This window comes from Indolivaga capnocytophagoides DSM 22835, from assembly GCF_000426485.1.
Classification (GTDB): domain Bacteria; phylum Bacteroidota; class Bacteroidia; order Bacteroidales; family Dysgonomonadaceae; genus Dysgonomonas_A; species Dysgonomonas_A capnocytophagoides.
Genome location: NZ_AUFL01000009.1, coordinates 1 through 57,671, shown reverse-complemented (window position 1 = coordinate 57,671; position 57,671 = coordinate 1). Strand labels below are relative to the sequence as shown.

General features: G+C 37.9%; 53 protein-coding genes and 2 pseudogenes. 38 read left to right on the top strand and 17 right to left on the bottom strand.

The window, feature by feature from the left end:
- Window positions 1–391 precede the first annotated feature (391 nt).
- From K322_RS0104485 to K322_RS18545, 3 genes are read left to right on the top strand one after another with little or no spacing between them, the layout of a single operon-like run.
- Window positions 392–700 carry a helix-turn-helix domain-containing protein gene (locus K322_RS0104485; RefSeq protein ID WP_026625807.1) on the top strand — a complete coding sequence of 103 codons (309 nt, stop codon included), beginning with the start codon at window positions 392–394 and terminating at the stop codon, window positions 698–700.
- Between the two features lie 2 nt (window positions 701–702).
- Window positions 703–987, top strand: coding sequence for a DUF3876 domain-containing protein (locus tag K322_RS0104480; protein ID WP_026625806.1), 285 nt, complete (start codon window positions 703–705; stop codon window positions 985–987).
- Window positions 988–1,026: 39 nt separating this feature from the next.
- Window positions 1,027–1,329, top strand: coding sequence for a helix-turn-helix domain-containing protein (locus K322_RS18545; RefSeq protein ID WP_051290632.1), 303 nt, complete (start codon window positions 1,027–1,029; stop codon window positions 1,327–1,329).
- Window positions 1,330–1,552: 223 nt separating this feature from the next.
- On the opposite strand, the gene K322_RS0104470 is transcribed toward K322_RS18545, so the two are convergent.
- The 4 genes from K322_RS0104470 to K322_RS18535 all read right to left on the bottom strand — a co-directional run bounded on the left by K322_RS0104470 (window position 1,553) and on the right by K322_RS18535 (window position 5,669).
- Entirely contained in the window at window positions 1,553–2,497 is a 945-nt protein-coding gene (locus K322_RS0104470) for a restriction endonuclease (protein WP_026625805.1), read from the bottom strand.
- A 309-nt stretch (window positions 2,498–2,806) separates the two neighbouring features.
- Window positions 2,807–3,079 carry a hypothetical protein gene (locus K322_RS18540; protein WP_260202494.1) on the bottom strand — a complete coding sequence of 91 codons (273 nt, stop codon included), beginning with the start codon at window positions 3,077–3,079 and terminating at the stop codon, window positions 2,807–2,809.
- Window positions 3,069–4,421: a site-specific integrase gene (locus K322_RS0104460; RefSeq protein ID WP_260202493.1), complete on the bottom strand. Its 1,353-nt coding sequence runs from the start codon at window positions 4,419–4,421 to the stop codon at window positions 3,069–3,071. Before K322_RS0104460 ends, K322_RS18540 begins: the two co-directional genes overlap by 11 nt.
- A 3-nt stretch (window positions 4,422–4,424) precedes the next feature.
- Window positions 4,425–5,669, bottom strand: a complete 1,245-nt coding sequence (locus tag K322_RS18535) for a site-specific integrase (RefSeq protein ID WP_035331332.1) — start codon at window positions 5,667–5,669, stop codon at window positions 4,425–4,427.
- A 669-nt stretch (window positions 5,670–6,338) separates the two neighbouring features.
- Here K322_RS18535 and K322_RS0104450 point away from each other — a divergent pair.
- The 5 genes from K322_RS0104450 to arsM all read left to right on the top strand — a co-directional run bounded on the left by K322_RS0104450 (window position 6,339) and on the right by arsM (window position 9,476).
- The gene (locus tag K322_RS0104450; protein WP_026625803.1) at window positions 6,339–6,659 is read left to right on the top strand and encodes an ArsR/SmtB family transcription factor; all 321 of its coding nucleotides are present in this window, start codon (window positions 6,339–6,341) and stop codon (window positions 6,657–6,659) included.
- A 1-nt stretch (window position 6,660) separates the two neighbouring features.
- Window positions 6,661–7,125, top strand: coding sequence for a GNAT family N-acetyltransferase (locus tag K322_RS0104445; RefSeq protein ID WP_026625802.1), 465 nt, complete (start codon window positions 6,661–6,663; stop codon window positions 7,123–7,125).
- A 73-nt stretch (window positions 7,126–7,198) separates the two neighbouring features.
- A complete protein-coding gene (locus K322_RS0104440) occupies window positions 7,199–7,624 on the top strand; it encodes an arsenate reductase ArsC (protein ID WP_026625801.1) in 426 nt (141 codons plus the stop codon).
- Window positions 7,617–8,651: an ACR3 family arsenite efflux transporter gene (arsB, locus tag K322_RS0104435; RefSeq protein ID WP_026625800.1), complete on the top strand. Its 1,035-nt coding sequence runs from the start codon at window positions 7,617–7,619 to the stop codon at window positions 8,649–8,651. The genes K322_RS0104440 and arsB overlap by 8 nt, the downstream gene beginning before the upstream one ends.
- Before the next feature lie 15 nt (window positions 8,652–8,666).
- A complete protein-coding gene (gene arsM / locus K322_RS0104430; RefSeq protein WP_026625799.1) occupies window positions 8,667–9,476 on the top strand; it encodes an arsenite methyltransferase in 810 nt (269 codons plus the stop codon).
- 97 nt (window positions 9,477–9,573) lie between these two features.
- Here arsM and K322_RS0104425 read toward each other — a convergent pair whose 3' ends face one another.
- Window positions 9,574–11,571 carry a BCCT family transporter gene (locus K322_RS0104425; RefSeq protein ID WP_026625798.1) on the bottom strand — a complete coding sequence of 666 codons (1,998 nt, stop codon included), beginning with the start codon at window positions 11,569–11,571 and terminating at the stop codon, window positions 9,574–9,576.
- A 42-nt stretch (window positions 11,572–11,613) separates the two neighbouring features.
- Window positions 11,614–12,792, bottom strand: a complete 1,179-nt coding sequence (locus K322_RS0104420) for a hypothetical protein (protein WP_051290631.1) — start codon at window positions 12,790–12,792, stop codon at window positions 11,614–11,616.
- 397 nt (window positions 12,793–13,189) lie between these two features.
- Here K322_RS0104420 and nhaA point away from each other — a divergent pair, with 397 nt between their 5' ends.
- The 11 genes and pseudogenes from nhaA to K322_RS0104365 all read left to right on the top strand — a co-directional run bounded on the left by nhaA (window position 13,190) and on the right by K322_RS0104365 (window position 22,345).
- Window positions 13,190–14,518 carry a Na+/H+ antiporter NhaA gene (gene nhaA, locus K322_RS0104415; RefSeq protein ID WP_026625796.1) on the top strand — a complete coding sequence of 443 codons (1,329 nt, stop codon included), beginning with the start codon at window positions 13,190–13,192 and terminating at the stop codon, window positions 14,516–14,518.
- On the top strand, window positions 14,518–15,912 hold the full coding sequence (locus tag K322_RS0104410) for a TrkH family potassium uptake protein (protein ID WP_026625795.1): 1,395 nt from the start codon (window positions 14,518–14,520) through the stop codon (window positions 15,910–15,912). Before nhaA ends, K322_RS0104410 begins: the two co-directional genes overlap by 1 nt.
- 12 nt (window positions 15,913–15,924) lie before the next feature.
- Window positions 15,925–16,623, top strand: a complete 699-nt coding sequence (locus tag K322_RS0104405) for a potassium channel family protein (protein WP_026625794.1) — start codon at window positions 15,925–15,927, stop codon at window positions 16,621–16,623.
- 99 nt (window positions 16,624–16,722) lie between these two features.
- Complete coding sequence (locus tag K322_RS0104400) at window positions 16,723–18,066, top strand: TIGR00341 family protein (protein ID WP_026625793.1); 1,344 nt, start codon at window positions 16,723–16,725, stop codon at window positions 18,064–18,066.
- Between the two features lie 446 nt (window positions 18,067–18,512).
- A complete protein-coding gene (locus K322_RS0104395; RefSeq protein ID WP_026625792.1) occupies window positions 18,513–18,872 on the top strand; it encodes a MarR family winged helix-turn-helix transcriptional regulator in 360 nt (119 codons plus the stop codon).
- Window positions 18,873–18,922: 50 nt separating this feature from the next.
- A pseudogene (locus K322_RS18530) lies at window positions 18,923–20,572 on the top strand (CoA-disulfide reductase); the annotation flags it as partial.
- A 138-nt stretch (window positions 20,573–20,710) separates the two neighbouring features.
- Window positions 20,711–20,908, top strand: a pseudogene (locus K322_RS20135) (DUF6132 family protein); the annotation flags it as partial.
- A gap of 15 nt (window positions 20,909–20,923) precedes the next feature.
- Window positions 20,924–21,229 (top strand): rhodanese-like domain-containing protein, encoded by a 306-nt coding sequence (locus tag K322_RS20130; protein WP_026625895.1) that lies wholly within the window; start codon window positions 20,924–20,926, stop codon window positions 21,227–21,229.
- 4 nt (window positions 21,230–21,233) lie between these two features.
- Window positions 21,234–21,470, top strand: a complete 237-nt coding sequence (locus K322_RS0104375; protein WP_026625791.1) for a hypothetical protein — start codon at window positions 21,234–21,236, stop codon at window positions 21,468–21,470.
- A gap of 2 nt (window positions 21,471–21,472) precedes the next feature.
- Entirely contained in the window at window positions 21,473–21,943 is a 471-nt protein-coding gene (trxA, locus tag K322_RS0104370) for a thioredoxin (RefSeq protein ID WP_026625790.1), read from the top strand.
- Window positions 21,944–21,967: 24 nt separating this feature from the next.
- Window positions 21,968–22,345 (top strand): winged helix DNA-binding protein, encoded by a 378-nt coding sequence (locus tag K322_RS0104365; RefSeq protein WP_026625789.1) that lies wholly within the window; start codon window positions 21,968–21,970, stop codon window positions 22,343–22,345.
- Between the two features lie 385 nt (window positions 22,346–22,730).
- On the opposite strand, the gene K322_RS21130 is transcribed toward K322_RS0104365, so the two are convergent.
- The 8 genes from K322_RS21130 to K322_RS0104330 form a co-directional block, all read right to left on the bottom strand.
- Complete coding sequence (locus K322_RS21130; RefSeq protein ID WP_260202437.1) at window positions 22,731–22,979, bottom strand: class I SAM-dependent methyltransferase; 249 nt, start codon at window positions 22,977–22,979, stop codon at window positions 22,731–22,733.
- On the bottom strand, window positions 22,976–23,212 hold the full coding sequence (locus K322_RS21125) for a methyltransferase domain-containing protein (RefSeq protein WP_260202431.1): 237 nt from the start codon (window positions 23,210–23,212) through the stop codon (window positions 22,976–22,978). The genes K322_RS21130 and K322_RS21125 overlap by 4 nt, the downstream gene beginning before the upstream one ends.
- A 16-nt stretch (window positions 23,213–23,228) precedes the next feature.
- Window positions 23,229–24,143 carry a phospholipase A gene (locus K322_RS0104355; RefSeq protein ID WP_260202429.1) on the bottom strand — a complete coding sequence of 305 codons (915 nt, stop codon included), beginning with the start codon at window positions 24,141–24,143 and terminating at the stop codon, window positions 23,229–23,231.
- 68 nt (window positions 24,144–24,211) lie between these two features.
- Window positions 24,212–24,400 carry a YgaP family membrane protein gene (locus K322_RS0104350; RefSeq protein WP_006798296.1) on the bottom strand — a complete coding sequence of 63 codons (189 nt, stop codon included), beginning with the start codon at window positions 24,398–24,400 and terminating at the stop codon, window positions 24,212–24,214.
- Between the two features lie 2 nt (window positions 24,401–24,402).
- Complete coding sequence (locus K322_RS0104345) at window positions 24,403–24,714, bottom strand: hypothetical protein (protein WP_026625787.1); 312 nt, start codon at window positions 24,712–24,714, stop codon at window positions 24,403–24,405.
- A 7-nt stretch (window positions 24,715–24,721) separates the two neighbouring features.
- Window positions 24,722–27,922, bottom strand: coding sequence for an efflux RND transporter permease subunit (locus K322_RS0104340; RefSeq protein ID WP_026625786.1), 3,201 nt, complete (start codon window positions 27,920–27,922; stop codon window positions 24,722–24,724).
- A 4-nt stretch (window positions 27,923–27,926) separates the two neighbouring features.
- A complete protein-coding gene (locus tag K322_RS0104335) occupies window positions 27,927–29,009 on the bottom strand; it encodes an efflux RND transporter periplasmic adaptor subunit (protein ID WP_006798299.1) in 1,083 nt (360 codons plus the stop codon).
- 22 nt (window positions 29,010–29,031) lie between these two features.
- A complete protein-coding gene (locus tag K322_RS0104330; protein WP_026625785.1) occupies window positions 29,032–30,342 on the bottom strand; it encodes a TolC family protein in 1,311 nt (436 codons plus the stop codon).
- Window positions 30,343–30,533: 191 nt separating this feature from the next.
- On the opposite strand from K322_RS0104330, the gene K322_RS0104325 reads away from it, so the two are divergent.
- From K322_RS0104325 to K322_RS0104315, 3 genes are read left to right on the top strand one after another with little or no spacing between them, the layout of a single operon-like run.
- Window positions 30,534–30,935 carry a DUF134 domain-containing protein gene (locus K322_RS0104325; protein ID WP_026625784.1) on the top strand — a complete coding sequence of 134 codons (402 nt, stop codon included), beginning with the start codon at window positions 30,534–30,536 and terminating at the stop codon, window positions 30,933–30,935.
- Entirely contained in the window at window positions 30,936–31,262 is a 327-nt protein-coding gene (locus tag K322_RS0104320) for a NifB/NifX family molybdenum-iron cluster-binding protein (RefSeq protein WP_026625783.1), read from the top strand.
- The gene (locus K322_RS0104315) at window positions 31,259–31,627 is read left to right on the top strand and encodes a NifB/NifX family molybdenum-iron cluster-binding protein (protein WP_026625782.1); all 369 of its coding nucleotides are present in this window, start codon (window positions 31,259–31,261) and stop codon (window positions 31,625–31,627) included. Before K322_RS0104320 ends, K322_RS0104315 begins: the two co-directional genes overlap by 4 nt.
- Before the next feature lie 54 nt (window positions 31,628–31,681).
- Here the strand turns inward: K322_RS0104315 and K322_RS0104310 are convergent, their stop codons facing one another.
- Window positions 31,682–32,710, bottom strand: a complete 1,029-nt coding sequence (locus K322_RS0104310; protein ID WP_026625781.1) for a TQO small subunit DoxD — start codon at window positions 32,708–32,710, stop codon at window positions 31,682–31,684.
- Between the two features lie 922 nt (window positions 32,711–33,632).
- On the opposite strand from K322_RS0104310, the gene K322_RS0104300 reads away from it, so the two are divergent.
- The 15 genes from K322_RS0104300 to K322_RS0104230 all read left to right on the top strand — a co-directional run bounded on the left by K322_RS0104300 (window position 33,633) and on the right by K322_RS0104230 (window position 50,362).
- On the top strand, window positions 33,633–34,637 hold the full coding sequence (locus K322_RS0104300) for a tyrosine-type recombinase/integrase (RefSeq protein WP_026625779.1): 1,005 nt from the start codon (window positions 33,633–33,635) through the stop codon (window positions 34,635–34,637).
- Between the two features lie 361 nt (window positions 34,638–34,998).
- Entirely contained in the window at window positions 34,999–35,586 is a 588-nt protein-coding gene (locus K322_RS0104295) for a DUF3575 domain-containing protein (RefSeq protein ID WP_026625778.1), read from the top strand.
- Between the two features lie 6 nt (window positions 35,587–35,592).
- Window positions 35,593–37,059: an OmpA family protein gene (locus tag K322_RS0104290; RefSeq protein ID WP_035331325.1), complete on the top strand. Its 1,467-nt coding sequence runs from the start codon at window positions 35,593–35,595 to the stop codon at window positions 37,057–37,059.
- A 79-nt stretch (window positions 37,060–37,138) separates the two neighbouring features.
- Entirely contained in the window at window positions 37,139–38,794 is a 1,656-nt protein-coding gene (locus K322_RS0104285) for an Mfa1 family fimbria major subunit (RefSeq protein WP_026625776.1), read from the top strand.
- Window positions 38,795–38,887: 93 nt separating this feature from the next.
- Complete coding sequence (locus tag K322_RS0104280; RefSeq protein WP_026625775.1) at window positions 38,888–39,868, top strand: FimB/Mfa2 family fimbrial subunit; 981 nt, start codon at window positions 38,888–38,890, stop codon at window positions 39,866–39,868.
- 36 nt (window positions 39,869–39,904) lie between these two features.
- Entirely contained in the window at window positions 39,905–41,215 is a 1,311-nt protein-coding gene (locus K322_RS0104275) for a fimbrial protein (RefSeq protein ID WP_026625774.1), read from the top strand.
- Window positions 41,216–41,221: 6 nt separating this feature from the next.
- On the top strand, window positions 41,222–42,166 hold the full coding sequence (locus tag K322_RS0104270; protein ID WP_026625773.1) for a fimbrial protein: 945 nt from the start codon (window positions 41,222–41,224) through the stop codon (window positions 42,164–42,166).
- 52 nt (window positions 42,167–42,218) lie between these two features.
- Window positions 42,219–42,764 (top strand): hypothetical protein, encoded by a 546-nt coding sequence (locus K322_RS0104265; RefSeq protein ID WP_035331322.1) that lies wholly within the window; start codon window positions 42,219–42,221, stop codon window positions 42,762–42,764.
- Between the two features lie 17 nt (window positions 42,765–42,781).
- The gene (locus K322_RS20560; RefSeq protein WP_260202348.1) at window positions 42,782–46,897 is read left to right on the top strand and encodes a T9SS type A sorting domain-containing protein; all 4,116 of its coding nucleotides are present in this window, start codon (window positions 42,782–42,784) and stop codon (window positions 46,895–46,897) included.
- Between the two features lie 520 nt (window positions 46,898–47,417).
- Window positions 47,418–47,861, top strand: a complete 444-nt coding sequence (locus K322_RS0104255; protein ID WP_026625771.1) for a hypothetical protein — start codon at window positions 47,418–47,420, stop codon at window positions 47,859–47,861.
- A gap of 147 nt (window positions 47,862–48,008) precedes the next feature.
- Window positions 48,009–48,197 (top strand): hypothetical protein, encoded by a 189-nt coding sequence (locus tag K322_RS0104250; protein WP_006844215.1) that lies wholly within the window; start codon window positions 48,009–48,011, stop codon window positions 48,195–48,197.
- A 220-nt stretch (window positions 48,198–48,417) separates the two neighbouring features.
- The gene (locus K322_RS0104245) at window positions 48,418–48,969 is read left to right on the top strand and encodes a dihydrofolate reductase family protein (RefSeq protein WP_006844214.1); all 552 of its coding nucleotides are present in this window, start codon (window positions 48,418–48,420) and stop codon (window positions 48,967–48,969) included.
- A 329-nt stretch (window positions 48,970–49,298) separates the two neighbouring features.
- Complete coding sequence (locus K322_RS0104240; RefSeq protein WP_006798315.1) at window positions 49,299–49,544, top strand: hypothetical protein; 246 nt, start codon at window positions 49,299–49,301, stop codon at window positions 49,542–49,544.
- Window positions 49,545–49,582: 38 nt separating this feature from the next.
- Entirely contained in the window at window positions 49,583–49,921 is a 339-nt protein-coding gene (locus tag K322_RS0104235; protein WP_026625770.1) for an RteC domain-containing protein, read from the top strand.
- Window positions 49,922–50,041: 120 nt separating this feature from the next.
- A complete protein-coding gene (locus K322_RS0104230) occupies window positions 50,042–50,362 on the top strand; it encodes a helix-turn-helix domain-containing protein (RefSeq protein ID WP_006844212.1) in 321 nt (106 codons plus the stop codon).
- 43 nt (window positions 50,363–50,405) lie between these two features.
- Here the strand turns inward: K322_RS0104230 and K322_RS0104225 are convergent, their stop codons facing one another.
- Together K322_RS0104225 and K322_RS0104220 are read right to left on the bottom strand one after the other, a co-directional pair.
- Entirely contained in the window at window positions 50,406–56,213 is a 5,808-nt protein-coding gene (locus K322_RS0104225; RefSeq protein ID WP_026625769.1) for an N-6 DNA methylase, read from the bottom strand.
- The gene (locus K322_RS0104220) at window positions 56,203–56,646 is read right to left on the bottom strand and encodes a DUF1896 family protein (RefSeq protein WP_026625768.1); all 444 of its coding nucleotides are present in this window, start codon (window positions 56,644–56,646) and stop codon (window positions 56,203–56,205) included. The genes K322_RS0104225 and K322_RS0104220 overlap by 11 nt, the downstream gene beginning before the upstream one ends.
- Before the next feature lie 335 nt (window positions 56,647–56,981).
- On the opposite strand from K322_RS0104220, the gene K322_RS18505 reads away from it, so the two are divergent.
- Window positions 56,982–57,431, top strand: a complete 450-nt coding sequence (locus K322_RS18505; protein ID WP_260202304.1) for a hypothetical protein — start codon at window positions 56,982–56,984, stop codon at window positions 57,429–57,431.
- The last annotated feature ends 240 nt before the right edge of the window (window positions 57,432–57,671 follow it).

Genomic DNA, 57,671 nt, shown 5'->3' with positions numbered 1-57,671 from the left:
GATGAATATACGAAGGGTGTAAACGTCATCGTTTCGCTCTTCTGATTGAACTATACAAGCAAAATACAATACACTAAGACGATGTATTCTTTTTCAAAATTTGAATACATATTTTGAGGTAATAGAAATCATTTTTATCCTTAAAAATGAGAAAAATGGAGTTACACTATAGACAACCCCTGCCACAAGCTACTACCTGATTGCAAAGCCATTGATAGTTGAATTTTTCTTTTTTACTTCGCTGCAAGATGGTGAAGTTATTACAATGTAAATATCCTGTTTATAAGCAAAATACAACATAAGGGAGCAAAGGGTTCTCTCCTTTGGAATGTGATAATTGAAAGGCTTACTTTTGGAGCAAAACGAATAATAATTTTTAAAATATAGTGTAATGGAGATTATAAATATTGAAGCAAAAACCTTTGAAGCGATGCTCTCTAAATTTGAGAGTTTCGCTACTCGAATGGAACACCTGTGCCGTCTGTATGGCAACACTGAGAGCGAATGGATGGACAATCAGGATGTGTGCATGCTATTGAATATCTCACCTAGAACTCTGCAAACACTTCGGGACAATGGAACATTGGCTTATACCCAAATCAATCATAAGACCTACTACAAGCCCGAAGATGTAAAAAAGGCTCTCCCATTGGTGGAAGAGAAACATAAGCAGGCTATTCACAGTGGAAAAGAATTATAAGCATGGAAAATGAATCTCAAATCTTCCCTCTCTCATGGTTAGGAGCGTGGGAAAGTGTCAGCGGTAATCCCGATGTGTATATCCTTCAGGGATATGATGGCAATTATTATCTGCTAGCATACAGCTACGACAAAGAATCGGAACGAGGAAATTTTTCTTGCTACGATATCGATGCCGACGAAAATGGTTGGTATATCCGAACAGGAATGAGGTCTTGTCGATTAACATCTGAAAGTTCGCCCTATGGACTCCATATCACAAGCTGGGGTAGTTATATAAAGTGTTAAACTAAATTGCATGTAAATCAATAAAATAACAACGAAATTATGAGTAACCAATTAATCACATCGGAGAACAATGAACGTGTAAAATCGTTTTTTCTTTCATTGGATCGCTTGGCTTCGCTAATGGAGCGACTCTTTCCCATTCGCAAACCGACACTATACGGAGAGAGTTTTTATACAGACGAAGAACTATCAAAGAAACTAAAGTTAAGTAGAAGAAGCTTACAGGACTATCGCAACGAGGGGCGTATATCATATATTAAGCTGGGAGGCAAAATTCTATATCGCTCCTCTGATATTGAGAAACTACTGCAAGATGGTTACAAACAAAGTTTCAGAAGGTAGCCTGAACAGAGAGGCTACCCCTATGATAAAAGTTATTATCGGACAATCAGTTATTCTGCGAGCTTCCGCCCTCAAAACGGCAGGGAAGCTATAAGTGGAAATAACTGAAATTGGACGGTAAATAACTTGTAGCCATAAAAATGGCAGAATGTCAATAGAGCCTGCAGTTCATTAAAATATAACAACTATGTTAAAATGGCAGGACAATTAGTTAATAGATATTTTATTTCCTAGCCATTCCTTTCTCAAATTCTTTTATGAATGGTTCATAATATCGTTTATGATCAAGTTGAAAGCTATCACTTACTGTCGAATCTTCGATATACAATATATCCCAGTCTGGTAAATTCATTATTTTATGCTCTTCTTCAGTAAATGAATCAAATAATAGCTTTTGTAATTGTTTAGGTGCTATAATTGTTGATTTGTCTGCCTTATGAGGGATTATATAATCAATATATGCTATATGAGTACAATGTTTGTCATCATAATACACCGAGCGGAGTCTTAAATAATGAGAATTCCACCAATCATTTTTATCCTTATAAATTGGTATTTTTTCAATTAAAGAGACAATTGTTTCTATGCTTTCTAAATAAGGATAAGTATTGGAATGTCGAGAACTCAAATAGAAAAAATAATCTTTATAATTTGCCGCCCAAAATGCAGGAGAAAAAGCATTATATATTTTCCATTGATAATTTACAGCACTCTTTGGAAAGAATGTATGTATCAATTTAAATGTATTAGGTTTTAGAAGTTTATTTTCAAGTTCTATTGAATCCCAAAATCTGGTGATAATTTGCTGTTTAAGTGCTATCTCTTCCAATCTTGTGACAAGACTAGCTGTTGGTTGTGTTGAACATGCTAATATGTAACCCTCAGCACCAATTGCTCGACAATCTTCTGTTATATTTCCAGCTTGTTCTCTACCTAATGATTTTCCAGAATTTGCAGTGTGTTTGCAGCTGATTAACCATTTTCTCTCATACTCAGACAATTCACCTTTAAGCTTCTCTACGACTATTAAATCTCGACCACCATCTTGTCCAACTCCTGTCCAATGAGTTTCAAACCCCTCAAGAACTAATAATTCTCGGATTAGCTGTTCAAATAAAATACCATCTTCTGGTAATTCTTTAAAATCTATCATATCATATTTTATCATTTGTTCCTAATATACATATAGGAATGCAAATAACTTTAAATAAATAATTTCACGTTTTTTATTTCAGTCTATAAAAATACGAAATAGTTTAAGAACGGATACTGTTTTTTTAGTGGAGGACAACAGTAGTATAGTGTTAGTTCATTAAGAGTCCCATTAATAAGTTGGACAGTAATTCGTTTGTTGCTAGTTGAGAGAACTATTTTGATCTTGCCAACTTCCTATGAATCGAATTGACTTTTTACGTATGGTTGAAGCTATCTTTTCTTGTATACATTGCCTGAATACCTCTGCATTTGCCGATTGTACCTAAAAAGCAACGGCAATAACCATCTCCAATCCGCAATAATCTGGATAGATTTTTGAACCTTCGACTGTACAACTCAAAGAATAGTCTCCTCTGGCAACGCCTAATTTAACTACACTTCGTTCCGTTGAACGTTGTTTCTCAATAGCACGAATATGCTTTTTTGCCGTATGATAATAGATACCAAACAAGTCGGCAATTTCCGAAATGTTCATTTTTGTTTTACTCGGAACAGTTATTTCTGCGTTTTCTATTCTGATCTTTCTATTTTCCATGCTTGTTTGGTTTTAATTGCACTGTTTTACATTGATTTGCTTTATTCTCATTTTCAGCATAATCCTCCAGTTTGTATTTCCCGCCAATACGGCTACTTAACTTCTTCATATCCTCATTAAGCTTCTGTCGTGTTAGCTTGGCGTAAATCTGGGTCGTTTTAATGCACTTGTGCCCCATCATCTGACTGACGGTTTCCATCGGGACTCCCTGTGAGAGCGTGATAAGGGTTCCGAAATTATGTCGGCTTTGATGGTAGGTAATCCGTGTTTCTATCTTACATAGCTTCGCAATTTTCTTCAAATTAACTTCCATGCATGACAGAGTTATCATATTGAAAATCTTGCTTCCTTTTCGTTCCGATTTATATTTCTCCATGATTTGTAATGCCACATCCAATAGTGGAATATTGCATTTACTGCCAGTCTTTTGCCGTTTTATCTTTATCCAAAGACTGCCGTTTTGCTCTTGGTGGATATTTTCTTCTGATAGATTTCGCATATCTGCATACGACAAACCTGTGAATGTCGCAAAGATGAACATGTCGCGAGTGTGGCATACACGTTTGGAGGCTATCGAAACATTCATAAATTTATCTAGTTCTTCGCGAGTCATGTGTCTACGCTTACGGGGTGGTTGCTCGGGAATATAACTGGCAAAAGGATTTTTGTGTAATATTCCTTGACTGATTGCCCTGCGGATTATCTTTCGTAGCATAATTGTATAGGAAGAAACTGTATGTGCCGTAAAACCCTGTTCGATACGCATAAACGAATCAAATTTTTCGATAAAAGACAATTCTAATTGTCGGAGTGGTATATCCTCTGCATTATAGTGGGTGCATAAGAAACTTTTTGTTTGGTTATATACCGAAATATAGTTTCGCATGGTTTCAGCAGAACGCGTAATGCCTACTTGTTTGGAATATTCTTCGTTATGCTCTCGAAAGAGTTCCAAGAGATTTTCTTTCTTCCGTCCAATACCACCTACGGCATTTTTGACCAGCTCTGCTGTAATATATCCCTGTTCATTAAGTATTTCTTTATAATACCGCTGAATCTTTTCTGTCAGTTGTGTTATCTGATAGTTTGCTTCGGATGCATGCTGGCTTCTGCCTGTCAGACGATAAGTTTTTACATCCCAAAGTTTCGGATCGACATCTAATCCGGCAGAAAACTGAGCCATTTCTGCATTGATGGATATTCTGCCCATTAAAGGACACCTACCGTTTTTCTTTATCTTCTGCCGATTGATATAAAACAAAACAGCAAAAGTGCTGTAAACGGTGCTTTTCGTATTGTTGTTATTCTTGTTCCTTGTTGCATTCATTTCTCTTTTCTCCATAAATTACAATACTGCATCAGCAGAGTTACTCCCCTCAAAATCGTATTTGCCCGACAAGCGTTTGTTAAGCAATTGCATGTCTTTTCCGATTTTATCATTGCTGACCTGTGCATAGATACGGGTGGCTCTCCAATCGGTATGTCCAAGCAGTTCGCCTACTGTTTCGAGTGGAACACCCTGTGAGAGTGTAATTACCGAAGCATAGCAGTGACGTGCCATGTGGAAGGTGACTCGTTTGTTTATACCACATTCCTTAGCGATCCGTTTCAGGTAGATATTGGTTTTACTGCAACTGATCATCGGAAACAGTTTTCCTTCTTTGGCTATTCCCCGATACTTTTTGATGAGTTGAAGAGGTATTTCCAACAATGGAATATGACAGGGTGCTCCTGTCTTCTTCCGATTAAGATGAATCCACCAGACTCTGTCTTCGGCTTTGGAAATGTTTTTTTTAGTCAGATTCCGCATATCACTGAATGCAATGCCTGTAAAGGAGGAAAATAAGAACATGTCCCGAATAAAGTTCAGATTCGGTCGGGACAGTTTTACTTTTATCAGTGTATCCAACTCATCCGAAGTCAATGATTTGGGAACAGACTCTTGGGCAATGTACTTGTAGTCAATAAACGGATCGAAGCGAACCAAGCCGTTGTTTATCGCTATTTTAATGATTCTTCGCAGATGAACGATTGTATTGATTATTGTTCCACAAGCAAGACCAAGTTCGATACGCAGGTAGTAGTCATAATTGGCAACAAAGGAAGGAGTCAATGCCTGAAAGGGGATGTCGGAAATATTATATTTCTTTCGCATAAAACGTTTCAGATGTCCCAAAGAGGTAAGGAAGCGTTTATACGTTCCTTCTGCACGGTTTATGCCTACATTTTGTAAGAATTTCTCATTGTGGGCTTCGAAATATTTGACAAGGGTATCCTGTTCAGATGCAATACCTTGAAAGGCATTCTTTACTTCCAAAGCAGAGATGTCGTTTTTCTTTAGCGAAAGTTCCCGATAAGCGGAATGGATGGCTACGCAGGTCTTATCCAAGGTTGCGTTGATGGACAAAGCTGTTTTACTTTTACCGATAGCTCTGCCCGAGGTAGTATCCCAAAGGGATACGGGAACATAAACTTTGGCACTGAACTGTACCATTGATTTTTCGATGCGGATACGTCCGAGAATCGGAATCGTTCCGTCTGCTTTCTCCTCATTTCGTTTGAGGTAGAAACTTACTTTTACTTCTTGCATAATTAACTCTTTTACAGGTTATAAAATTAACTGTTATAGAGCTAATCAACGATACGCAAAGTATTGTGAATTAGTGAATAGGAAACTGATTCAGAGTATAAAACGAACAGAGCGTAGCTTTGTTTGTCGAATTCGTTCCAAATCGTTTACTGTTAGAGGAAAATCCGTTCTTTGAATGGGTTGCCACAGTTTAAAACAGGTAACGTATTCGTAACGGAAAGCTTTCCTAAATACACAATATCTTGCTTTTTTACTGCTTGCAGCGGAGAGAAGAATAATGAAGTTATCACTGGTATATCAGATACTTACGTCGTTTTACCCGTTCTTGCATTTTGAGTGCTGAGTTTAGAAACCAGCTTAGTTCTTAGATATGCTTAATTTCCTCAATATATAAAGAGCAACTTATCTTTTGTAAAGATATAAAATTTTCGTTTTAGAGAACTGAATTTCTTAGATTTTCATCTTCAAATAGAATTTATGTAGTAGTAAAAAAATGATACTATATAGTCAAAGTTAAGATACTAAAAAACTTTTCCTCTTTCGTTACTCTTTGAAAACTTTAGATTAATATCTGGATATTTCTCTCTAAGATAATTTACAAAATAAACATTCGCAATCTTGCGAATCCGATCTTTATTCGTATATTTGCGAACAATAAATATCGAGTCTATGTCAAAGAAAGAATTAACAGCCGATCAGGAGCAATTAGCACGCTTTGCTAAAGCATTAGGACATCCTATTCGTATAGCGATATTAGAAATGCTTGCCAATGAGTCATGCTGCTATCATGGCGATATGTCAGAGGTGTTACCGATTGCCAAAAGCACGCTGTCACAGCATCTGAACGAACTGAAAGATGCAGGATTGATTCAGGGAACAATTACATTACCCACCGTGAAATATTGTATCAATAACGAGAACTGGAATAAAGCCAAAGAACTGTTTAGTGGCTTTTTTACCCAATTACAGAAAACAGACGATATTTGCTGATATGATGGACATCAGGTTTGCAACAAAAAAGGATATCCCTGCTATTAAAGAGCTGTTTCGTTCAACTATCCTTTCAGTCAATCTGAAAGACTATACACCCGAACAGGTCGGATGCTGGGCTGCAAGAGGAGAAGAAGCGAGTGTATGGGAGGAGCGGATAAATGAGCAATACTTTATACTTGCTGAGGAAAACGATACGATATTAGGGTTTGCCGCCTTAAAATTGTCAGGATATTTAAATTCTATGTTTGTCCATAAAGACTATCAGGGCAAAGGGATTGCAACATTCTTACTTAAAAAGATTGAAGAATATGCACGGTTGAAAGATATTTCAGAAATAACTGCTGATGTCAGTATTACAGCCGAGCCTTTCTTCTCAAAAAAAGGCTATGTTATTCTGGAACAACAGACCGTTTGCATTGGTATCTCCATGACAAACTATAAAATGTCAAAAGTTTTATCCTGATATTTTTTTAAGAGATATATTCGTTATTCGACGAAATAGGAACTGTTAGTGTAAATACGAAATTATAAACAATATGAGAATTTTAATTCTATGTACGGGAAATAGTTGCCGCAGCCAGATGGCTCATGGATTTTTACAATCATTCGATCCTTCATTGTCTGTTTATTCCGCAGGGACAAAAGCAAGCGGAAAAGTAAACTCAAAGGCAATAGAAGTCATGCAGGATGCAGGTGTAGATATTTCGCACCATACATCCGATAGTGTAGAGCAATATATGAATGATGAGTGGGACTATGTGATTACTGTTTGCGGTGGAGCAAATGAAAGCTGTCCTGCATTCTCGGGAAAAGTAAAGAACCGTCTGCATATCGGCTTTGACGATCCTTCCGAAGCTACGGGAACAGCCGAATTTATTCAATCCGAGTATATCAGGGTAAGGGATGAAATCAAAATAGCTTTTTATGAATTATACACCGATAAGATAAAAGGTCATGAGTAAAAAGAAAATGAGTTTCTTAGATAAGAACTTAACACTTTGGATATTCCTTGCGATGGCTATCGGTGTAGGATTGGGATATTTTATACCTTCTTTCAGTAACTACATAGATTCCATGTCGAGTGGGACAACAAATATTCCTCTGGCAATCGGTCTTATCCTGATGATGTACCCGCCATTGGCAAAAGTAGATTACAAACAACTGCCAAAAGTGTTTTCTAACGTAAAGATATTATCTATTTCGTTAATTCTGAATTGGATTATCGGGCCTGTCTTAATGTTCTTACTTGCCATTCTTTTTTTACGCGATTATCCTGAATACATGGTTGGGGTTATTCTGATAGGTCTTGCACGATGTATAGCGATGGTGCTTGTATGGAACGACCTGGCAGAGGGCAATACGGAGTACGGTGCAGGATTAGTTGCCCTGAACAGTATTTTTCAGGTATTCTTTTACAGTTTTTATGCCTGGATATTTGTAACAAAACTTCCTCCCTTATTCGGATTTGAAGGGGCAATCGTGGATATATCCATAGGTACAATAGCCGAAACAGTCGCTATCTATTTGGGTATTCCTTTCCTGATAGGTATTCTAAGCCGTTTGATATTGGTTAAAATAAAAGGGGAACAATGGTATAAGGATAAGTTTATCCCTGCAATTTCACCAATTACTTTAATCGCTTTACTATTTACCATTGTATTAATGTTTAGCCTCAAAGGTGAACTGATCGTACAAATCCCATTGGATGTAGTACGGATAGCCATACCGTTATTAATCTATTTCGTGGTGATGTTCTTCCTCAGCTTCTTTGCGGGCAAATTAATGGGTGTATCTTACGATAAAAACGCTTCAATCGCATTTACAGCTACAGGTAATAACTTTGAACTGGCTATTGCAGTTGCAATAGGAGTCTTCGGCTTGCATAGCGGGCAGGCTTTTGCAGGCGTAGTAGGCCCATTAGTTGAAGTGCCTGTACTTATACTTTTGGTAAACATTGCCTTTTGGCTAAGAAAGAAATATTATAAATAAAATAACACTTTTAATATGAACACGAACGAAGAAAAGAAAGCTTTGGTAAAACAGAGATATAGCGAACTGGCTTTGAATAGCGATGCTTTAAAATCCGATTGCTGTTGTGGAACGAATCCTGCGACTCCTTCAAAAAAGGTCTTTACGATCATGAGCGAAGATTACAGCGGGCTTAAAGGGTATGAAGTAGATGCTGATTTAGGTGTAGGCTGTGGACTACCTACTGAGTATGCAGGCATTAAAGAAGGTAATACAGTTTTAGACTTAGGCTCAGGTGCAGGTAACGACTGTTTTATAGCCAGGGCAGAAGTCGGGGAAACAGGAAAAGTAATCGGCATTGACTTTTCGCCACAGATGATAGAAAAGGCACGAAAGAACGCAACAAAGCGAGGTTATACCAATGTCGAATTTATCGAAGGAGATATTGAAAATATGCCTTTACCCGATAGTTCCATAGATGTTGTAGTAAGTAATTGTGTCTTGAATTTATTACCCGAAAAAAATAAAATCTTTAAAGAAATATATCGGGTACTGAAAGAAGGCGGCCATTTCTGTATTTCTGATGTTGTGCTGAATGGTGTATTTCCAAAAGAATTTACAGATAATGCTTCCATGTATGCAGGCTGTATAGCTAGTGCCATACAAAAAGACGATTATTTGGGTGAGATTGAAAAGGCTAATTTTACTGATATAAAGATTGAACGAACAAAAACAGTTGTCATTCCAGAAGATGTTTTACAGGAGCATTTGGATGAATCGACGATAGCTAAATACAAAGCTGGTAATGTCGGCATTTATTCGATTACTGTGACAGGAATAAAATAGCAAAGTTTAAAGAAAGAGATTGCAAATAAATAGATTCAGGACGATCATTCCTTCCTGAATCTATTAATTTATTCACAGCCTTCTTTTTCAGGTTTATCTACTTGTCAATAATAAGCAATTCGTTTTTATCATCAGAGATGAGACTTATAAATCTTTCATATTCTCTGAGGACATCAGCTATCACTTCCTCTTTTGTCATATACTGTATATCATTTCCTTTACGCCCATCATTAAAATAGGTAATCGGGATATAAGGCGTTTCCATATCAACATTTGGAGTATTCTCTTCTTCTATCATATACTCCGAGATCGTTTGAGGCTCAGCAACGACACCATATCGGAAATTTCGTATTTTATCATGCCTTATGAATAACTCTATGGATAGAGGAGTGTTTTTACCAGTTATTATTTCAGCTTCAATATCATTGGCGGATAATTCTTGCTGAAGTTCGCAGAATGCTTCTTTTACCGTGCCATTCAAAAAGTCCTTGACATCTCTTTTGTGGGAAAAGGTTAGTATTCTGTTCAGCCGTTCCATCCATCTGCTCCCGTCCCATGCAATACTACCATAGGGCAGTTTGGTATTATGAAATAAATGATCGATTTGCAAAGCTTTCCATAAAGAAAAACATAAGAGTAGCATACTCAACCCAAAGGGTAATGCGGAAATGAGAGTCATCGTTTGCAGTGAGGCCAGACCTCCTGCCCGAAGCAGTGTAAGAGAGAGAATGATGAGCAGTACACCCCAAAATATATTTTGCCACTTCGGCGAGTTCTTTTTATCACCGGATGCTATACTGTTCATAACCAATATACCGGAGTCTGCCGAAGTAACAAAGAAAACCCCAATCATCAAGATTGCTATTATATTCAATAAACCTGTAAATGGAAAATATTCAAAAAAGCGAAACAGGAGAGTATCCGGATCGTTCGCCAATAGGCTCAATTCTCCATTTGCTACGAATTTATCCAGCCAAACACCACTACTGCCAAATATAGTCATCCATAAGAAATTGAATAAGGAAGGAATCAGCAGAACAGCTATAATAAACTCACGTATGGTACGCCCTTTCGATATACGTGCAATAAACAACCCAACAAACGGAGACCATGATATCCACCATGCCCAATACATAATTGTCCAGCCCGAGAACCAGCCCTGAGCTTCTGTTTCATAGGCAAAAGTATTGAAGGTCAGATTTGTTAAATTACTGATGTAATAACCGATACCTTCACTAAAGGTGCTAAGTATATATATTGTTGGTCCCGCAATCAAAATAAATACCATCAGAATAAAAGCGAGAGACAGATTCAGTTCACTTAATCGCTTCACACCTTTATCTACGCCTGTAAAAGCTGAAAATATAGCGATACCCATGACTACGATAACGATAATAGCCTGAAATGTAAAACTGTTCTCTGGCACCAATCCTATACTCTGCAATCCTGCATTTAGCTGTACAACACCAAATCCCAAAGTCGTTGCAATTCCGAAAAATGTACTGCACAGCGCAAAAGTATCTACAATATTTCCGATTGGACCATATATTTTATCTTTCAACAAAGGATATAAACCGCTTCGTATTGCCAACGGCAATTTATAACGATAGGCAAAATAAGCCAGTACTAATCCCACCACAGCATATATGGTCCAGGCATGTATTCCCCAATGGAAAAAAGTGTATAATTGGGCTTCTTTTGCTCGTTGAAGCGTATCGTCTATAGCCGGATTTGCATAATGAGACATTGTTTCTGCCACACCGAAATACATAAGCCCGATTCCCATACCGGCTGCAAACAGCATTGCTATCCATGAAAAGAAGCTATACTTAGGCCGGGAATTATCCGAACCTAAGCGAATATTGCCAAGTTTACTTAAAGCTATAATAATAAGAAACAGAACGAACAAAGTTACCATCAATACATAAACCCAACTCAGGTTGTTAAAAAAATAGGTTTTCACAACCGACAGAGATTTATTGGCTTGTTCGGGAAAGAAACCGCAATAAAGGGATACAAAAAGTATAACAATTAGCCCTGGTAGAGCAACTGATTTGGTTAATGTCGTTCGAAAAGGTAATTTGCTTTTTATCATATTATATATTGTTTTATTTTTACTTGTTGTAATGTGTTGATTTTAAAAATAATATCCGATATTTATATTAAAACGGCTATTCCATCTGGCATTATCGCTACCTTGTGCAAGTCCTTCTCCAAAGTTGCTCGTAAGCCATGGGTGATTCTTTCCTATAGCCATATCTATGTATGTATAAATAGGTCCCGAAGCAATGGATACTCCGGGTATTAAATGATGAGTATTGTTATATCCGGCTTTACTTTTGTCAGCTATTGAGTAATCTACATATGCTTCTATACTTTTTATGAATTTCCTTTTTATAGGAATAGTATATGATATTCCTGCCAGGTATACAAATCCTTTGCTTGCTACATCATAAGAAGAGCCATAAGCAGCCATTTGTACGGCATCTAAAAGTTCTCCTTTGTCATTTTGAGATTTATAATTATACCCAATAATTTCAGTCTTTAAATTCCATCTTCGATAATTGAATACTGAGTGTATCGCCCAGGACAAGTTCCATTTCCTTTTATTCAAGGTCTCATTATAGATACTACCCAACTGTCCGGATAAGCCAACTTCTGCGATCTCTGTCAATTGATAACATATACGCATGTTAAATTGGTCTAGTTCGCGGATGGAAGCTTTACTTCTGTTAGCTCCAGTAAGCCCTGTTGTGGGAACAACAGCATATGAAAAACGGCTGTTTCCTACAGCATTATCTTCATACTCTGAACTTAAGAAACCTTTTGGTGCAGCCTGTCTGAAATATGCCATATCAACAGACAGCTTCTCGATCTTGTATTCAGCACCTATGCCGGTTGCGTAAGTATCTTCCAGTCCCATATAATATGGAAGTTGGAACCACCAAGAATGAGATGCAGACGGCGCTATCCCAAATGGTTTTTGAAAAACTCCTAATTTTGCATACCAACTATCATTTAACCTGTATCCAACATAGGCATGATGTATAAAATGTGCTTTTGATCCGGGATAAAGCCTATATTGAAAACTTAAATCAAAATCCTCATATCCTGCATCTACTGACAAAAACCATGTATCTAATTTAATATAAGAATCTAAAGGCCTAGCAGCAGATTCATAGTTTTCTGAAGCAATATTAAACCGTACAGCTCCACCTATTTTTATAGTTTTTTTTTGAGGCTCCCCATCCGATGCCCAAATATTAAGATTGGAAGAAAAAAAGATATAAATAATAACGGGAACAAATCTTGACATGTTTTTCTAAATAAGACTATTTAATTCATTATGGTAGAGAAATAAAAATATATGCTAAATAAAGCATCTAAAATATACCTCAATAGCAGAACTCATCATTACAAATGATATAAATAGTTCCTCGGTCATATAAGATAAAAAAAGAGTTCAGAATATGTAAAGAAAGATAATAGACTAATAATAAAACCACTCCTGAACAGTACCGGATTTTCCAGTATTAGGAACAAAAGTAGTAAAATTAGAGCTTGGTTAAAAGTTAATTTATGTTTAATGGCTCATTATAAGTATGCTATGCCTATTAAAATAGAGTTAATCGGTAATATTTTTTCTAGTCGAAAAAAATAAATTATTTTTGATGTTTATTAAAATATTCAACATTTCCATAAAATCCGGATAGATGACAGGAGAAAAAAAAGAAGCTATCGATAAGGTGGTTCAACCCATTCAGCGATTTATATTACAGGAAAAGGCCGGAGGTATAGTCCTCGGGCTGAGTGTTATCATTGCTATGATCTTAGCTAATTCCCCATGGTCGGAAGACTATTTTCATGTATTGGAGCATAAACTGGGATTTATATTTGATGGCATTCCATTCTTTGAATATAGCATTCATCACTGGATCAATGACGGGCTGATGGCTGTTTTCTTCTTTGTAGTGGGCTTAGAACTCAAAAGAGAGATTGTAGGAGGAGAACTATCCAACCCGCGCAAAGCCCTTTTGCCTATCGGTGCCGCAATCGGCGGTATGCTCGTACCTGCACTTATCTACATGAGCCTGAATCCATCAGGAGAAGTTCATCACGGTTGGGGAATACCGATGGCAACCGATATTGCTTTTGCTTTAGGTGTTTTGTACCTATTGGGGAGCAAGATACCGTTATCTCTGAAAGTATTTCTTACAGCACTGGCTATTGTTGATGATCTGGGGGCTGTCTTGGTTATTGCATTTTTCTATACATCCGATATTTCATTCATGAGCCTTGCTATTGGTTTTGGCTTTGCTCTTATTATGTTCGTTGGCAATAAAATGGGTGTGCGGAGTATTTTGTTCTACGCCATATTTGGTATTCTCGGAGTGTGGACATCTTTTCTCTTATCAGGAGTACATGCTACAATAGCTTCTGTTATTGCCGCCTTTATGATTCCTGCGGATGTGAAAATAAGAGAGAATCTATTTGTGGAACGGATAAAGAACTATCTGAATAAATTCAGGGAGGTCGATCCTAAAAACGAAATACCGACACTGACAAACGACCAGCTACACCTATTGGAAGAAATAAAAATAGATACCAATAAAGCGATTCCTCCGTTACAACGCTTAGAACACCGAATGCACCCTTTAGTGACATTTGTTATCATACCGATATTCGCGTTGGCTAATGCCGGAGTTTCACTTAATATTGATGTTGAGCAACTATTCAGTACGAATATAGCTTTAGGAGTAGCTTTGGGTTTACTGCTAGGCAAAGTGTTAGGTGTGGTTGGCTTTACTCTTTTATTGATAAAGCTGAAAGTAGCTCCTTTTCCTCAGGGAATGAATGTTCGTAATCTGTTTGGCTTAGGTTTGCTGGCATCTATCGGTTTTACCATGTCGCTATTTATCACTTCTTTGGCATTCACTCATCCCGAATATATGGTGCAGGCTAAGATCGGTATTTTTGCAGCTTCTATCATTGGCGGAGTATTAGGATATATCACATTAAGCCGTTCCGTAAAGCATAAATAATGTTATCCCGAATAAAATATATAGGATTAAACCCGGCTCGCTTATTTGTTCTCAGTTTTTTAGGACTGATTCTTATAGGGACAATTTTACTGTTATTACCGGTATCCACAACAGGGAGCATCAGCCTGATAGATGCTCTTTTTACAACAACGAGTGCAGTTTGTGTAACAGGTCTGGTAGCATTGGATACAAGTAAAGATTTTACATTGTTCGGACAAACAGTCATCATGGTCATGATTCAGGCCGGCGGTTTAGGTATATTGACTTTTGCCAGTTATTTCAGCTACTTCTTTAAGGGAGGCTCGTCTTATGAGGATCAATTAACGATGGGTAATATCTCTAACATAGAGAAGATTGATGAAATTTTTAAGACGTTAAAGCGGATATTAATTATAACAGTTGGTATTGAAGCTGTCGGGGCTTTCTTTATTTTTACTAGTTTAAACCCTGATTTAATTCCATTATTAGGTGACCGGATTTATTTTTCAGTATTCCACTCCATATCTGCTTTTTGTAATGCAGGATTTTCCACATTGCCGCATGGTATCATGGAAAACGGATATGTGGATAACTACAGATTACAATTGAGCCTGATATTTCTTTTCGTTCTCGGAGGATTAGGATTCCCGATTGTAATCAATTTGTTGAAATACCTGAAACATTTAATCCGCAGAACATTCTTACAGATTTTCAATCATAAAAAAGACGTTTACAAGCCTTGGGTGATGAAACTGGGAAGTAAGATAAATCTGGTTACAACTATCTCTTTAATTGTTATCGGAACCATCCTTATTTTTATCAACGAGTATAATAATATACTGGCTTCTCATCAGGGAATCGGGAAATTCGTCACAGCACTATTTACAGCGACAACGCCCCGTACAGCAGGGTTCAATTCAGTTGATTTTAATCAGTTACATCTATCGTCACTCATTATTATAATCATCTTGATGTGGATCGGAGCTTCTCCTGCCTCTACGGGAGGAGGTATAAAAACCAGTACATTTGCAATAGCCGTTCTGAACTTTATCAGTTTGGCCAAAGGGCGAAAGAATATTGAGGTGTATAGTCGGGAGGTATCAGAAACATCCATAAGACGAGCTTTTGCGGTGATGACACTTTCTGTTGTTGTTTTGGGGATAGGTTCATTACTTATTTCATATTTTGATGAAGGCTTGCGGCTATTAGATATTATATTTGAATCGGTTTCGGCCTATAGTACAGTCGGGCTGAGTCTGGGGATAACTCCCGGTTTAAGTTCTGCCAGTAAACTGGTGCTGATAATACTGATGTTTATAGGACGTGTAACAACACTCACGCTGCTTATTGCTTTCTTTAAGCAAGTGAGGATGTCTAATTATACTTATCCATCGGAGGAGATACTGATTAATTAAAAAGAAGAAAGAATGAAATATATTATTGTCGGACTCGGTGTATTCGGTTCTTCACTTGCTGAGAAGTTAGCATCACAGGGCAATGAGGTAATCGGAGTAGATACAAAGATGCAACGGGTAAATGAACTGAAAGATAAAATAACACATGTTGCATGTTTGAATGTAACAGATGCTGCTGCAGTAGAAACATTACCCTTGAAGAATACAGATGTGGTCATTGTCTGTATAGGAGAAGATCAAGGTGCTAATATAATGGCGACAGCCATGTTTAAAAACCTGAATGTAAAACGGCTTATAGGAAGATCTCTTAATCCTCTGCAAGAAAATGTTTTACAGGCAATCGGCGTACATGAGATTGTCCGGCCGGAAGAAGAAACCGCAGAAAGATGGGCCAAGAAACTAACGCTTCGGGGAATGGTAGATTCTTTTGAGTTAAATGAGAATTACAGCATGGTAGAGATTGTAGTGCCGGATATTCTTGTTGGAAAGACAATCGAAGAAATCGGTTTTCGTAAGGAATATAATATGCTCGTGTTGACTGTTATCAAAAATGTAGAAAAGAAGAGCATAATAGGGAAAACCAGAGTTGTTGCCGACGTTCAAGGTATACCAACACCCGATACCATGTTAGAAAAAAATGATATCTTGGTTGTTTATGGATCTAACAAAGATATTAAACAGTTTATAAGCAAGAACAAAAATCATAAATAGAAAAAGTGTGATTGGTAAATATATAATTGATAAAAAAGAAGTATCTTTTCCATAGTTATTCAAATCAGGTGTATAGTCTGAATACTAATAATATATAGCATGTATAACTTCATACGAAAAGTAGTCACTTACGTTAGTCTGCAAAAGCAAACCGAAGACTTTGAAGAAATCCATAATTCGATAACACAGGGGATTTCGTTCAAGGGGACGAATATATGGATATTAGTTTGCGCGATAATCATAGCATCCGTAGGGCTTAATACCAATTCAACCGCTGTGATAATAGGAGCCATGCTTATTTCTCCACTGATGGGGCCAATCAATGGAATGGGTTACAGTATTGCTATTCATGATTTTGGATTGCTTCGTCAGTCATTAAAAAACTTTGGTTTTGCGGTGCTGGCCAGCCTTATAGCATCCACTGTTTATTTTTCGATAACCCCCGTTCATACAGCCCATTCAGAGCTTTTAGCCCGAACCAGTCCGACGATTTATGATGTTTTAATTGCTCTATTTGGTGGATTTGCGGGTATTATAGCAATCAGCAGTAAGCAGAAAGGAAATGTTATTCCCGGTGTTGCTATTGCTACAGCCTTGATGCCACCTCTCTGTACAGCCGGCTACGGTTTAGCTACGCTCCAATTTTCTTTTTTCTATGGAGCATTCTATCTGTTTACCATCAACACTGTTTGTATTGCTTATGCTTCGGTTTTAATTTCTCAAATGTTGAAGTTTCCGATCAGAGATACCAACATAAGTGAGACAAGAAAGAATCGTATCAATCAGGGCTTATCAATCGTTCTTATTATAATCATATTGCCCAGTATATATTTGGGTTACCGGATGTCCCAGAATGAGAAATTCAGAGTAAATGCCGAAAAATATACACGTTATGTAGGAATATACAAAGGGAATTATTTATTAAACAATGAGGTTGCTGCAAACAGGAAAGAAATTAATTTGGTATACGGCGGATCTTCGTTGACAGAAGAAGACAAAGATGCAATTATCGGTCAGGCAAGCTTATTCTCTTTAGATGATGCGAAAATAACAATAGAACAAGGGTTGGCCATAGATAATGATATAGCTAAGGATAGACTAAAAGCTCAGTCTGAAGAAGAGAGGTCCCGGCAACAAATAGTCCGCTTAAATGTAGAAATTGCTGATTATAAACAAAAAATAGACAGTATACAAAGCCAATATCTTATAGGCAAACAATTACTGTCTGAGTTGACTCCTTTATACCCTCATATAGAGAGTTGTTCGTATGCCCAATCATATATCTATACCCAGAATGATACTTTGCATAGAGCGAAAACTGGTGTATTTATGATCACATCTAAACGCATTCTTCCAAAGAACGATCAGGAGAAAATAAAGAATTGGCTAATGAAAAGATTAAATGAAAAAGAAATTAGGGTCTATTTTGACAGAATTAATTGATTGATCAAGACCGAACTTGTAGAAATATTTTAATGGAATAATCAAGGGTCTTTTAAATTATTCCTCTACCTGTGTTAAATTATATTGTAGAAATGCCAAATATCAGAACGTGCTATTTCTTTTGATGCATTAGTTTTACTCCATTTATCTTATCTGAAATAAATCTCCCCCGGCTGTCTAAATAACTGTTTTAGAAATAAAGGGTGTATACTTCGTCATAATCATAGAAATTACTCTGATTAGATAAGCTCCCGAACTTCTATCCTCTGGTATTTGAGTAGTGTCTATTAGTAGTCTATATAGACGAACTAATAGAATGGTATAACCGATGTTGTAAATTTCTATTTTTCACAAAACGTATATGATCAAACATTTCATGAAAGAAAGTTTGCTAATCTTAAAATATTTATTTCCTTTGTTTATTATTTCCAGTGGAATTATAATATATGTGCATAATTACAAAAATAAAGAATATACAGAAAATACTTTATAGACTCGAAAAAGTGTTTTTAGAAAACAATGGCATCACATTAAATGAAGCTATTATTATATATTCTTTGCCCGAAACAAGAAGCTCCTGTGCGGGTTATATGTCCGGCCAGCTTGACGTATCGAACTCCCGGACATCTAAAATTCTGAGTAGCTTAGAGCAGCAGGAATATATTATAAGGACAATGGGACAAGCCGATAAAAGGCAGATGCTTTTTTCATTAACGGAAAAGGGACTGGAGAAAAAGAAAGAAATACAGAGATCTGAAGGTGAATATAGAGAACTTATTAAGTCATTGGCTAAGTTTATGGACTAACCAAAATTTCAGACAGATCTTATAAACCATTTTATTAAAAAAATAAATATATGAAAATATTAATTGTAGGAGGAGTTGCCGGGGGAGCATCTGTTGCAGCCCGTTTAAGGAGAATGGATGAACAGGCTGAAATTATTTTATTTGAAAGAGGCGAATATATTTCTTATGCCAATTGTGGATTACCATATTATATCGGAGGTACAATAGCGGACAGAGATAATCTTTTCGTCCAAACTGTAGATGGATTTTCTAAGCGATTCAAGATAGACATCAGGGTATTGCAGGAAGTAATCTGTATCAATAGGGAAAATAAAAGTATAACCATACAAAACCTTATCACAAATAAAGAATATACTGAATCTTATGACAAACTTATTCTATCTACCGGATCAGAACCGGTGAAACCTCCAATCAAAGGCATCGATAGCAGAAAGATATTTACACTCCGTAATGTACCTGATACCGATAAAATCAAAAACTTTCTTATAACTCATAAACCCCAAAAAGCAGTTGTCATCGGCGGAGGATTTATCGGACTGGAAATGGTAGAAAATTTACATAATGCAGGACTTGAAGTACAGTTAGTGGAGAAGGCGGATCAGGTTATGGCTCCAATTGATTTTTCCATGGCCGCAATAGTTCATCAGCAACTTAGGCAGAAAGGAGTAGAGCTTTATCTGAAAGAAGGAGTGACTTCTTTCCTCGAAGAAGAAAACGGCGTTAGAATAGTATTGGAAAGCGGTAGAGAACTTATCTCCGATATGGTTATTTTCAGTATTGGTGTTCGTCCCGATATTAAGATTGTAAAAGATGCAGGGCTGGAACTTGGAACGACAGGAGGGATTAAAGTTAATAGTTATATGCAGACGAGTGATAACAATATCTATGCCTTGGGTGATGCCGTGGAAGTACTGAATCCGGTAATAACTAAACAGATGTTGATTCCTTTGGCGGGTCCGGCCAATAAACAAGCCCGTATTGTTGCAGATAACATACTGGAGGATAACAAATATATCTACCCGGGAACTATCGGCACATCTATAGCTAAGGTGTTTGACCTAACCGTTGCGGCGACAGGACTTTCATCCAAAGTGCTGAACAGGGAGTGTATTGAGCATATATCATCTTTTACTCATGGAAGTTCACACGCGGGATACTATCCCGGAGCATCTCAATTGTCAGTAAAGGTTAATTTCTCCCCCTTGAATGGAAAGCTTTTGGGAGCTCAGGTTGTAGGAAAAGAAGGAGCCGACAAAAGAATTGAGTTGTTTTCTGAGGTTATAAAAAAAGGAGGTACAATTTACGATCTGATGGATATTGAGCATGCATATGCCCCGCCTTATTCATCGGCTAAAGACCCTGTCAATATGGCTGGTTTTGTAGCTGATAATATTCTTAAAGGAAAGATGAAAGTAGCCCAATGGCGGGATATTGGAAAAATAAATCTCGCCAAAACGACCCTGTTAGATGTCCGTACTTCAGAAGAATGCAGCGAAGGATATATCAAGGGTGCGATGAACATCCCCCTGGATGAACTGCGTTCCCGGATTAAAGAAATACCAAAAGAGAAGGACGTTTTAATCTATTGTGCTGTCGGCTTACGCGGGTATATTGCTTCGCGGATATTAGCACAATATGGATTTTCTAATGTTCTAAATCTGTCAGGAGGTTATACAACCTATGCAACAGCAATAGCAGAATACTCTTTATAATAGAAAAATTCAGCCATCACTCCGTATTTAAACAAAATTAGAGTTTTAAATACATTATTTCTTATGGAACTATATTCTAATGGAAATAATATATTATCTTTGTAAGAAATATAAACGCAATTAAATATGCAAATAATAAAAAACAATTGGACATATCTCTTAGGAGCACTTATCGGAGCAATAGGTGGATATATGTATTGGAGGTATATTGGATGTAGTACCGGTACTTGTCCCATAACGTCATCACCTACAATCAGTACTCTATACGGAGTTTTATTGGGAGGCTTATTCGGAGGAATTTTTAAAAGAAATAAAAAAAACAAAAATAAAATAAATAATATGGCGGGATTTCTTAGCAGATTACTCGGATTGGAGGACAAAGCTGATTTTAAAGTTCTCTTAGAGAATGGAGCTATACTTCTGGATGTCCGAACAAAAGAAGAATATAAACAGGGAGCAGCAACAAACTCAGTCAATATTCCTCTGGATAGTTTGAATAGTAATTTATCGAAACTAAAAAAAGATAAACCGATTATTGCTATATGCGCCAGTGGTATGCGTAGTCGCAGTGCGGTGACTCTCTTAAAGAATAAAGGTTTTCAGAAAGTATATAATGGCGGAAGCTGGTTTAATTTTAATGAGTAACAGAATGAAACGCATATTAAAGAAATGGGATGCAGCCCGGATAATTCGTTTATTGTTGGGAGTGTTGATAGCTATCTATTCAATATCTACGAAGGATTATATGTTTTTAGTTTTAGGTGGATTGCTACTTTTTCAGGCAATTATGAATATTTCCTGTTGTGGCTCCGCAGGGTGCTATACAGACAATAAGTACAAAGAAAATATTTATGGAGATCAGATAAAAAAATATAAACCGGATTAAAAATGAAGTATACAATACTACTTCCACTTGTGGCATTATTGCTTATTTCTTGTAATAACACAGCTGAGACAAAAAGTCAAACAAAAGAAACAATTAAAAAAGAAGATAAAATGACAACAATACATTTAACAAAAGCAGAATTCTTGTCAAAAGTTGCTAATTTTGAAACAAATCCTACTGAATGGAAATATTTAGGGGATAAACCGGCATTGATTGATTTCTATGCTGATTGGTGTGGCCCTTGTAAAGCTATAGCTCCGGTGCTGGATGAATTGGCCGCAGAATACGGAGGTCGTATATATATTTATAAGATAAATACGGAAACTGAACCTGAACTAGCGTCTGCGTTTGGGATAAGAAGCATACCTTCTTTACTGTTTGTTCCGATGACCGGACAACCTCAAATGGGTGCAGGAGCATTACCAAAACAGCAACTGAAGGAGGCTATTGATAATCTTTTATTAAAAGAGTAACAGTAAATATAAATTTAGACTAAAATGGCAGACAATACAAAGAATTCGCAAGTAAGAACATTATGCCAGATCAGGGATGTGTATCGGGCTATTTATGACTTTGAGTTAAACTTTCAGCAATTATATGATCTTGGACTGAACGAAGGGATGCTGCTATGTTCGCTGAATGCTCAGAAATATTCATCCAATGAATTGGCTAGTGTATTGGGATTGAGCAATTCGAATACATCGAAAGTGATAAAATCGGTCGAAAAGAAAGGGCTTATCAGACGTATTGTAGGTAAGGAGGATAAGCGCCAGATGTATTTTGCTTTGACTGATCTGGGCAAGAAGAAACTTGAATCGATAAAATGTGCTGAGTTTGATATACCTCAAACACTAGAATCTATTATAAAAAGATAAAATTTTTATCTATTGACGATTTGTTCTCTCTTTTTTCTACTATAAAACAAGTTGCAAATACGCAACAAGAACCACTACGTATTAGTAAGTTAGATTTTGGATAAAAGATCTAATTTCCGTGTAATTTCATAGGTTAGGCAAATTTTATTATCTTTGTAAAAGTCTTGAATACATTGAAAACAATATTGTTTTTTCTTCTTTAAAATCTACTTATTCGGTAGATACCTTATTTAAGCGGAGTTGATCCGAAATATAGCCAATATATAATTCAGTTTTCTTAAAGGAATTTAGGTTACTCTTTTGGGCTTCATATGATAATTAATCTGAGGATAATAAAGTTTCTATAGGTTCACTACATCCTTCTGTGTTCAAGCGAATTATTCCATTACATCATATCCACATATGGCGGACCTCCGGCTAATGGGTTTTGTTGCTGATGTTTTACATGTTCTTTACCGAATCCTTCAATAATAATATGCCCTCCGGTTTTCAACAAAGGCAATAACGACCTGTGATATTTCTCTTTTAATTGTTCCGGTAGGTGAACATAGGTAAGAGCAATTACATCATAGGAGTCGACAATATAATTTTCAGAGATATCTTCGAAATCAATCACTTTGAATGAAATATTCACGCTATTCTTTTGGCCAAACGCAAGGCTTTTTCTTTAGCTTGCTGGCTTTGGTCGAAAGCGTCTACACTCCATCCCCTTGTTGTTGCATATACACCATTCCGTCCCTCTCCATCAGCCGGAAGAAGAATTTTTCCTGTTGGAAGCGTATCGATGATTTGCTTGAAGAATAGATTTGGAGCTTCTCCATAGCGGTATTCTTCCATATTGTAACTTTCGTCCCATTTATTATTCATAGTCATTCATTTTTTGTTAATATGCACTGAAGAAATCCGGTTTTATCGTAAATCCTATTCTTACCTGATTTGTATATTTTTTGTAATTCAGCAACCCTTCTCCATAACCGGCATAATAATCCAAAGTTAAGTATTGATTTGAATTTTTCGATACTCTAAATGATAAAGATGTGTGTAAATTAGGGTTTATAAACTGATCCCATGGGATTATATTAAGACTGAACCACCATAAATTTTTACTATCAATATAATTAACCGAAAAGATACCATAACCTTTATAACGTAACAAATCTTTATTATTACCTCCATCCACATAAGGTAGATACACTTGAGCTTTAGCCGATAAGCGCATATTATAGAAATATTTGGCTGACAGATTCAGATAGTTCCAACTACGAGAATCTTCTCCTGCTTTTCCATTCGATTCATGTTCCAGAGAAACCATTACCGCTCCTTTCAGTTTGTTGTTTTTGATAATGTAGCGTCCGACTCCTATTCCGGGATTGTAATTCGTATCGCGGAAAGGGCTCGATTTGTCATAAATATCCCAGAATGACTTTTGAGAATAAATAATGTACAAAAACGAATTGAATGGCAAGACGCTTCTGGTAACTCTGTGGCGAATACTAAACTGGAAGAATGCATCCGCTGTTTTACGGGTTACCGATTTGTTTAAAGGGATTCCCGTTACCATATAATTATCCTTATACACCGCAAAAGGAGCCTGCTTGTCTAGTACAGACCTTACAAGGTCTTCTGAAACTTCAATCGGTCTATGTTTCAATACATTTATTGACTGCATCTCATTCAGATAGTTATTCCGAAGTGAAATACTATCTACCTGTAAGATCGTATTTTCTTGTGAGTAGACCCTGGGTATGTGTATAATGAGGATAAACAATACGATTATTATATAAAATATTGTTTTCATATCTAAAAAAGAGAGCAAAAGACGATTTCAGAATTCGGTTTTGCTCTCTCAGAAACTTATTAATCAATTCACCGTTTAATGTTTAATTTATCGAGCAGGATTTCCAACGGACAAAATTTAGTAAATGAAGACTGTATCAGATTCACTCCCACAAATGCAGGCAACAACAGCCATCCGATGGAAACAAAATAAGCCAACGAAATACCAATCAGAACCATTGTGCCTGCTACTATACGGATAATATATTCACGTTTCATAATCAAATCAATTTAGAGAAGTTTTCTACATCAAGGACAAAAGCATGTACAGGAAAAGGATTATTCGTTTCAATATTACAACTGTCAATCTCTGTAATAGCATTATCAGCAATTTCTTTTGTCACAAAGCTGAAAAGCATTATAGAGTTTGTTTTAGCATTGCTCGCATTAGCCGCAAACCAGCCCAAATTTTCCTCTTTCTTTTTATAGCCAGTGATATTGGTCACACTGAATCGTTTCACTCCGGCATCTTGGAGTAGGCTTGCTACCTGCTCCTGATACTCTTTTATACTTAATACAACTAATAGCTTCATAATCATTTTACTTTCTTTTCAACATTTTATAATACAGTAGTGGTACTACAATCAATGTAAGTACGGTAGAGGTTATTGTTCCTCCCATCAGCGAGATTGCCAGACCTTGAAATATAGGATCGAACAGAATTACAATAGCCCCCAGAACTACACCTCCTGCTGTCAAAACTATAGGCGTTGTACGTACAGCCCCTGCTTCGATAACAGCCTGTTTCAACGGGATGCCGTCTTTGAGCCGTATGTCGATAAAGTCGATAAGTAATACCGAATTTCGCACCATGATTCCGGCAAGAGCTATAAACCCAATCATTGACGGAGCACTAAAGTAAGCTCCCATAATCCAATGCCCGAATATGATACCAATCAAGGATAACGGTATAGCTGCCAATTGTACCAAGGGTGTAATAAAGTTTTGAAACCAAGCCACAATCAGCACATAGATAATGATCAGTACAAATAGAAAAGCCAGCCCCAAATCACGGAATACCTCATATGTTATCTGCCATTCGCCATCCCACTTTAAGGAAAAGTTGTCTTCATATTTTGGTTGCTCACTATATTCTTCCGACAAAGTATATCCTTCGGGAAGTTTTACCTGCGATAATCTATCAGACACTTCCGTAATAGGATATATCGGACTTTCCAAACTTCCTGCAACTTCGGTTAATATATACACTACACGCTTCTGATCTTTGCGATGAATACTCTTTTCTTTTTCTCCTTTTGTAACCTTCACTAAATCGCCTACAGGAATAGCCATTCCTTGTTGACTCACCACTTTTAGGCTTAATACATCTTCAATAGTAGATTTCTCTTTTTCAGGAAATTGAAGGATAATACCAACTTGATTGACAGACGCAGGTTGATGCAACACACCCACGGACATACCCGACAAAGCCGCTCTCATATTCTGAACCACTTGCGCATTCGGAATGCCCAATTTCATCGCTTTGTCTTTATCCACCTCAAATTTATATTCGGTCTGAGCATCTTCTACCGACCAATCCACATCGACTACATTGTCAGTTTGCGCCAACAGATCTTTCACCTGTTTGGCTACAGCTATTTGTTGTTCATAGTCAGGGCCATATACTTCGGCTGCAATGGTAGACATGACAGGAGGACCCGGAGGAACTTCCACCACTTTTACATTGGCATTGTATTTTTTACCGATAGCTTGCAAATCGGCACGCACTGATGTAGCTATATCATGACTCTGTTCACTACGTTCTCCTTTATCAACAAGGTTGACTTGTATATCGGCCACATTATCACCCATGCGCATATCATAATGGCGAACCAACCCGTTAAAGCTGATAGGAGCGGATGTTCCCACATAAGTTTGATAATTCGTTACCTTATCATTCCGACTGATATACACAGCTAATTCTTTAGCTACGGCGGCAGTACGTTCCAATGTCGTTCCCTCCGGCATATCTATCACTACTTGAAATTCATTCTTATTGTCGAAAGGCAACATTTTTACCGGAACAGATTTTGTATAAAACAACACAAACGATCCTAGTAAAACGACAGTTAAGCCAATCATAAATGTCCAGCGGCGTTTTCTGCTTTCCAAAAACGGTGTTACTATTTTAGCATATAATTTGTATATTTTCGTTTCGTGCAAATCTGTTTCTTTTTCTTCACTTTCGTGTTCTTCTCCTTTTTTATCTTTATGTCTTAAGAATAAATAGCCGAAATATGGAGTCAATGTCAGAGCTACCAGTAAAGAGAAAATCATGGCTATGGATGCACCTATAGGCATCGGACTCATATATGGACCCATCATTCCCGATACGAATGCCATGGGCAGTACGGCAGCGATAACAGTCAGCGTTGCCAAGATAGTCGGATTCCCTACCTCATTGATAGCATATAGCGCAGCTTGTAACGGTGGTAGTTTCTTCATCTTGAAGTGACGGTGCATATTTTCCGCAATCACAATGGAGTCATCCACAACAATACCTGTAACAAACACCAAAGCAAACAGTGTAATACGATTGAGTGTATATCCCAAGAAGTAATAAGCAAAAAGAGTCAGGGCAAACGTTACAGGCACGGAAAGAAATACTACCAATCCGCCACGCCAGCCCATTGCCAACATCACAAACAGGGTTACTACCACAATGGCAATAGACAAGTGAAAAAGCAATTCGGATACTTTATGTGATGCCGTTTCTCCGTAGTTACGGGTAACGTCAACATGTATATCATTAGTGATAACATCTTTTTTCAGATGCTCTACTTTGTTGATCACTACCTCTGCCAGCTTCATGGCGTCTGCACCTTTTTTCTTAGCAATGGAAATAGTTACGGCAGAATAGTCATCGGGCATATCCGCTTTTTTATCGCCCGACGCAGCACCATATCCAAACGAAACATATTGTTTAGGGACTTCGGGGCCGTCTTCTACTTCTGCGATTTGATACAGATAGACCGGTTGATTATCATTTGTTCCGACAATCAGATTTTTCACTTCTTCCACATTGGTAAAAAAATTGCCTGTTTGCACTGAATAAACCATATCGCCTGTTACGATATTTCCGCTTTGCATTTGGGCATTGTTCGCTTGTAGAGTTTGGGTTATAGCTCCAAAGTCTAGTTTACTCTGTGCCATTTTATCCTTATCGAGCATGACCTTTACCTGACGGCTCTGTCCTCCTACAACATTGACTTGTGCTACATCCGGTATTTTCTTTATTTCGTTGCCAACCACTTCTGCTACCTGACGTATCTGATAATCGCCCATCTTATCACTCCAAAGAGTGAAAGCTAATGCAGGAACATCGTCTATGGCTCGCGATTTCACCAAAGGCATAGTTGCGCCTTGTGGCATACGATCCATATTCTTCATCATCTCATTGTAGAGCTTAACCAACGAACGCTCGACATCTTCACCCACAAAGAATTGTACAGTAAGCATACCCATACCATTCATAGAGGTAGAATATACATGCTCTACCCCTTTGATATTCGAAATGATCTTTTCGATAGGTTGTATTACTCCCGATTCTACTTCCTGAGGTGTTGCCCCGGGATAACCAATCATAATATCCGCCATAGGGACTTCTATTTGAGGCTCTTCTTCGCGCGGAATGAAATATATGCTGAACAGTCCTAAGAGCATAAAGGCAAACATGAGCAGGATACTCAATTTTGACTTGATAAACGCTCCGGCTATTTTTCCTGAAATTCCGTTTTCCATAATTTTACTTATTTACAGATACTTTTACTCCGTTATATAATTTGCCTTCGGCTTTAGATACAATTCTGTCATTTTGGCTCAAGCCGGAAAGTACTTCTACCTGATTGCCGATTGTCTTACCTAAACGTATCCAGCGAAGATTAGCTTGATTCTGATCGTCTATTACATATACTCCTGTCAGTTGGTCACGATAAACAATTGAGTTTTTATCCAACATAATTTTAGAAGAGATATCCTCTCCTGTTTTATTCGGTATCAAAATATTGACATACATGCCGGAGCGGATATTAGTTTTATCTTTTGCGTCGATAGCTAACTTCATCGAATATTGTCCCCCTGTACGGAATGCCGACGGACTAAGCTCCGATACTTTTCCATCAATAGTTGTGCCTAATGATTTCAACTCTATTTTGGCAACATCTCCTATTTTGACATACGGTATATAGTTTTCGGGAATGGATGCTACGATTTGTAATTCGCCACTCTGCTCAATCGTCAGAATAGGCATTCCTGGGTTTGCCATACTGCCTTCGTCCAGCATTTTTTGTGTTACCACTCCCGAGAATGGTGCGCGTATATTGGTGTAGGAAAGCATTGCATTTATTTCGTTCATCTGCTGGCGAGCCATCTGCACTTTCGCATTCATCGATGTGTTTTGCAAAGACACATCTTCGAGTTCCTTGTCTGATACACTGTTTTGGCTGCGCAGTGTTTTGAAACGCTCATAATCACGCTGCGCATTCTTTGACGCGGCTTCAGCTTCGGTAATCATAGCCTGTACCTGTGCTTTTTTTGCCAGAATATCATCGCTGCTAATAGATACGAGGAGTTGCCCTGACGCTACTTTGTCGCCTGGTTTCACATATATTTTGGTTATATAACCCATCATACGAGTGCTGATATTGGCCGTTTGCTTGGCTGTGACCTCACCACTAAGATAAAAGCCTTCGTTAGATGACTGAGTTGGAGTGTAAACTTCGACTTTCACTATGGTTCTATCTTTATCCTCGGGCTTGTTGGATGAAGAGCAGGAATAGAAAGCCGAGATACCTACTATTACTAAAAATACATTTCTTAAAGTTTTCATATCTATTTATAGGTTTTGTTTATTATTTCGTCTTTGATAAAAAATTGAGGTATGCCTCTGTGATATTATATGACATGATGGACTGTGATAGCAGGAGTTTCTGTTGCGAAAGTTGCGCTTGAGCCATCAACAGGTCAGTGGTGCTGGCTAAACCTTCATGATGGCGATTGGTTAGAATACGTAAGGCTTCGTCGGCTTGCCCTACACTTGTATTTTGCTTGTTTATCTCTATTTGCAAATCGGTCAGATCTCGCTTAGTTTTATTTAGCTCCAGTTCTTCTTTTTTGATGTGCAGATTGAGCTCTTCTTGCATTTTATCACGTTGAAATTGTGCAGACTTCATCTTACTCCGATTCTGATTGCCGGAAAATATTGTCCAGCTTAGATTTATACCTACCAAATAAGAATCATTACGGAATTTGAAGGCTTTAGAATCATTCAGTCCATACGAACCGAAAGCATTGATACGTGGCAGGAATGCCATTTGTGACGATTTTACCATCATATCAGTTGCATTCACAGCCTTGTTTAACGCCATTATATCGGAACGAAAAGATGAAAGTTCAGCGGCTTGATACAGGCTCATCTGTTGGGACAAGGAATCTGTTGTATACACTTCATCGTTAGCATCCTGTCCCATCAAAAGCCGTAGCCCGTCGGAAGCATTATGTATATTACTTTCAGCTTTTGCCAGGGCTGCCTCAATCGTATTCACCTGTACCTGAGCATTCAACACATCCGATTTTTGAACTAATCCTTGATTATAAAAATTGGAAACTGATTGATGTATTTGTTTCACATCATCTAATGATTTTTGAAGAATGTTTCGAGCCTGATACGACATTTGTAATTGAGTATATGCTTTTCGCACTTCAAACTCAATATATTCTTTAGTTCGTTCGACCTTATGTCTATAGACTTCTTCGTTAGCTTTTGCCCCTTTCCGTGCATAAATCATGTCCATATTCAGCAATGGTAGCTTAGCCTCTACCTGCGTACTGTAATTTTGGCTGGCTCCCGGATTGTTTAGCTTGGCAGGATCGAAATCCATAGCTGTAACAGATTCTTGTTGTAGCAAAAAGCCAAATGCATTCAATGGATTATTGGTACTTAAAGCAGTATACCCTACCGTAATTTGAGGAAGGAATACGGCATCTGTTTGATGATAATTTGCATTCGCTACTTTGCCATCTAAATCGGACATTTTCACATTACTGTTATTTTTCACTGCTATTTCTACAGCTTTATCAACGGTGATGTATGGTGAATTTTGCGCCTGGATAGAGAAGCCAAGCCAAATCACACTTAATGTAATAATTATCGCTCTTTTCATTTTTATCATGTTCTTTATTATCGTTTATTTTATTTTCCATTGGAAATATACAGCAAAGGAAAATAATATTTTCCAAAGAAACAAATTTCCACAGGAAAATATAGTAAAATATTATTTATTGCATCATTACGAACATATGTTCATAATAATATTATCTTTGAATGTTTTAAAACCGCAATCAAATAATATTTATGGCTCGAATAAAGAAAAAGAGACTAGTCCAGATGGCTCCTTGTTTTGGAGGATTCAAGCCATTCGGAGTACTTAACGAAAAACGTAGTAAAGTCATGATAAATATTGAAGAATACGAGGCTCTCAAGTTATGTGACTATGAACATTTGACTCAAGCAGAAGCGGCAGAATTAATGAATATCTCACGCCCTACATTTACCCGTATTTATGAAAGTGTTCGATCTAAAATTGCACGGGCATTCATTGAAGGCTTACCGATTACTTATGAGGGAGGAGATAGCTTGATTGCAGAATGGTACACGTGTGATAAATGCGAAATTATATTTACTCTAAAAAATATAGGTGGAAAGAGCTGTCCCCTTTGCAAGAGTAAAGAGATTACATTAAATAAATTTGAGTAAATGATTATTGCGATTTCAACAGATAAAAAAGACGATTTGGATCAGCCGGTTTCGGAAAACTTTGGACGAAGCCAATGCTTCTGTTTGTATAATGCGGATACAGAAGAGGTGATATTTATCGAGAATATAGCAGGGGCGGGAAAACAGAATGCGGGAATAAAAACTATAAATTTCTTACTTGAACTAAATGTTGATACTGTCCTATCAGGTCGTTTTGGTACTATAACGACTGTTTTATTAAGAGAAAAAAACATCCAGATAATCATTCCACAGAGAACAAAAATAGTAAGTGAAATTATCAATCAATTAAAAAATCAAAAGTTATGAAAATTGCAATACCAACAAGAGCGAATGCTGTTGATAATCATTTCGGACATTGTGAATCCTATTCTATATTTACCATCGGAGAGAATAAAAATATAGAAAGTACCGAGACGTTAGCTTCTCCTCAGGGATGTGGCTGCAAAAGTAATATCGCCTCGGTCCTACAAGACAAGGATGTAACAATTATGCTTGCCGGTAATATGGGAACAGGCGCATTAAATATCCTAACAAAACATGGGATAAAAGTATATCGTGGATGTTCCGGAAATGTAACAGGGCTAATCAATGACTTCTTAGACGGTAAAGTGACTGATTCGGGAGAGGGGTGTAATCATCATGAGGAAGGCCATCAGTGTGAACATCACTGATACAAGGATGCAAAGAAAGTGTTAGTCTGCCGATAAGCAGACTAACACTTTTTATCAGTAAATAATTAGTTGAGACCATGTTATTCCGCTAATATCAGTAAGGGTCAGTTTGTATTCACCCTTTTCTAAGGCATGAAGACGCTCATCATCTATAGTCAATACGGCTTTGCTACCTAAAGGTATTACCAAACTGTGTTTTCCCGGAGTAACTTTTGCAACGTAATAATTGCTGATGTTCGTCTCGGGAAACATCGATAATTCTGATCCACTTTTATTAATAACAATATTACCCTCTTTATCCTTCAGTTCAATGCCAATCAGGAAAGAACCGTATACATCTGCTCCTTCTACCCTGAATATCGTAAAGGATAATCCCTTGTTTGTCAAGCTAGCATCTGATATCTCTACAATGGGTTTAACCGACTTGTTGTGAAGATTCCCCCATACTCCATTATGAAAATATTGGTTTGTGAACAAGGTCATAAAGAATATAACGATTGTTCCCGAAATTGCTATTCGTTGTATTGTTTTCATATTTAAAGGAAGGGACCCAGATCCAATCCAAGAAAACAACTTTAGTCTAGACTCCGGCATCTTTTTGAGTAAACAATTATCAATTGAATATTTCCCTCCACCAGTGAAAAACAGTGCAAATCCTGTGGATATACCCAATATTCCGATTTGCCACTCATCCAGACATGTTGTTCCCAACCAACCCGAGCCAAGTAAAATACCTGTTGCTAAAGCCAATACTCCAACGCTCATTAGCCGGGTCATTAGCCCGAGCATAATGAACAGTCCGACAATTGCTTCTATAATAGTAAAGATAACCATCGCCCACCAAAGAGTATCGGGATTAGATACTAGATATTCTATCATAGGTTTTATTCCTAGAGCATTTGGCAGGAAGTGGTTAAATTTTTCTCCGATATATCCCGAAACGTCGGGATTTAACTTGTTTTCAAGAATCAATCGTCGCCAAAAAGCAGAGAAGTAAGTCCACCCGACAACCAATCGTAGTGCTAGCGTGAAAGTCCCTGAAAGACTATATAGTTGAGATAATTCTTTATGATTCTTTTGCATAAGAAAGTTGTTTAATTGTTAAATACTCGAATAAATGAGAAACCCAATAAAATAAATTTCATTTTATTGGTAATTTTAAAACATATTTTCGGGATTTAAATAATTAACTTTCGAAAGAGGAGAAAAATAGGAACCTCTTTGTATCTACTAAGGTTGAAATAGCCAATGTGGGAAATGACTGAAGTGTTTGAATCAGAAGAGGGACTATCTGAATCTTTTCGTAAAAATTGAACTTTAATATTAAAATATTGTTTTCTTTTTTGCGATTCTTTATCCTTAGTTAATACAGCTAGGCATACTTTGGAAGATTTGTAATTGTCAGTTTGAGCAGATGTATTCACCGGAATGTCCAATAATAATCTAACTTCCTGTTTAAGTGGGCAAGAAAGGCTTATGAGGATTGCCAATGGCAATAGAGCCAAATATGTGATAATACTTTTATACATCAACTCGAAAACTTGTACAAATAGAAAGTAAAACAAAGACGAAGCAACAATGTTTGTTTATTTTGTTTATTTTAAGATTCCGTATTCCTCTTTAATTACTTCGGAGTGTCTCCTATATAGCTTTGAAAATTATAATTTGAATGTATATTTAGAATATGACTGTCTGCCATTTATAAACAAATGTCTATCCTTAGTTATTTTATTCTATCCCATAAATCCTAATTAGTAATTATCAATAGTTACCTCATTATTTTTTCTATAAGTTAAAGATGCTTCTTTCATATATGACCTAATCTTATGATAAGTAAGGATATTTATCTATTCTGAGATCACTACAAATATATTATCACTTTCTTTTTGATTCAATAAGGCATTACTTATATATATCCTACGATATAATTTGAGTTAAATGTTTGTTTTAGAGAATACGATAATTGCTAATCTTTGTATGTCTAAAATTGTAAAATATTATTTATATGAAAAAAAAGAAAATTCTTTTAAATAAGAATTCGGTGTTAATAGCTTTTCGGAAAACCCTCGAAATGAAAAAGCTGAGTGGTCGATATCACACGGTTGCGAACTATGTGAGCTTTATTAATAAATTAAATCTGTATCTTGGGAAACAAAGCGAATCTTTTTCTCTAGATGAGCTAAACAAAGGGTGGGTTGAATCATATATTGAATGGCTACATGAAAGACATCCGGATAAACCCCAAACTGTAGATTTCTATTTTAGAGGACTCCGCTCCTTATTTAACGCTACAATTAAGACCAAAGAATATGCCGATCTTAATATTATAAATCCATTTATTGGATTGTATGTGAAGAAAGGATTAACGCCTAAAAGAGCACTTTCCGTAAAAATGTTGTCGAAACTGCTAAATCCGGAATTAGGTTCATCTCTAACCGATAGTCAAAGAGAATCCTTAGATATATTATTAGTGAGTCTATATTGCCGGGGGATGGTCTTTCATGACATATATAACCTCAGCTGGGATATGATTAACGATTTCTGGCAAATTGAATACCGCCGAAGTAAAACCGGACAGTCTATTCGTTTGACTGTTCCAAAAGAGGCACAAGAAATTATGTTACGATATAAAAAAAACAATAATTTGTATATCTTTCCTTTTCTTAGAGAAAAAAATAATAAAACTGTATTATGTGAGAAATCGGCATTAAGACGAATCAATCGGCATGCTTTAATTATTGGTCAAATGCTTCATCTCCCGGGTAAATTAACTACTTATGTTATGCGGCATAGTTGGGCCACATTAATGCTGGAAGCCGGAAAATCGGTTGAGATTATTAGCCAATGCATGGGGCATACATCAATAAGAACAACACAAATATATTTATCGTCTATTTCAACGACAAAAGTAGATCGGGAAGTAAATGATATGTTGAATCGTTTTGTTCGATTGGATAAGAAAAGAAAAGGAAAATATCAAAAAGACTTTTGCACTTCGGTAGTCCCATAAGACTCTTTCTTTGTGGGAAAGAGTTTTCCAACTGTGTCTTAAATATTTGCAGCAAAGATAATTATATTTTTTTAAGATTCAATAATTATTGTCGATATTTATTAAATATCAATTATTTCTATATTGGATTGTAGTATATGAAACTATATTTTGATCATAGCTTACATTTTTCCACACTCAATTTTGCCTGACAATAAGGTAATAAAATAATATAACACATTCTTAGACAAATTTATAAGTTTTATATTCTCTGAATGTAAAACTTCACTATAAACAGAATACACAATTAAGATTAAGAAGTCTCTTTCCCACAAAGAAAGAGACTTCTTGCTGTAAAACACTTTAACAATTGAACTTAAAGATGAATTTCAGCAATCAATTAAACAAGGTCTACGTCGTCATTTTAATCTTTATTTTTTGTAACCAGCAAGCTCGGAGCCAAGAGGTTGCAATAAAGACTAATCTGGCTTATTGGGCTACTACAACACCTAATTTGGGGATGGAGTTTGCTTTGGGCAAAAAGAGTACACTTGAAATCAGCGGAGGTTTCAATCCTTTTGAATTCTCAGATAATAAGAGGTTCAAGCATTGGCTCGTCCAACCGGAATATCGTTGGTGGTTCTGTGAAACCTTTAACGGACATTTTCTTGGAGTGCACGCACATGGTGCACAATTTAATGTAGGAGGGTGGGATATTCCTATCGGTAGACTGGATGTCTTTAAAGATAAACGCTATGAAGGTTATCTCTATGGTGGAGGCCTTAGTTATGGCTATCAATGGGTGTTGAGTAATCGTTGGAACTTCGAGTTCAATATCGGAGCGGGATATGCCCGCATTCATTATAATGAATACCCATGCAAAGATTGCGGAACTAAGCAGGATGAAGGTAATTATAATTATTGGGGTGTGACAAAAGCTGAACTCTCATTTATTTACATAATAAAATAGGACACAATGAACAATAATATAATGAAAGCAATACTGATCGTAATCTTCTTAGGCTTTATAATACCTCTTCGTTCCCAGATGATACAATCAGGAGATTTTAAGGTTTCTTCCGAGCATATCAGTAAGGAAAGTAATCATGTATCTATTTCGATGATTTTTGATTTGGATGGGATGATCGTTAAACGAAATGAAATGGTTATTTTAACTCCTGTTCTTAAATCAAATGAACCTAATGGAGAGATATTATCACTTGCACCAGTAGTTATAACCGGAACTCTGCGTAATAAAATTATTAACCGTAAACAGAACCTGGGAAACGGTGATCAACTCCCTTTTGAAACAGAACCACAGACCATCTTAAAACGTAAAAACAACACATCCCAGTCAGTAAATTATAATACATCCGTGGCTTACAGACAATGGATGGATAATGCCTCGCTTACAATTCAAAAAGCTGTATCCGGATGCGCTAACTGTTATGATGAGTCAGACAGGCAATTAATCGTTCAAAATATTTTGCCAAAGCGAGATCCGGCATCTTACAAATTGACATTTATCATACCGGAAGTGGAACCTGTGAAAGCACGCAGTGACCGTCACACGGCGACTTTCAACTATCATGTTGATCGCTATGAACTGTTAAGGGATTACAGGAATAATAGAGTTCAATTTGATGAAGTAGACAGGGTTATTGGGGATATAAGAGATAACCAAGATCTTGAAATAACCGAATTCACCATTGCCGGATATGCCTCTCCCGAAGGCAGCTTTGAACATAACCGCATACTGGCGCAAAACAGGGCTAATTCCTTTGCTCATTACCTGGTCTCCAAATTTGGTGTCTCGCACGACAAATTTACGGTTGAAGGCAAAGGAGAAGACTGGGAAGGTCTGCGTAAAGCCATTTCTGTTTCATTCCTGGCAGACAAACAAAATATTCTGAATATAATTGACAAGGTTCAGAATCCCGATGTGCGGGATATTGAACTGTTGAAACTTTCAAACGGAGATACCTACAAAACACTGCTTAATAATTATTATCCTCTATTGAGACGTACAGAATATACAGTAGCCTACGTGGTACGTGCCTTTAATGTGGAAGAAGCCAGAGAAGTGATAAAGAAAAATCCAAAACTTCTCAGCCTAAACGAAATGTTCCTGGTGGCAGAAAGTTACCCATCGAACAGCAAAGAGTTTCGTGACGTCTTTGATATCGCAGTCAGATTATACCCTGAGAGCGAAATTGCTATTATTAATTCCGCAGCCGCAGATATTGAAAGCAAAAATTATGACACAGCCATTGAACGGCTAAAAAGAATAGAAGAGAAACCGACTGTGTGGAATAATCTTGGTGTGGCTTATATATTAAAAGGTGATATGGAAAAAGCTTTAGGGTATTTCAATAAATCAGCAGATAACGGAGATAAAGATGCAAGTGCCAATCTGGAAATTATTAATAGAATCCTCAAATAAAAATAATATACAATACTGATAAACCGCATTATTCACAAAACAAACAAAAATAGATTTTTAATTTTTAATCGATAAAAAAATGAAAGTAACCAAATTATTTTTAACTGCTGCAATCGCATTAAGTTTGGGATTGACAGCATGTAGCAATGACGATGATATATCATCGGGCGGAGAAAAAGAAGGTAACACGAATGTGAGTGTTACCTTGAAGATGTCCCAGAATTCAGGGTTGAGGGCAACAAAAGCTCTGCCTGAAGATTACAACAATATCGGGGAATGGGCTGGAAAAGACGATATAAAAACTGTAGCTGTTTATCTCATAGACGGATCATCGGTTACCTCAAAATCACTTGAAGTCGGTGCCAGTGGCTCAGGGAAAGATTATGAAAAAATCATAAACGGTAGTGACATAACACTGGTTCCTAAAACACAAAATGCTGCAATTAAGACTACAGCCGGAGCCAAGAAAGTATATGTTCTGGTAAACGGAACAACAGAAGTAGTAAATGCGTTGGCTAAAACGCCGGTGGCTGAGTTTGAAAATGCTTACACCCAGGCGGCGTTGTATCTGGCTAACTCGGGTGCCCAAACATTTACCAATACTTCTGCGGATAAACTAGCAGTCAAAAATGGGACGACAGATGAAACAATCGTCATGACCAATGTTGAGCCTAAAACAATAAATGTGGAAGCCAATGTAACAGATACCGAAACGTTGGCTACAACCTCACCTAAAAACCGTGTTAGCCTGGAAGTGGAAAGAGCTGTCGCCCGGGTTATGGTTTCGACTCAGGCTTTGAGCTACACCGTGCCTTCAGCGGGAGGTTCACCCCTGGGTGTAATATCCGATATCAACTGGGTACTGGCACAAGGTGAAAGTTCATTGTTTATCCAACGCAAAGCAGATTGGGTTACACCTAGCTATTCATGGGTTCCCGTTTCAGATGCTGACTTTTGGGGAACCGATATTACAGGTAGCTCTTCTAGATACGATTATTCGGGTTTGTTTGAAAACTATGACTCTGCTAACCAGTTCGGAGGAACTGCCGTTAAAACAATGACTGACTATGCAACCGATCCTTACGGACAAGTAACTGCAGAGTTGAATGCCGAACTGTCAGGTAAATTTATCCTGCCAAACACACACGCTTATGCTGCAGGTGCTACTTCCAGCTATAAAAAAGGGAATACAGCCTATGTGCTTATCCGTGCTAAATTCACACCTGCGGCTGCAGCATTTGCTGACGGTGAAACGTATACTCCAAATAACGACTTCTTCGTGGGTGAAAACGGTAAGTTTTATACTACCGCGGAAAATGCACAGAATACAGCTAAAGGCGGTGCCGCAAATCAAAAAGTCGCCAGATACGTAAAAGGTAAAGTTCTGTATTATGCATGGGTAAATCCAGATGAAGTTCCGGCATGGTATAATTCTCCGGTTATAAGAAATAACGTATACCATATCCACATTACAGGATTCAGAAATCTGGGAACAAACTGGAACCCGTTATTTCCTGAAGATCCGAATAATCCTAAAGGTTCTGAAGACCCTTCTAATCCGGGAACGAACCTACCTCTAAATCCGGATCCGAAACCAAGTGTGCCGGGATACGAAGAACCGGAGAATCCGATTAAACCGACTGATCCGTTAACTACTCCTGAAACGTGGATGAGCGTGGATGTGAAAGTTCTTCCTTGGACGCTTCACTCGTATTCTGTATCTCCGGGGATTTAATCCTCAAAAATAAAAAACAATAACTTCGGTAGGGAGCCGTATTTCCCTACCGATTATTCAAATCAAACATTAAATTAATAAAAAGTACAAGGGATGAAGAATTTACGAATCTGGATAATAATGGTATTGTTCGCGACAGGGGCTCTTTTCTGGGGTTGCGATTCCCTTATCTACGATGACCTGAAAGATTGCCCTCAGGGTGTTTATGTAAAATTCTACTCCAAGACCCCATGTGCGGACGATTCTCTGTTTATCGGGAACGTGTCCTCACTTACCGTATTTGCATTCGACCAGGAAGGCAAACTTTCAACTACAATACAACAGCAAAACGTAAACCTGAGCCGTGACTTTGAAGTGCTTGTACCAGTCTCCAATGGGAACTATTCCTTTATAGCATGGGCAGGGATAAATGATAAATTCAACAAGAACACATTTTCTCCCGGGGTAACCACAAAAGAGGATGTGATGATGACTATTAACTCAACAAATAATATAGCGACCACTCTTACTTCTACAGAACATATATGGCATGGTGAAAGCCCAGTCGTTTTTTTACCCAATCCGGAAGAATACGGCTCGTTATATAAACATACTGCTATAAATTTAAAAGAGCTAACCAACAGGATCAAAATTATTATTGAGTTTGATAAGGTAACCATGAAAGAATATGATCCTACAAAACTCAATGTGGATGTTTCTTCAGCCAATGGTACGGTACGTATAAACGGTACGATGCCTATGAATACTCCGGTACTGACCTATCCGTCGATAGAGACCAAACTGGAAGGAAATACAGGTGAATGGAATTATGCCATGCTGGACCTTACTACCGGCTACAGCAACAAACTGAATATTACCTATACAGGAAACGATAAGGAAGAAACCGTCTTTGACGGTGACCTGATTGCCAGCATCCTGTTAAGGGCTGTAGACAAGGGTGTAAACCTCGACTGTGAAAATGACTTTACAATCAAATTCCTGATCAAGGATTATTGTGCCGAGTGCTGGACTCACTTCAGTTGCGCCATTTATGTGAACAACTGGCTTGTTCATAGCTATAGCACTGATTTATAAATTTAAGCCTGCCGGGCTTGAATAATCCAAACGATTATGATATTAAAAATACGATATATACTCTTACTCTGTCTGCCGGTTCTGCTTGTGGCTTGTGACTCTTTTATCTATGAAAATCAGGATGAAACAGACAAGACAACCAAAGGACAGGAGGTATACTTATCTGTAACCAGGGCGCAGGCAGCCGATACGGAAACAATCAATGAAGATGCAGCAGATAATGAAGATCGCGTACACGATCTGGCCTTGCTGGTCTTCGATTCATCGACCGGAGAAAAGATCTCTGAATATTTCGATGAAGCAATACCCTTTACAGATAAGGAAAAAACCTTTACCGTAAAGCTGACCACAGGACAGCGTGATTTTTATTTTGTGGCCAATATGCCGATGGCAGCATTGAAGATGATAGCCACAAAGTCATTGATGGACAGTTACATGTCTGCTTTCCGCGATATGGATACAGACCTGTATCTTTCAGCCGCAGAAAGTAAGGGCTTCCCGATGTCCAGAACATATCTGAACCAAACAGTAAGTGAAGGCGGAAACATCTACCAGCCGAAGCCTTTCCGACCTGTTGTGAACGGGACAGAAGAAAACCGGGTGAAGTTAATCCGTGCTGTCGCCAAACTCGAGGTCGTAATAGAGGGGGCATCTATAGGTTCCGGTGTCAAGAACATTTATTATAAAAATGCATATCGTCAGTTCGGGCTCATACCGGATATGTATCCTGCAACTGTAGGGTATTATGAAGATAAGCTATTAAAAAAAGTGGGTAATTCATACCTGTACTATATGCCGGAAGCCATGATGATGAATACAAATCCTGTATGGTCAGTGGCAGATCATAAACCGGTCAACTACTTCAGTATTGAAACCCTTGACGGAAAATCCTACGACATACCTGTCATTACAGACGACCGCACCATCACAGACACGGATTATCTGGCCTTTGCCACCGGTCAAAATACGGATAAACCCGACTATAACATCTACAGAAACAGGCATTACTACTATGTTATCAAAAAATTGCAAACGATAGAAATCATTTATACCATCGATCCATGGACAGTTAAAAAAAGTGCAACTTACATGGGTTACGGGTACAATGTGAACGTTGACAATGACGGGAATATAACGATCAGTAATACGATAGAAGTTTGTGATCCGCATCATGTTACGCTGAAAGCTATAAACGGATGTACCTTCTCGGACGCTGCATTGACTAAAGAATTTATAAAGACAAGCCCTACTGACAAAGAGGATTATACACTGACAAATATTCCTCAATCTGGGAATTATCTGGAAGTATATTACAATGGGATTCTGGTGAAGACATTCAGTAAATAAAAGAATATGAAAATATATATATACATAATAGGCTTCTTAAGTCTGCTGTTCACCGGTTGTTCAGGTGATGACAACCCTGTGGCAGGCAGTACGGATAATGAAAAAATAATACTCTCTTTTCAAATAAACAGTTTCGTTAAAGGGAGTCTGAAAGCAGCTACTGACAATGGCTCTGCCGCTGAACAGACAATTGATAACCTGTATGTGTTTTTATTTCCTACATCAGGGGCACAGACATTTAAATCTTATTACATACCATCGGCTAGTTTTTCCGGCGGTTCATGGAACAATACAGATAACAAAGTATTACTCAACCTTACACAGGCAGAAGCTGGTAGCAGAGATGTATATGTTGTAGCCAACTGTACCGGAATAAAAACATCACTTGATGGAGTCTCTACCGTAACAGGGTTACAATCGGTTTTACAGTCAAACAGCACGCCTTGGTCTACGACACTAACGACTCCTATCTTGATGTCGGGCAATAAGACACACAATTTTAATTCGAATTACCAGCTTAGCAGTATTCCTCTGATTCGGGCTGTGGCCAAAGTACAACTCAACATAAGCTTGACAGCAAAGCATCAGGAAAAACCATTGTCTGGGGAAGGCACTACACGATATAAATATAGGCTTATCGATTTCGATAAGAATACCTATGTCCTGAAACAGATATTGAAAACCGATAATCTGGTCAGCTCACTCGCTTGGATAAACTGGAACGATGCTATAACATCCTATACGCTTGATGGCAATGGAAAAGTAACAAACCTGACCCTGATAACTTACCTCAACGAACGGGATAATGCAGGAACAAGCATAGAGCTCAGTTTGCCTTATTTTGACGGGGGATTCCTACCCCCACCTGAATTTGGAGACGAGACCTACAAATTGCAACTGCCGGCAAAAATAGAGCGCAATAACTGGTATGTGTACGATGTGGAGATTTAGACGGAAGTTATAGAATTAAATATTCACAATAAATGTGATAAACAAAACGAATATGAAATTTGATATAGACATGATACTTAAAAGTACATACAGTACATGCAGGTTAAGAATATTTTTAGTTCTTACTTGTTTTCTTTTTACAGACCTTCTCTCAAGTATTCATAATACAATAAATGCCGCAGAGCCACTTAAAAGCACTACAGATATTAAATTGAGATCATTAATTACAGGGCTAAAGCCAGATGCTTATCTTACAGATGGAAAGTGTGCGATGTATGGCAACTCCGCCCCTTTAGTGTTATATGTGGATGCAAATGACATATCCTCTCTTTATAGTAAAAGAAAGGAGTTCTCTTCAGTAGAGCTTATTCAGATACGTTTGCAATCCACTGATGATGAACGGATGGAAATAGACTGTTCCCGCTTAGAAGCTTTCACCTCATTAGAATATATCCTTTTTGTTTATGAATATCCTGTCTGCGACGATAATGAAAACGAGGAATGTCTGAACGTTAAAGTTTCGGAAGCAGTGATTAATAATACTGTAGAAACAGAAGAATATATACAAGTCTTCTACCAATTATGTATTCCTCAGTAAACGAAAAAATGAAGAATATGAAAAAACTATATCATCATAAAAATAGAGTGGGCTGGAAATGGATTCTATTATTTCTATTTATAGGGATAACTTCTTCCTTCCAGGATATAGGGGCACAGGTGAGAGTCCCATTCACTCAGCGAACATCAACTTACAGTACTGATACAAAAGTATATAATATCAAGGGAGACTTTACAATGATAGGCAATACGAATCTCACGTTACGAAATTATAGTGATAATGGCAGTAATAATGCTAATATGGACTATGTAGATGTAGATGGTGACCCTAATACTTTAAACTCATCTTCAGCCACCCTTACTTTTTCTACAGAAGGTGGTGTGGCAGATCCGAATTGTTCTAATATTATATATGCAGGACTCTACTGGACGGGCAGGGCACATAATGGTACAAGCCCTAATGCATTTACAATCGGAGGTTCAACTGATAATCGATATAATACTGATAGTTTCAACGGCTATACCTTGTCTATCGCTGCCACCGATCAATCTCAGGGCTCAGGCACATCAGATGGCCGTATTGCGACCTACACTTTCACTCCTTCTGGGGGAGAAAATAAGGTTGTTTTTCGCTTTCGTTCCTGGAACTCGGGAAACTCCGATCAAGGTTCAGTAACAGTTCAGATCGGTAACGGAACAGAAACTGCACTCTCTGGAGATTTGACAAGTACGTCTAATAACAACTATTCCTTTACCTTTAATACTCCTTACGGCATAAGTTCTGGGAGCCAGACTATTTTTCTCAATTCATTGAGAAAAAGGAGAACAAATAACAGTATTAATGACAATTACCGAGCAAGTGTAACATCAGATGCAAAATTATTGAATAAGCGACAGGTAAAACTGAAAAAAGCCGGGGATACTTATCAAACTATCACTGCGAACTCCAACGATATCTATTATCCAACCGCAGACGACGGGTACATGTATTCAGCTTATGCAGAGGTAACTGATTATGTTAAGGCAAATGGATTAGGTGAATATTTTGTAGCTGATATTGCTTTACAGGAAGGTAACGGAGGTGGAACCGGATTTTATGGTGGTTGGGGATTGATCGTAGTCTATGAAAACTCCAAGATGAAATGGCGCGATGTAACTCTTTTTGACGGTCATGCTTATGTCGCAGGAGGGAATTATACATATGAACTACCAGTTTCCGGTTTTAATACTGTTCAGCAGGGTCCTGTGGATGTAAAATTAGGGTTAATGGCTGGAGAAGGAGATGTTGGTATTTCTGGAGACCAGTTTAAGATAAGAAATGCAGCCAATAGTAATTGGGTCAATCTCTCCCATGGAGACAATACAACAAATAACTTCTTTAATTCATCAATATATACAGGAGGAAATGCTCGTAATCCCAATTTAAAAAACAACACGGGATTAGACATTTCTATGTTTACACTCAATAATGATGATAAATCTTTGATGACTAATAATCAGACTTCCACACGTTTTCAGTATAACTCTACACAAGATACATATATTATTTTCTGTATTGCTATGGCAGTGGATGCTTATATACCGGAAGTACAAAGTGAGAATAATGTGATCTCTGTAAATGATATTCCATACGTCCCGGGAGAATCATCGACAACCGTATATCCTAACGATGAGATTGAATATACTGTATTTCTTAAGAACTTGGGGACAGAAGCAGTAAAGGATGGTAAGATTATTATACCTGTTCCATTCACAACCACTTATATGAGTTCTTACGCTGAATATTTTTGGCAAGGTAATCCTTCTATGTCGGGGACAGTAACCTATGATCCGGCTCTCGGAGGAACCGGATCCATTATATGGAATATAGGTAATATTCCTTTGCCTGTAGATAAAGACGAAGTATTAGCTAAGTTAACCTATCGATTGAAAGTTACGAATGATTGCTTTATTCTCAACAACGCATCTTGTATAACGGTTTCTGTAGATGGGACTACTACTGGAACAGGAGTGACCTCCGGAGTATCATTTACAAATAATAAATTTATTACTGGATTTATAAAAGATGGATCCTGCGATGGACAGCCTGTATATGAACCTGTAAACTTCAATATAGATGCAACAGATTACTTAGCTACAAGTTGTACGGTTCCAGAGGGTGAAGATCCTGATTATTATACTCGCAGAAAGTTTAAATATTGTGGGTTGTCTGCTGGGGGAACTATTCCCTTTACAGATGTTTCACCCAATTTCCCCAAAGGCTCAAAATTTTACAGTAAAGTAAATAAAGATGTCTCAACTGGTATTGTAACTCCCGCAGACGATGCTATACAATATACTTCAGCGACAGGTTTCCCTGTGGGAACTTTCGGTGAATCTTCTATTTATTATGCTATTCCTCCAGGAATGTATATAACTTGTTACTGGGAGTTTATAATTATTGTGGACCAATATTGCAGTAACTATTGGCATGGAACCGAAAGTACCAATTGGGCAATAGCCAATAACTGGACAGCTAAGAAAGTGCCTGATACTGGAGAAGACATTGAATTTGCGACTGCTGTTAATAATAGTAATAATCCGGCTCAAAGAGATCTATATCTAGACAAAGACCGTATTATAGGTGATCTGATTAATAATTCGAATGTAGATTTAGTTATCACTACTCAAAATCAGCTAACTATCAATGGTACTGTAAAAGACGACAATTCCAATAAGGGTACTATCGTTATAAAATCAGATCCAGATAAGGCTACGGGAACGTTAATATTCACGAATCCTCCCAATAATACAACAGTAAATGCCATTGTCGAATTTTATAATAAAGCTTATGAATGCGCGACTTGCGGATTTTATAAAAAACAATGGCAATATTTTGGTATTCCGGTACAATCCTCAGATTTTCCTTACTTGGATCCGAAAGTTGAAACTATAAACGAGTGGGTTGAGCCTTATATTTATAGCAATAAATGGCGTCCGGCTCCATATACTCCGGATCTAAGCTTAAAAGCATTCAAAGGTTATGAAATCACAAATAATACCAACGCTGAGCCGACTCATATATATCGTTTTCCTGGTATACTCAATGTCGGTGATGCAACTGTGGGTGTTACCCGGACACTTAATGTAAATTATTCGGGGATGAATCTTATTGCTAATTCATTTACAGCAGCCATACCCATAACATCTGCGGCTATAAGTCATGAAAGTGTGGTACTAGAATCGAATACCGTTTATCTGTTTAATATCGGAACCCGAGACCAATGGCGCAAGCTTAACGGAGGAAGTGCAGACGGAATTGCGGCAGGACAATATCAGGCTGTTCCATTCAATCTTGCCGGACAAGCTGGAATACCGGACAGGATATTATCCATGCATACATTTATGTTGGATGTAACAACTCCTGGTAATATTACACTTAAATATGACCAACTGGTAAAAAATGACTTGAATGAATCTACAATAAAACCATGGAAATCGGCACAGCTCAGAAGTAGTTCATCATCAGAGTTACCACATGTTATAGTAGATGTGATTAGTAATGAATCGGCTGATAGAGTGTGGCTTTTCGAGAATCATAATACAACTACAGGATTTGATAACGGCTGGGACGGTTACAAGATAAAAGAAGGGGAACTTATTCAAGCATATATTCCGGGAAGTGACCAGTCTGACTATCAGATAGCCACAGTTCCAGATATGAATGGAACTGTAATCAGTATCAGATCCGAAGCTATGACAAATTATTCAATCAGTCTGTCGGTATCCCCTGAAGTTGAATCCCGTAATCTTTTCCTTAGAGATTTATTTACCGGACGAAATTATCCTGTTGTAAACGATGCGGAATATGTAATCGCAGGATTTAATACTTCAAAATCTGATCGATTCAAAATAATGGCATCTACTTCAGGTATTATTGAGGACAAGACAGAATCTTCCTTAATAAATATTTACGTAAGAAATAATATTATAACGATAAATAATCAAAGCGAGGAAGATTGTACAGCTATAGTTTACGATTTGATGGGTAAACTTGTTATGAAAAAACAAGTTCGAAAAAACGGAATTACTGAGTTTTCTGGTAGCCCATCAATTAGACAAGGGATTTACATAGTGAAAGTTCTTGGAGAGAACAATTCTATCAACAAAACAGACCGTGTTTTATTAAGATAGAAAATAAAAATGCTGCCGATTAGTATTGGCAGTAGTGTAGTTTTGTAAAGTTTGTGAACCGTGTGAGATGCGATATTTCGCGCGGTTTTTTTAAGAAAAAACAGTCAAATAAAATTAAAATATGCTACCGATTGAGATAGGTAGTTATGTAAAGTTTGTGTTAAGGATGATCCGCGTGAGATGTGATATTTCGCGCGGTTTATAAATTATACCGATAAAATGAACATAAGGTGTAATGAATAATTTCTAACCATATGTTTGTAATATATGATCTTAGAGTAAAGTGTTTAAGAGAATGGAATAAGAAGAAATAATGAAAAAATAACTTAAATGATTAAAAGGTTTTTCAAAAGATACGATTGGGTAAAAATTGCAGGCATATTGACAATAATAAGTATAGATATCCTCATTATTCTATTTATTTCTTCTTTGTTTTCTACCTGCACAGGAAATTGAATGTACATATAAGTAAAGGATATATAAAGGAGTATACAATATAAAAATTAAACATATCTAATACATGGAACGATACGCTAAGCGGATAATAAGAAACTTACAGAACCAGATAATTAAAGGGACTTATAACCCTCAGGAAGGTTTAGTTTACGGATTAAGTGATTCCCCTTTTGGGGATATTTATTGTATATATCGACTGGAGAAAGATATACTGACATGTTTTACACTTTTCGAACCTGAAGTATCCGACAAAGTAGAGAGAGAGGTTCTAGCCTATCTCGAAGGATTAAATAAAGAACCCGGAGGTGGATGTTTTTATATAGACAATATTTTATCCCGGATTACTTTTGCTGTGGATTATGAGATCTCCAGGGGAACTGATACTCCTTCATTTGACAGTTTCTGCACATTGGGCTTCTATCGCTTTAAGAAGGACAGACAGATATTATACTGGATGCTGACAGGAAAAATGGCCAAGAATCCGGATGTGAAATTGCGTAGATACTAATATATATAGCTGAGAGAAAAAATATAGATAATATCAGGAATTGATCATGGACTTTTTCTCAACGGATACGATCTTATCGATTCTATTTCTATCGGACGTTATCAGTCTGCAAATATTTAAGACTTATCTTTTTCTAAAAATAAAAACATGAAAATAAGCGAATTAATAACAGATTTACAGAAACAGCAGGATTTATGCGGAGACCATGAAATTAAAGTCCGGACCCATCACTCCGGGGTAAGATATAGTATTGATTATATAACGTATTGGACAAAAGAAAAGGAATATCATATTGGTATTGAAAGAAATGTGGAGCCGAGCCGCTCCTATAAATAAACGATAAAAAGAGATGTGCTAATGACCTTTTCTTAACAGGCTGACACTTGTCTCAGAGGATCTGGCTTGACCAGTCAAATGAAATTTGGGAAGTTAAATATTATATCTATATAGAGTCAAGAATTTCTCTTATTCCAATCAATACGACAAATAGGGAATTACATATTATCTAGAGAATATTATTGATGACACACATTATTAAAATAGAGAGACCTAAAATATGAGTAAGATAAAGATGTATGCAGTCATATCTCTTGATGGCTATATAGCTCAAGTAAACGGGGATATAGATTTCTCGGAAAAGTACATAAAGCAATATGATTATGGATTCAAAGATTTTCTTCGAACAATTGATTGTGTTCTTTTCAGTCATCGCCATTATACGATGATTCAATGTTATAATTATCGTTGGAAATACGAAAATCTTCCTTGCTATGTTATATCCAGGCATTTTTTTGAAGCCCCACCGAAAAGGGATATCCGTATTATCCTTGATAACAGGAAATCATCCAGATCCTATATGAACCAGGTACAGGAGATCATTTCCTATGGGGGCGGTGATATCTGGCTTGCAGGAGATCATGAATTAATTGCCGAATTTTCAGAACAGGAATTGATAGATGAATTTACCCTTATAATAATTCCGGTAACTCTGGGGCATGGTTTTCCCTTGTCCATGGGAAATGCGAAAGAAAACTATTGGGAGTTATCATCACAACAAGCTTACCCGAATGGTGTAATACGTCTTAAGTATCAGAGGAACATTAAATAATGTAGAATATGAGATAAATATCGAACTTCCTTGGGATATACAAAATACTCTAAAATTATTCATAGGCCAATATTTTATAAAGTATACAAGATAATAGCTGTTACATATGATTATTTATGCTATTATCTCTTTATAAAACTTTGGACATAATAAGTCTATATGATAGTGATTGAAAACGGTTAGCCTAAAAAATAAGCAGGTTTATAGCATGATATAGCACTTATAATTTTCAGAGAAAGAAAGCTATCGTCGAATAAGAAACAGAAAGCTGAGTAAATATGGTATTGCCACCTGTTTGCTTTTAATAATAATCTAAAAAAAAGAGTGATATGAAAAGATTAATAAACACACAGTTATTATGCCTGCTGAAGAAAATGGATGGAACATTCAATCTTGGCAAATATGATATTGAATCAGCGTATGAAGACTTCGTACATAAAGTCACGACTCTTTGTACCTCAGAGAAAGAAAGTATTCCTGCTTATTTTACAATACATTATACCCGCTTAGAATTGGAAGGATTCCAGATGTCATTAAGCGATAAGGGGGCGGGAAAAAAAATGCTCCAATTCTAAGTTGCATAGCCCATAGTTTATCCTTCCTTAATGCTGCTTTGCAATGGATAGAGTATAATCCAAAACCTGTTTCTTCCGATACAAATAACACAACAGAGCCTTCTTCCTCCGGCTATTATATCTGGGGAGGGACAATCACAGATCTAATAGAACTGGCAATAGCGATTTATAATATTAAACTGATTCGTAAAGCATCCGGTAAACTAATCAGTTTTTCTGAAATCATACAAGGCCTGAAGCTTATTTTCAATGTCAACATTCCAAAAAATATTTACAGCCGCAAAACTCGCACAATGGAACGTAAAAAAAATCCTTCCTCTATGTTAGAGCGACTGCTTGCCGTTTATAAGAATGAAGTAGACAAATTCTATAAGTAAAACACTAAGTTTAATAATCAATATGTTACAAACTAAATGGTGGTATCTGCGGTGGTAGATACCACTTTTATTGTTTTCGTTTCCGCTAAACTTGCAGAAGAAATTAAAACAAGCAAGTAGATGAACGACGATAACAACCTAAAAGATTTTATGCAGGCGTGGTTCGAACAATTTATGGGACGTTTCGACCGATTGGATAAATTTATGGATATAATGAGCGGACGACATAACGTACTGAACGGCGAACGGCTTTTAGACAATCAAGACCTGTGCCAAATGCTGAACGTAAGCAAACGGACATTACAGCGTTACCGTTCGGCTGGGGAACTGACCTATATAACCATCCATCACAAGATATTTTACACAGAGAAAAACGTAGAGAAATTTATTCGTGATCATTTTAGAGACAATATAGATGAGGATATGGTAGAAAAAGAATAAATATAAGATGACCGCAGAATTATTCTTCTACGGTCATCTTCATTTAGAGCTTCATGCCTTTTTTTTCTTCTTTTGGTAGCGGACTACTACCCACCGATGCAATCACGAACCTGTCTCCCATAGCTTCTTTCACTCCTTGCAAAGTATTTGGCAAAGGGGCATCTTGAATTACTGTTGATTTTGGGTTATTTTGAGATTGAACCTGATCTTTTTCAGAAACATTTTCTTGTCCCTCACTTTGCTCGATGGGCTTCAATGATAACTCTATCTTACGCTCCAAAGCTGTGAGCTCCGTTTTCAAGTCCTTTAGATCATTCTCTTTCGACCACACGCTTTCGACTACTTGCCTGAGAACGGGTACATCCTGCATCCGTTTATCGGTGTCTGCTTGGTACTTCTCCAAAAGTTTGGGCATACTGTCGAGTGCATTTAAGAAATTCAGTGAAGCAGTTTTGGGGTCGGCCGCCAAACTCCCGTAATTGTAGTTATAAAGTATCTGTCCCTCGCCACGTATAAAAAATCGGTTTTGTATCAGATCAAAACCATCTTTGTTCGTAGTTTCGGATTTTACCAACAAATCAAAACCATATAGCGAACCGATTTTCTCGTGTGCCCCATGTGTGCGTGCCCTATCCGAAATTTGGTTCAACTTCTTCCCAATGGCAATTGGGTCTGTGGCTTGAAACCCATCCAAATTTATAGGATTCAGCCGCGAGCCATCAGGAGCAACCTGCACTCGACTATTGAACGCTTCCACATCTTTAGAGATGCGATCAATATAACCCTTATTAGATTCTACGGTCTGCATGATGTTCTCTAATTTGTAGCGGCTCGAAGATTTGCCCCGAACGAAAGCCTGCTTTTCACTATCCAAAGCAGCGATCTTCTTTTCTATTCTAGCTTTCTCCAATAATTCGGTGTTTCCCGAAAGGATAGCTACATATTCAGAGAAATTCATGCCGCTTTTTTCATCCATACTGCCCTCGTCAATGGTACGAGTACCCAAATTGTTATTTTTAAGCTGTTTGATAAATAACTGCTTGTTGTGAAGTAATCCAAATTTATAGGCATCCAATGATTTTTCAACAGCATAAATCTTTACATCTACCTTATTATCAGCATATAGTTTGGCTATTTCGTTGCCCTTTCGTATTGCCCTTCCGTCGCGCTGCTCCAGATCGCTTGGCCGCCAAGGTGCGTCCAAATGATGAATAGCTACCGCCCGTTTTTGAGCGTTCACGCCTGTTCCTAACATCTCGGTAGAACCGAACATAACACGGATTTTACCCTCGTTCATATCCTTAATCATCGCTTTTCGTGCCCTCTCGCTGGTAGCTTCCTGAATAAATCTCACTTCGGATGCAGGGATACCGTAGTCCTCCACCAATTTGCGTTTAATCTCGGTGTATGGGCTCCATTGCCCCGGCTTATAGGTTCCCAAATCCGAGAATACAAACTGTGTCCCTTTCTGGGCATTGTATTTTTGGTAATAGTCCGCTATCGAAGCGGCACAATGGCTGGCTTTGTTGTCTATATGGTCGCCATACTTATCGGGGTCTATCATCCGCATATCAAGTGACATTTTACGTGCATAATCAGTCGCTATCAGCATTTTTGCTTTTTCTTCCCGTTCCGATAGTGGTGTACGTCCCAACAAAGTGGCATCGCCTGTTTTGGCAAACTCCATCAGCTTACCGATAAACTCCTGCTGGTCGGGTGTGGGTGGTATATTGTGTAAAATCTCGTTTTTTTCGGGACGATCTATGCCAATATCCTGTGCAGTGCGATAGTCGGTTATTTCGGAATAGAAAGAAGCCAGTTCCGGCACTTTGATAAAATAACGGAAACGTTCTTTCTGTACAATCTGATTGGTAACCGAAAACTCGTAATCTTTGGTTTTCTTGGCAAAGATAGCTGCCCAAGCATCAAAGGTATTGATACCCTGTCTTTCCAGTTCTTTGGGACGCAAATATTTGAATAACAGATACAGTTCGGTCAATGAATTAGAGATCGTTGTTCCCGACGAATAAGTAGCTCCTAAGTCCTTGCCTGTACGTTCTTGTATGGTACGCAGGGCAAAAAGCATATTGAGTGCCCGTTGTGAACCTTCGGTATTTCCCAAGCCTGCCACACGGTCATGGCGGGTAGTAAAAGTCAGATTTTTAAATTTGTGAGATTCATCTACGAACAAATGGTCTATGCCGATCATCCGAAAATCTGACATATTATCCTTGCGATTTTCGATCTGGTGGGCTACCCCTTCCAATTTAACTTCAAGATTGCTTTTGCGTTTCTCACAACCTTTCAGCATCCCTCTTGATACCTCCTTACCCTGTGAACGCAGCACTTCGAGATTTTCCTCCACACTGTCGAGTTCAGCTTGTAAGATGTCCCGCTGTATCTCCGGAGATTGTGGTATCATACCGAACTGTTCATGTGTTAAAATCACCGCATCCCAATTGTTGTTTTTCATTTCGTTGAAAATACGATTGCGGTTCTGCGGTGTAAAATCCTCCTTGCCCGGATAGAGTACCTTGGCATCAGGGTATGCCGTACAAAAGGTTTGGGCGATTTCGTGAACATTGGCTTTCAGCCCTGTAATAAGCGGTTTATTCACTAATCCGAGTCGCTTCATCTCCATTGCACCACAACACATAATCAGTGTTTTACCGCCGCTCACCTCATGGTCGATTATGCCACCACCATTCAGTTTAAGCATCCAGATGGCATCTTTCTGGCTCTTGTATAAATCGGGAATACCTAAACCTTTCAGGTCGAGTCCGGGAAAAGTCTGGTGTGATCCATCATATTCGGGACGTACAAAACAGTTGAACGTGCGGTTATACATATCGGCAAGTCTGTCTTTAAATTCGGGTGTTTGTTCTCTGAGCCATTCCGAAAAGCCGTTACGCATCTCATCTATCTTGGTATTGGCAAGCTGTATCGCTTCTCCGTCGCGTACTTTCGTCTCCTTGCCATCGACTCTGACCGTTTTTGTCATATCGGGAGTGGTGTCGTGCAAAGCATGACGCATCAGGGCAATACCGTCAAAGGTGCGGCTTTCGCTTTTGACAGCATACTGATCGCTAATCTTGGCATTTTTAGTGTTAGAATTTATACTAAACTCATCTCGGCTCTGTGCATAATGGATATTGACATCCGTCTCAAAGAGGTGTGAGGCAAAAGCGGCATAAATACCCGTAGGTATCCAACGTTCACCGAAATTGAAATCCAGATCATCGAAGGCTATCGGTTTGGGTATCGCTTCCTGTAAAACAGTCAGGGATTCTTTGGCTGCTTTATGTCCGGGATTGCGGTCAATAAAGTTCTGTACCTCATCAGCTTTTGAGATAACATTGCCCGAGATAAACTTATCCGCTACTTCATAGCCTCCCATAAGAGGATTGAAGTAAATCTTACCTTTTAACTCATCAAGTATGCCCTCTTGCGTATTGCTTGTAAGCGAAACCATGTAGTCCAAATTGACTGCTCCGTACTTATTGAGACTGGAGACAAGAGCTTCATATGCATTAGCTACTTTGGAAATCTCATCGGGATTAAAGGCTACGGGACGTTCAAAGATATCAGCCTTTATCGCTTTGCCCTCTCGGTAACGTTCCAACGAAAGTATTTCCCGTCCTGCGACATCCATCTTGATAAGTTCGAGGTTTCTCGCATCGTTCAGGTTTCCGAATTTTTGTGTAAAATCATCATACAAGCGATTGAGCATCTGCCGTAATGCGGGATTCTCTTTCAGTGTATCGGCTTCGTTGTTGTACAGATGGTTGTAAGTATCGCGTATCTCGATATAGAGTGATGCCTGTTTTTGTTGATTCGGTGGCAATTCCAACGGATGAAACATAGGTTGGTGTCCGTCCATATCCCGCAGGTAGCCGATGCGATTATCTGCATCAGTGACTAATGAGCCATCCTTATAATGTTTTGGCAATCCGGTTTCGGGTATTGGCATCGGAATAGGCTTTAATCGTTCTGCCTTTTCCTTTTCCAAACGTCCCGCACGTTGTTCGGGTGTTTCTGTTGGTGTACTTGCTGTCGGACTTTTAGCTTGTACCTCCTTTTGCTGGCTGGCTTTAGGCTGTGGTATGGGCATACGGCGACGGGAACGCTTGGGCTGTTTAATCTGTGAACGTTCTTCGGCTGAAAATCCAAACAAGTCGTACAAGGTAACAATCGGCTGTTGCTGCATATCAGGCGGCGGTACTTCCTTTTGTTCTATTACTTCTCCAGTATTCGTATTTACAAACAATCCGCTGGCTTCATCCTTGATGATTGTATCTTTTTTTTCTATTGTTGGTATAGCCTTCGTCTTTTCCTTTGGTGTGGCAATGCGTGGTTCTACAACTGCTTTTCTCCCCTGTTCGGACAGTTCCGCCCATGCTTTGCGGTTTCTGGCTTCTCCAAAAGGATGGAAAAGGACTAAATCTTCTTCAATAGGTTCATAAGCCGATTTGGGACTTAGTTCTACCATATCCGAAACAGATATTTCCTGTGTGTTTTTTGGCTTTTGGCTTTGTTTTGTTATTTCGGATTGTTGTACTGTCGGCTGTGTCAGAAAATCCTCCACTTCTTGCCAAAATGGACTAAGGTCATCGGGAAAGCGAGTTTCATCTAAATTGGGTGTTTGTCTTATTTCCGCAGAGCGAGCTACCTGTAATTGTTCTGCTGTACTCTGTGCATGGCTTTGATAATGCTGTACATCTAAATGTTGAGTAAAATCTTCATTCAGCATCCGATACAATGTGGCGGCAATGGCTTCCGTTCCTCCTGAATGAGTAAATTCCATTGCAGGTTTTCCGTAAGGGTCAGTACCTACTTTTACATCGGTCTGTATCACTCTGTCGAAGTCTTTGAAGAGGTTGTTAACAGATATACCGTTGGATAATTTACGGGATTCTATAAAATCTTGTTGGCGTTGGCTCGGTAAAATAGTTATATTCTTACGTTGCAGGATAATTAAATCGCTTCCGACTTCTGTTCCTGCTTCCTCTGTAAACAAGTTATTGGGTAATCGGATGGCGGAAACGACATTGCAACTATTCATCAGGTGTTCACGAATCGGTTTATTCTGCTCCGAATTAAGAACTCCTTGCGAAGTAATAAAAGCTATCAATCCTCCCTCACGGGCAGCCATCACACTTTTGGTGAAAAAATAATTATGGATTGCCTTTGTCGATTGACTTACTGCGGGTATCTCATGTTTGTAGAGCAAAGGATCAAATACAGCAACATCCCCGAAAGGAATGTTGGAAGCAATTACATCATAATGCTGTGAGTATCGTCCTTCCATCTTCTCATAGCCTTCAATCCGTATTTTATCTTGTGGGTGAAGGTGCGAGAGAATCTTACCTGTCAGCAGGTCTTTTTCAAAAGCTGTTACTTTTGCATCAGGAACAGTTTCTTTGAACGAGGATATAAACGCTCCGGCTCCAGCACTCGGTTCAAGAAAACGTTGAGGTTTGATACCACTGTTATTCAGAGCGAGTGCCAAAGCATCAATAACGGGCTTGGGGGTATAGAAAGCGGTCAGCACCGAATTTTTAAGGGAGCTTACATAGCGTTTGTATTCAGCATCATCTTTCGCTCCATTCCGTAACACTTGGTGCAATTCGGTTACCAGAGGGAACAAATCATGCTCCGAGGCTTTCCAATATTGTATATCTTCCTGTTTGGCGGCGGGATTCAACACGGCTTTTATCCCTCCGAAACCGGAATAGGCTGCCAATTTTATTTTTTCATCATCGGTAGCCTGCCTTTTCTCTTTATCAAGAGCAAAAGCAATGCTTATTGCCTCGATATTGTCCCGAAGATGGGCTTTCTTATTATAAGCCATTTTCGAGCAGGATTTGTATTTCGCCTGTCAGTTCCGTGTAAAACTGATTGTACTCTGGTGTATCGGCAAAATCATCAGACAAGGTGTATTTCTGAATCGTATCTGCAAGGCGGGATACTAGCTCCATTGCTATGCCTTCGGCTTGTGAAGGGTTTACTTCTTCTGAAAATTCATCCCAGAGGATAGTTACAAGGGTTCGGTAGGTGGAGAAATGCAAGCCTTCATAGAGGACTTGTGAAGAGATTACTTCTGCTTCGTCGTGGGTATGACCTTCTTTTATAGCTTGGCTATACATTTCTGCTGCGGCATCGCCACGTACAGCAATAAATTCATGGTCAATGGCTTTGTCGGGGTGTGTATCACGTAGGTAGGATAATAGGGATAGTCGGAAATAAGACAGATCTGTGACTGTCGTCTTTGGTTTTGTTGTCATATCATTGATTTTTAGTGGGGTCGAAGACCCTTTTGTTATTGCTTTTATGAGAGTAGATATACCAATAGGCTTAGACCTAATGATATACCACAAAGCACTTTCTTTAGCTTATAGTTTGGGAAAGAAAAAGGCATCCGGAGCTTAGCTCTGGATGCCACCACTAAAAAATCAATGTTAAACGACTATTCCGAATCGTAGAACAAAGACCTTTCAGTGGCAAATATAGTGAAATTATTATTTCAATGGTCGCTTCTTTCTTGGTCTCATTGTGTATCCAATCACTTATATTTAAATTTGTCTGATTAATTGAACCGTAATATCAATAAGCAATTGTCATGTCCTTACCTGATGTCCGAATAGATAAATTGAAAGAATCTGAATATGAAGAGGTCGCTGCTATTTTAGTAGATGCTTTTGAATCGAATCTGGCCTATACTTCAATCTTTGTAAATAAGGATAGATTGCGAGACGGATTGTTCTGGTTATTCAAAACCAATCTATACCTGATAAACAAAAGACAATCTGTGACAAAAGTCGTTAGAATGAAAAATTCAAGGGAAATAATAGGAGTATTTAGCTTATTACCTCCCAATGGAGTAAAATCTGAATTTCGTGATTATTTCAAGATCGGATTACCCCGATTTATTATGAATTTTGGATTCGCTGCTTTACGCATGGAAAATCCAGTGAGCGTTGCCCCCTCGTGCCAGTCTAAATTGCCCCCATGTACCAAAATATGTTTGACCCTTTTCGCCAAAATAAAAATGTCCCCTGTCGGAATATAAACCAACAGGGGATTTTTATGTAATTTAGATTCCCGTCCTGGTCGATGGGTTAAAGCTAAAATTACAATGACAACAAAGTTAGCAAACATTCTTCATTGCTATGCAATGGGGATGGGGATAAAAGGTATCAGCGCGACCTTTGAGCTATCCCGCAACACAGTGCGCAAGTATGTGCGTTTGTTTCAAGAGAGTGGTATACCGATGGAGCAACTTCAGCAGATGCCAGCAAAGCGCCTAGAG

Bases quoted from the DNA above. Each gene is read 5' to 3' on its own strand.
- trxA (WP_026625790.1), top strand. From the start codon at position 21,473: ATGAAGTATACAATACTACTTCCACTTGTGGCATTATTGCTTATTTCT.
- K322_RS18535 (WP_035331332.1), bottom strand. From the start codon at position 5,669: ATGCAAGAAGTAAAAGTAAGTTTCTACCTCAAACGAAATGAGGAGAAA.
- K322_RS0104445 (WP_026625802.1), top strand. From the start codon at position 6,661: ATGATGGACATCAGGTTTGCAACAAAAAAGGATATCCCTGCTATTAAA.
- K322_RS20560 (WP_260202348.1), top strand. From the start codon at position 42,782: ATGAAAAAACTATATCATCATAAAAATAGAGTGGGCTGGAAATGGATT.
- K322_RS0104255 (WP_026625771.1), top strand. From the start codon at position 47,418: ATGGAACGATACGCTAAGCGGATAATAAGAAACTTACAGAACCAGATA.
- K322_RS0104320 (WP_026625783.1), top strand. From the start codon at position 30,936: ATGATTATTGCGATTTCAACAGATAAAAAAGACGATTTGGATCAGCCG.
- K322_RS21125 (WP_260202431.1), bottom strand. From the start codon at position 23,212: ATGAATAATAAATGGGACGAAAGTTACAATATGGAAGAATACCGCTAT.
- K322_RS0104295 (WP_026625778.1), top strand. From the start codon at position 34,999: ATGAATTTCAGCAATCAATTAAACAAGGTCTACGTCGTCATTTTAATC.
- K322_RS0104280 (WP_026625775.1), top strand. From the start codon at position 38,888: ATGAAGAATTTACGAATCTGGATAATAATGGTATTGTTCGCGACAGGG.
- K322_RS0104275 (WP_026625774.1), top strand. From the start codon at position 39,905: ATGATATTAAAAATACGATATATACTCTTACTCTGTCTGCCGGTTCTG.
- nhaA (WP_026625796.1), top strand. From the start codon at position 13,190: ATGACAGGAGAAAAAAAAGAAGCTATCGATAAGGTGGTTCAACCCATT.
- K322_RS18505 (WP_260202304.1), top strand. From the start codon at position 56,982: ATGTCCTTACCTGATGTCCGAATAGATAAATTGAAAGAATCTGAATAT.
- K322_RS0104225 (WP_026625769.1), bottom strand. From the start codon at position 56,213: ATGGCTTATAATAAGAAAGCCCATCTTCGGGACAATATCGAGGCAATA.
- K322_RS0104340 (WP_026625786.1), bottom strand. From the start codon at position 27,922: ATGGAAAACGGAATTTCAGGAAAAATAGCCGGAGCGTTTATCAAGTCA.
- K322_RS0104420 (WP_051290631.1), bottom strand. From the start codon at position 12,792: ATGTCAAGATTTGTTCCCGTTATTATTTATATCTTTTTTTCTTCCAAT.
- K322_RS0104265 (WP_035331322.1), top strand. From the start codon at position 42,219: ATGAAATTTGATATAGACATGATACTTAAAAGTACATACAGTACATGC.
- arsM (WP_026625799.1), top strand. From the start codon at position 8,667: ATGAACACGAACGAAGAAAAGAAAGCTTTGGTAAAACAGAGATATAGC.
- K322_RS0104285 (WP_026625776.1), top strand. From the start codon at position 37,139: ATGAAAGTAACCAAATTATTTTTAACTGCTGCAATCGCATTAAGTTTG.
- K322_RS0104230 (WP_006844212.1), top strand. From the start codon at position 50,042: ATGAACGACGATAACAACCTAAAAGATTTTATGCAGGCGTGGTTCGAA.
- K322_RS18540 (WP_260202494.1), bottom strand. From the start codon at position 3,079: ATGGAAAATAGAAAGATCAGAATAGAAAACGCAGAAATAACTGTTCCG.
- K322_RS0104405 (WP_026625794.1), top strand. From the start codon at position 15,925: ATGAAATATATTATTGTCGGACTCGGTGTATTCGGTTCTTCACTTGCT.
- K322_RS0104375 (WP_026625791.1), top strand. From the start codon at position 21,234: ATGAAACGCATATTAAAGAAATGGGATGCAGCCCGGATAATTCGTTTA.
- K322_RS0104345 (WP_026625787.1), bottom strand. From the start codon at position 24,714: ATGAAGCTATTAGTTGTATTAAGTATAAAAGAGTATCAGGAGCAGGTA.
- K322_RS18545 (WP_051290632.1), top strand. From the start codon at position 1,027: ATGAGTAACCAATTAATCACATCGGAGAACAATGAACGTGTAAAATCG.
- arsB (WP_026625800.1), top strand. From the start codon at position 7,617: ATGAGTAAAAAGAAAATGAGTTTCTTAGATAAGAACTTAACACTTTGG.
- K322_RS0104485 (WP_026625807.1), top strand. From the start codon at position 392: ATGGAGATTATAAATATTGAAGCAAAAACCTTTGAAGCGATGCTCTCT.
- K322_RS0104300 (WP_026625779.1), top strand. From the start codon at position 33,633: ATGAAAAAAAAGAAAATTCTTTTAAATAAGAATTCGGTGTTAATAGCT.
- K322_RS0104310 (WP_026625781.1), bottom strand. From the start codon at position 32,710: ATGCAAAAGAATCATAAAGAATTATCTCAACTATATAGTCTTTCAGGG.
- K322_RS0104410 (WP_026625795.1), top strand. From the start codon at position 14,518: ATGTTATCCCGAATAAAATATATAGGATTAAACCCGGCTCGCTTATTT.
- K322_RS0104400 (WP_026625793.1), top strand. From the start codon at position 16,723: ATGTATAACTTCATACGAAAAGTAGTCACTTACGTTAGTCTGCAAAAG.
- K322_RS0104240 (WP_006798315.1), top strand. From the start codon at position 49,299: ATGAAAAGATTAATAAACACACAGTTATTATGCCTGCTGAAGAAAATG.
- K322_RS0104290 (WP_035331325.1), top strand. From the start codon at position 35,593: ATGAACAATAATATAATGAAAGCAATACTGATCGTAATCTTCTTAGGC.
- K322_RS0104245 (WP_006844214.1), top strand. From the start codon at position 48,418: ATGAGTAAGATAAAGATGTATGCAGTCATATCTCTTGATGGCTATATA.
- K322_RS0104355 (WP_260202429.1), bottom strand. From the start codon at position 24,143: ATGAAAACAATATTTTATATAATAATCGTATTGTTTATCCTCATTATA.
- K322_RS20130 (WP_026625895.1), top strand. From the start codon at position 20,924: ATGGCGGGATTTCTTAGCAGATTACTCGGATTGGAGGACAAAGCTGAT.
- K322_RS0104325 (WP_026625784.1), top strand. From the start codon at position 30,534: ATGGCTCGAATAAAGAAAAAGAGACTAGTCCAGATGGCTCCTTGTTTT.
- K322_RS0104270 (WP_026625773.1), top strand. From the start codon at position 41,222: ATGAAAATATATATATACATAATAGGCTTCTTAAGTCTGCTGTTCACC.
- K322_RS0104350 (WP_006798296.1), bottom strand. From the start codon at position 24,400: ATGAAACGTGAATATATTATCCGTATAGTAGCAGGCACAATGGTTCTG.
- K322_RS0104220 (WP_026625768.1), bottom strand. From the start codon at position 56,646: ATGACAACAAAACCAAAGACGACAGTCACAGATCTGTCTTATTTCCGA.
- K322_RS0104425 (WP_026625798.1), bottom strand. From the start codon at position 11,571: ATGATAAAAAGCAAATTACCTTTTCGAACGACATTAACCAAATCAGTT.
- K322_RS0104440 (WP_026625801.1), top strand. From the start codon at position 7,199: ATGAGAATTTTAATTCTATGTACGGGAAATAGTTGCCGCAGCCAGATG.
- K322_RS0104315 (WP_026625782.1), top strand. From the start codon at position 31,259: ATGAAAATTGCAATACCAACAAGAGCGAATGCTGTTGATAATCATTTC.
- K322_RS0104330 (WP_026625785.1), bottom strand. From the start codon at position 30,342: ATGAAAAGAGCGATAATTATTACATTAAGTGTGATTTGGCTTGGCTTC.
- K322_RS0104335 (WP_006798299.1), bottom strand. From the start codon at position 29,009: ATGAAAACTTTAAGAAATGTATTTTTAGTAATAGTAGGTATCTCGGCT.
- K322_RS0104460 (WP_260202493.1), bottom strand. From the start codon at position 4,421: ATGGAGAAAAGAGAAATGAATGCAACAAGGAACAAGAATAACAACAAT.
- K322_RS0104250 (WP_006844215.1), top strand. From the start codon at position 48,009: ATGAAAATAAGCGAATTAATAACAGATTTACAGAAACAGCAGGATTTA.
- K322_RS0104395 (WP_026625792.1), top strand. From the start codon at position 18,513: ATGTGCATAATTACAAAAATAAAGAATATACAGAAAATACTTTATAGA.
- K322_RS0104365 (WP_026625789.1), top strand. From the start codon at position 21,968: ATGGCAGACAATACAAAGAATTCGCAAGTAAGAACATTATGCCAGATC.
- K322_RS0104480 (WP_026625806.1), top strand. From the start codon at position 703: ATGGAAAATGAATCTCAAATCTTCCCTCTCTCATGGTTAGGAGCGTGG.
- K322_RS0104470 (WP_026625805.1), bottom strand. From the start codon at position 2,497: ATGATAAAATATGATATGATAGATTTTAAAGAATTACCAGAAGATGGT.
- K322_RS0104450 (WP_026625803.1), top strand. From the start codon at position 6,339: ATGTCAAAGAAAGAATTAACAGCCGATCAGGAGCAATTAGCACGCTTT.